The sequence below is a fragment of the Shewanella sp. A32 genome (assembly GCF_029167175.1).
Lineage (GTDB): Bacteria > Pseudomonadota > Gammaproteobacteria > Enterobacterales > Shewanellaceae > Shewanella > Shewanella yunxiaonensis.
The window spans coordinates 1-57671 of sequence record NZ_JARFTS010000022.1 but is presented as its reverse complement, the minus strand read 5'-3'; the positions used below and the strand labels follow the sequence as shown (position 1 = coordinate 57671).

53 protein-coding genes (1 of these 53 running past the window's edge) are annotated in these 57671 nt (G+C 48.2%); 32 read left to right on the top strand and 21 right to left on the bottom strand.

Features of this window, described 5'->3' with window-relative positions; all coding sequences use genetic code 11:
• The 4 genes in view from aroC to PY479_RS14220 are tightly spaced (at most 15 nt apart) and all read left to right on the top strand, a layout consistent with a single transcriptional unit that may run on beyond the window.
• Nucleotides 1-596, top strand: partial view of a chorismate synthase gene (aroC, locus tag PY479_RS14235; protein WP_275484172.1) — the 3' portion only. 499 nt of this gene lie to the left of the window's left edge; only the last 596 of its 1095 coding nucleotides appear in the window; the start codon falls outside the window, past its left edge; its stop codon occupies nucleotides 594-596.
• Nucleotides 597-601: 5 nt separating this feature from the next.
• Complete coding sequence (locus tag PY479_RS14230; protein WP_212596198.1) at nucleotides 602-1792, top strand: MFS transporter; 1191 nt, start codon at nucleotides 602-604, stop codon at nucleotides 1790-1792.
• Nucleotides 1793-1807: 15 nt separating this feature from the next.
• Nucleotides 1808-2935 (top strand): ATP-NAD kinase family protein, encoded by a 1128-nt coding sequence (locus PY479_RS14225; protein ID WP_212596199.1) that lies wholly within the window; start codon nucleotides 1808-1810, stop codon nucleotides 2933-2935.
• A 3-nt stretch (nucleotides 2936-2938) separates the two neighbouring features.
• Nucleotides 2939-3208 (top strand): YfcL family protein, encoded by a 270-nt coding sequence (locus PY479_RS14220; RefSeq protein ID WP_212596200.1) that lies wholly within the window; start codon nucleotides 2939-2941, stop codon nucleotides 3206-3208.
• Between the two features lie 43 nt (nucleotides 3209-3251).
• On the opposite strand, the gene mnmC is transcribed toward PY479_RS14220, so the two are convergent.
• Nucleotides 3252-5171 carry an FAD-dependent 5-carboxymethylaminomethyl-2-thiouridine(34) oxidoreductase MnmC gene (gene mnmC / locus PY479_RS14215; protein ID WP_275484171.1) on the bottom strand — a complete coding sequence of 640 codons (1920 nt, stop codon included), beginning with the start codon at nucleotides 5169-5171 and terminating at the stop codon, nucleotides 3252-3254.
• Between the two features lie 134 nt (nucleotides 5172-5305).
• Here mnmC and fabB point away from each other — a divergent pair, with 134 nt between their 5' ends.
• The 11 genes from fabB to PY479_RS14160 all read left to right on the top strand — a co-directional run bounded on the left by fabB (nucleotide 5306) and on the right by PY479_RS14160 (nucleotide 18296).
• Nucleotides 5306-6520 carry a beta-ketoacyl-ACP synthase I gene (gene fabB, locus PY479_RS14210; RefSeq protein ID WP_212596202.1) on the top strand — a complete coding sequence of 405 codons (1215 nt, stop codon included), beginning with the start codon at nucleotides 5306-5308 and terminating at the stop codon, nucleotides 6518-6520.
• Between the two features lie 138 nt (nucleotides 6521-6658).
• A complete protein-coding gene (pdxB, locus tag PY479_RS14205; RefSeq protein WP_212596203.1) occupies nucleotides 6659-7789 on the top strand; it encodes a 4-phosphoerythronate dehydrogenase PdxB in 1131 nt (376 codons plus the stop codon).
• Nucleotides 7790-8806 (top strand): aspartate-semialdehyde dehydrogenase, encoded by a 1017-nt coding sequence (locus PY479_RS14200; RefSeq protein WP_212596204.1) that lies wholly within the window; start codon nucleotides 7790-7792, stop codon nucleotides 8804-8806.
• A gap of 177 nt (nucleotides 8807-8983) precedes the next feature.
• A complete protein-coding gene (locus tag PY479_RS14195) occupies nucleotides 8984-11761 on the top strand; it encodes a FimV/HubP family polar landmark protein (RefSeq protein ID WP_275484170.1) in 2778 nt (925 codons plus the stop codon).
• A 152-nt stretch (nucleotides 11762-11913) separates the two neighbouring features.
• Entirely contained in the window at nucleotides 11914-12699 is a 786-nt protein-coding gene (truA, locus tag PY479_RS14190) for a tRNA pseudouridine(38-40) synthase TruA (RefSeq protein WP_212596559.1), read from the top strand.
• Between the two features lie 51 nt (nucleotides 12700-12750).
• The gene (folC, locus tag PY479_RS14185) at nucleotides 12751-14046 is read left to right on the top strand and encodes a bifunctional tetrahydrofolate synthase/dihydrofolate synthase (protein WP_275484169.1); all 1296 of its coding nucleotides are present in this window, start codon (nucleotides 12751-12753) and stop codon (nucleotides 14044-14046) included.
• 4 nt (nucleotides 14047-14050) lie between these two features.
• Nucleotides 14051-14668, top strand: a complete 618-nt coding sequence (locus PY479_RS14180) for an SPOR domain-containing protein (RefSeq protein ID WP_212596207.1) — start codon at nucleotides 14051-14053, stop codon at nucleotides 14666-14668.
• A 96-nt stretch (nucleotides 14669-14764) separates the two neighbouring features.
• Nucleotides 14765-15253, top strand: coding sequence for a CvpA family protein (locus PY479_RS14175; protein WP_212596208.1), 489 nt, complete (start codon nucleotides 14765-14767; stop codon nucleotides 15251-15253).
• A 42-nt stretch (nucleotides 15254-15295) separates the two neighbouring features.
• Nucleotides 15296-16810, top strand: a complete 1515-nt coding sequence (gene purF, locus PY479_RS14170; RefSeq protein ID WP_212596209.1) for an amidophosphoribosyltransferase — start codon at nucleotides 15296-15298, stop codon at nucleotides 16808-16810.
• A 140-nt stretch (nucleotides 16811-16950) separates the two neighbouring features.
• Entirely contained in the window at nucleotides 16951-17571 is a 621-nt protein-coding gene (locus PY479_RS14165) for a LysE family translocator (protein ID WP_275484168.1), read from the top strand.
• Nucleotides 17568-18296, top strand: a complete 729-nt coding sequence (locus PY479_RS14160; protein WP_275484167.1) for a polysaccharide deacetylase family protein — start codon at nucleotides 17568-17570, stop codon at nucleotides 18294-18296. The genes PY479_RS14165 and PY479_RS14160 overlap by 4 nt, the downstream gene beginning before the upstream one ends.
• Nucleotides 18297-18349: 53 nt before the next feature.
• On the opposite strand, the gene PY479_RS14155 is transcribed toward PY479_RS14160, so the two are convergent.
• Complete coding sequence (locus tag PY479_RS14155) at nucleotides 18350-20737, bottom strand: OmcA/MtrC family decaheme c-type cytochrome (protein WP_275484166.1); 2388 nt, start codon at nucleotides 20735-20737, stop codon at nucleotides 18350-18352.
• A gap of 357 nt (nucleotides 20738-21094) precedes the next feature.
• Here PY479_RS14155 and PY479_RS14150 point away from each other — a divergent pair, with 357 nt between their 5' ends.
• Genes PY479_RS14150 through PY479_RS14140 form a run of 3 tightly spaced genes read left to right on the top strand, consistent with a single transcriptional unit; the run spans nucleotide 21095 to nucleotide 24451 of the window.
• Nucleotides 21095-21763 (top strand): 4Fe-4S dicluster domain-containing protein, encoded by a 669-nt coding sequence (locus tag PY479_RS14150; protein WP_212596212.1) that lies wholly within the window; start codon nucleotides 21095-21097, stop codon nucleotides 21761-21763.
• A gap of 12 nt (nucleotides 21764-21775) precedes the next feature.
• Nucleotides 21776-23914, top strand: a complete 2139-nt coding sequence (locus PY479_RS14145; protein WP_212596213.1) for an aldehyde ferredoxin oxidoreductase — start codon at nucleotides 21776-21778, stop codon at nucleotides 23912-23914.
• A 3-nt stretch (nucleotides 23915-23917) separates the two neighbouring features.
• Nucleotides 23918-24451: a hypothetical protein gene (locus PY479_RS14140; protein WP_228730445.1), complete on the top strand. Its 534-nt coding sequence runs from the start codon at nucleotides 23918-23920 to the stop codon at nucleotides 24449-24451.
• Nucleotides 24452-24556: 105 nt separating this feature from the next.
• On the opposite strand, the gene PY479_RS14135 is transcribed toward PY479_RS14140, so the two are convergent.
• From PY479_RS14135 to PY479_RS14095, 9 genes are all read right to left on the bottom strand, one after another.
• Nucleotides 24557-26095, bottom strand: coding sequence for a carboxylesterase family protein (locus PY479_RS14135; RefSeq protein ID WP_275484165.1), 1539 nt, complete (start codon nucleotides 26093-26095; stop codon nucleotides 24557-24559).
• Nucleotides 26096-26205: 110 nt separating this feature from the next.
• Nucleotides 26206-26850: a LysE family translocator gene (locus PY479_RS14130; RefSeq protein ID WP_275484164.1), complete on the bottom strand. Its 645-nt coding sequence runs from the start codon at nucleotides 26848-26850 to the stop codon at nucleotides 26206-26208.
• An 18-nt stretch (nucleotides 26851-26868) separates the two neighbouring features.
• Entirely contained in the window at nucleotides 26869-27582 is a 714-nt protein-coding gene (locus PY479_RS14125) for an aspartate/glutamate racemase family protein (RefSeq protein WP_212596216.1), read from the bottom strand.
• The gene (locus tag PY479_RS14120) at nucleotides 27575-28120 is read right to left on the bottom strand and encodes a GNAT family N-acetyltransferase (RefSeq protein ID WP_275484163.1); all 546 of its coding nucleotides are present in this window, start codon (nucleotides 28118-28120) and stop codon (nucleotides 27575-27577) included. Before PY479_RS14120 ends, PY479_RS14125 begins: the two co-directional genes overlap by 8 nt.
• On the bottom strand, nucleotides 28117-28695 hold the full coding sequence (locus PY479_RS14115; RefSeq protein ID WP_212596218.1) for a GNAT family N-acetyltransferase: 579 nt from the start codon (nucleotides 28693-28695) through the stop codon (nucleotides 28117-28119). Before PY479_RS14115 ends, PY479_RS14120 begins: the two co-directional genes overlap by 4 nt.
• Before the next feature lie 47 nt (nucleotides 28696-28742).
• Complete coding sequence (locus PY479_RS14110) at nucleotides 28743-29285, bottom strand: GNAT family N-acetyltransferase (protein WP_212596219.1); 543 nt, start codon at nucleotides 29283-29285, stop codon at nucleotides 28743-28745.
• Nucleotides 29282-29890, bottom strand: coding sequence for a class I SAM-dependent methyltransferase (locus PY479_RS14105; RefSeq protein WP_275484162.1), 609 nt, complete (start codon nucleotides 29888-29890; stop codon nucleotides 29282-29284). The genes PY479_RS14110 and PY479_RS14105 overlap by 4 nt, the downstream gene beginning before the upstream one ends.
• Nucleotides 29891-30001: 111 nt before the next feature.
• On the bottom strand, nucleotides 30002-30415 hold the full coding sequence (locus tag PY479_RS14100; protein WP_275484161.1) for a GFA family protein: 414 nt from the start codon (nucleotides 30413-30415) through the stop codon (nucleotides 30002-30004).
• A gap of 50 nt (nucleotides 30416-30465) precedes the next feature.
• Nucleotides 30466-31845 carry a hypothetical protein gene (locus PY479_RS14095; protein WP_275484160.1) on the bottom strand — a complete coding sequence of 460 codons (1380 nt, stop codon included), beginning with the start codon at nucleotides 31843-31845 and terminating at the stop codon, nucleotides 30466-30468.
• Nucleotides 31846-32097: 252 nt separating this feature from the next.
• Between PY479_RS14095 and PY479_RS14090 the strand changes: the two genes are divergently transcribed.
• Nucleotides 32098-32439 (top strand): FKBP-type peptidyl-prolyl cis-trans isomerase, encoded by a 342-nt coding sequence (locus PY479_RS14090; protein WP_228730446.1) that lies wholly within the window; start codon nucleotides 32098-32100, stop codon nucleotides 32437-32439.
• A gap of 43 nt (nucleotides 32440-32482) precedes the next feature.
• Here PY479_RS14090 and PY479_RS14085 read toward each other — a convergent pair whose 3' ends face one another.
• Nucleotides 32483-33931, bottom strand: coding sequence for an exopolyphosphatase (locus PY479_RS14085; protein ID WP_275484175.1), 1449 nt, complete (start codon nucleotides 33929-33931; stop codon nucleotides 32483-32485).
• Between the two features lie 51 nt (nucleotides 33932-33982).
• Nucleotides 33983-36091: a polyphosphate kinase 1 gene (gene ppk1, locus PY479_RS14080; protein WP_275484159.1), complete on the bottom strand. Its 2109-nt coding sequence runs from the start codon at nucleotides 36089-36091 to the stop codon at nucleotides 33983-33985.
• Between the two features lie 292 nt (nucleotides 36092-36383).
• Between ppk1 and PY479_RS14075 the strand changes: the two genes are divergently transcribed.
• The 7 genes from PY479_RS14075 (at nucleotide 36384) to PY479_RS14045 (ending at nucleotide 41717) form a co-directional block, all read left to right on the top strand.
• Nucleotides 36384-36872 carry a CreA family protein gene (locus PY479_RS14075; protein WP_275484158.1) on the top strand — a complete coding sequence of 163 codons (489 nt, stop codon included), beginning with the start codon at nucleotides 36384-36386 and terminating at the stop codon, nucleotides 36870-36872.
• An 80-nt stretch (nucleotides 36873-36952) separates the two neighbouring features.
• Nucleotides 36953-37885 (top strand): DMT family transporter, encoded by a 933-nt coding sequence (locus PY479_RS14070; protein WP_275484157.1) that lies wholly within the window; start codon nucleotides 36953-36955, stop codon nucleotides 37883-37885.
• 222 nt (nucleotides 37886-38107) lie between these two features.
• Nucleotides 38108-38878: a DUF4198 domain-containing protein gene (locus tag PY479_RS14065; RefSeq protein ID WP_212596226.1), complete on the top strand. Its 771-nt coding sequence runs from the start codon at nucleotides 38108-38110 to the stop codon at nucleotides 38876-38878.
• Between the two features lie 12 nt (nucleotides 38879-38890).
• Nucleotides 38891-39550 carry a cobalt transporter CbiM gene (cbiM, locus tag PY479_RS14060; protein WP_275484156.1) on the top strand — a complete coding sequence of 220 codons (660 nt, stop codon included), beginning with the start codon at nucleotides 38891-38893 and terminating at the stop codon, nucleotides 39548-39550.
• Nucleotides 39537-40142: a hypothetical protein gene (locus PY479_RS14055; protein ID WP_275484155.1), complete on the top strand. Its 606-nt coding sequence runs from the start codon at nucleotides 39537-39539 to the stop codon at nucleotides 40140-40142. The genes cbiM and PY479_RS14055 overlap by 14 nt, the downstream gene beginning before the upstream one ends.
• The gene (gene cbiQ, locus PY479_RS14050; protein WP_275484154.1) at nucleotides 40139-40909 is read left to right on the top strand and encodes a cobalt ECF transporter T component CbiQ; all 771 of its coding nucleotides are present in this window, start codon (nucleotides 40139-40141) and stop codon (nucleotides 40907-40909) included. Before PY479_RS14055 ends, cbiQ begins: the two co-directional genes overlap by 4 nt.
• A complete protein-coding gene (locus PY479_RS14045) occupies nucleotides 40899-41717 on the top strand; it encodes an ABC transporter ATP-binding protein (protein WP_275484153.1) in 819 nt (272 codons plus the stop codon). Before cbiQ ends, PY479_RS14045 begins: the two co-directional genes overlap by 11 nt.
• A 55-nt stretch (nucleotides 41718-41772) precedes the next feature.
• On the opposite strand, the gene aguA is transcribed toward PY479_RS14045, so the two are convergent.
• Nucleotides 41773-42867, bottom strand: coding sequence for an agmatine deiminase (gene aguA / locus PY479_RS14040; protein ID WP_275484152.1), 1095 nt, complete (start codon nucleotides 42865-42867; stop codon nucleotides 41773-41775).
• 10 nt (nucleotides 42868-42877) lie between these two features.
• Complete coding sequence (gene aguB / locus PY479_RS14035) at nucleotides 42878-43762, bottom strand: N-carbamoylputrescine amidase (protein ID WP_212596232.1); 885 nt, start codon at nucleotides 43760-43762, stop codon at nucleotides 42878-42880.
• Between the two features lie 128 nt (nucleotides 43763-43890).
• Here aguB and PY479_RS14030 point away from each other — a divergent pair, with 128 nt between their 5' ends.
• Both PY479_RS14030 and PY479_RS14025 read left to right on the top strand, forming a co-directional pair.
• The gene (locus tag PY479_RS14030) at nucleotides 43891-44799 is read left to right on the top strand and encodes a LysR family transcriptional regulator (RefSeq protein ID WP_275484151.1); all 909 of its coding nucleotides are present in this window, start codon (nucleotides 43891-43893) and stop codon (nucleotides 44797-44799) included.
• Nucleotides 44800-44836: 37 nt separating this feature from the next.
• Complete coding sequence (locus tag PY479_RS14025) at nucleotides 44837-45346, top strand: GNAT family N-acetyltransferase (RefSeq protein WP_228730447.1); 510 nt, start codon at nucleotides 44837-44839, stop codon at nucleotides 45344-45346.
• A 10-nt stretch (nucleotides 45347-45356) separates the two neighbouring features.
• Here PY479_RS14025 and PY479_RS14020 read toward each other — a convergent pair whose 3' ends face one another.
• From PY479_RS14020 to PY479_RS14000, 5 genes are all read right to left on the bottom strand, one after another.
• Entirely contained in the window at nucleotides 45357-46517 is a 1161-nt protein-coding gene (locus tag PY479_RS14020) for an MFS transporter (RefSeq protein WP_275484150.1), read from the bottom strand.
• 190 nt (nucleotides 46518-46707) lie between these two features.
• Nucleotides 46708-47028, bottom strand: coding sequence for a YdbL family protein (locus tag PY479_RS14015; protein ID WP_212596235.1), 321 nt, complete (start codon nucleotides 47026-47028; stop codon nucleotides 46708-46710).
• A gap of 20 nt (nucleotides 47029-47048) precedes the next feature.
• Nucleotides 47049-47243: a YnbE family lipoprotein gene (locus PY479_RS14010; RefSeq protein ID WP_212596236.1), complete on the bottom strand. Its 195-nt coding sequence runs from the start codon at nucleotides 47241-47243 to the stop codon at nucleotides 47049-47051.
• A gap of 14 nt (nucleotides 47244-47257) precedes the next feature.
• Nucleotides 47258-50365: a YdbH domain-containing protein gene (locus tag PY479_RS14005; RefSeq protein WP_275484149.1), complete on the bottom strand. Its 3108-nt coding sequence runs from the start codon at nucleotides 50363-50365 to the stop codon at nucleotides 47258-47260.
• Nucleotides 50366-50377: 12 nt separating this feature from the next.
• Nucleotides 50378-51226: a D-hexose-6-phosphate mutarotase gene (locus PY479_RS14000; RefSeq protein WP_275484148.1), complete on the bottom strand. Its 849-nt coding sequence runs from the start codon at nucleotides 51224-51226 to the stop codon at nucleotides 50378-50380.
• Nucleotides 51227-51385: 159 nt separating this feature from the next.
• On the opposite strand from PY479_RS14000, the gene PY479_RS13995 reads away from it, so the two are divergent.
• Together PY479_RS13995 and PY479_RS13990 are read left to right on the top strand one after the other, a co-directional pair.
• Nucleotides 51386-51814, top strand: coding sequence for an HIT domain-containing protein (locus tag PY479_RS13995; protein WP_228730448.1), 429 nt, complete (start codon nucleotides 51386-51388; stop codon nucleotides 51812-51814).
• Between the two features lie 129 nt (nucleotides 51815-51943).
• Nucleotides 51944-52186 carry a hypothetical protein gene (locus tag PY479_RS13990; RefSeq protein WP_212596239.1) on the top strand — a complete coding sequence of 81 codons (243 nt, stop codon included), beginning with the start codon at nucleotides 51944-51946 and terminating at the stop codon, nucleotides 52184-52186.
• 82 nt (nucleotides 52187-52268) lie between these two features.
• On the opposite strand, the gene PY479_RS13985 is transcribed toward PY479_RS13990, so the two are convergent.
• Nucleotides 52269-54311: a bifunctional 2',3'-cyclic-nucleotide 2'-phosphodiesterase/3'-nucleotidase gene (locus PY479_RS13985; RefSeq protein WP_275484147.1), complete on the bottom strand. Its 2043-nt coding sequence runs from the start codon at nucleotides 54309-54311 to the stop codon at nucleotides 52269-52271.
• 410 nt (nucleotides 54312-54721) lie between these two features.
• Here PY479_RS13985 and PY479_RS13980 point away from each other — a divergent pair, with 410 nt between their 5' ends.
• Nucleotides 54722-56917: a M3 family metallopeptidase gene (locus PY479_RS13980; RefSeq protein WP_275484146.1), complete on the top strand. Its 2196-nt coding sequence runs from the start codon at nucleotides 54722-54724 to the stop codon at nucleotides 56915-56917.
• 71 nt (nucleotides 56918-56988) lie between these two features.
• Nucleotides 56989-57408: a GFA family protein gene (locus tag PY479_RS13975; protein ID WP_275484145.1), complete on the top strand. Its 420-nt coding sequence runs from the start codon at nucleotides 56989-56991 to the stop codon at nucleotides 57406-57408.
• Nucleotides 57409-57671 lie beyond the last annotated feature (263 nt).

Below are 57671 nucleotides of genomic sequence, written 5' to 3'. Positions count from 1 at the left end.
AGGTGGATTGGGATGAGATTGAACGTAATGATTTCTTTTTCCCGGATGCCAGTAAAATCCCGGCACTTGATGAGTATATGCGTGAGCTGAAAAAATCAGGTGATTCTATTGGGGCTAAAGTGAGTGTGGTTGCCACCAATGTTCCTGTTGGTCTCGGAGAGCCTGTATTTGATCGTTTGGATGCCGACATTGCCCATGCATTAATGGGAATTAACGCCGTTAAGGGCGTTGAGATCGGTGATGGTTTCGCGGTGGTGACTCAGCATGGCTCAGAGCATAGAGATTTGATGTCGCCTGCTGGATTTGAATCCAATCACGCGGGCGGTGTGCTGGGCGGCATTTCTTCCGGGCAACCCATCGTGGCCCATATTGCCATGAAGCCCACATCCAGTATCAGTGTTCCAGGCAAGAGTATGACAGTACAGGGTGAAGAAGTAGAAATGGTGACTAAAGGCCGCCATGACCCCTGTGTCGGTATTCGAGCAGTGCCCATCGCAGAAGCGATGCTCGCAATTGTACTTATGGATCATCTGTTGCGTCACCGAGCACAGAATCTGGATGTTGTTAGTCCCACCCCTGTGTTGGGCATGCGATAAACACCATGATGAATTCTTTTCTCCCAGAGGGCCAACTGCGTTGGCTCTCGGGATGTTATTTTTTCTTTTTCGCCATTCTTGGCGCATTAATTCCATATTTAGGCCTGTTTCTGGAACATCGCGGTTTTAACGCCGCTGAGATCGGTTTCCTGATGGCGATATTTATGGGTACTCGTATTATTGCACCCAATATTTGGGCCATGGTTGCTGATCGCACCGGACGTCGTTCGGAGTTAGTTAAGCTTGGGAGCCTCACTGCGGCTGTAGGATATCTGAGCTTTTTCTATAACGGCGGTTTTATCTATCTGGCGCTTAGTCTGACGTTTTATACTTTTTTCTGGAATGCCATTCTGGCACAGATGGAAGTGATCACGCTTGAGACGCTTGGTGATAAATCCAATCGTTACGGTAGCATCCGCAGTTATGGTAGCGTCGGTTACATTATCTGGGTGATAGCGACCGGTGCCATTGTCAATTGGTTTGGACCCGAAGCGGTACTCTATGTCGGCTTGGTGTTGTTTGCCGGATTGTTTTTTTGCTCAATGCCGTTGACTGCAAGCGCCTCAACGGCGGTTAGAGATGACAAGAGCTCGCCGTTGAAATTAACCAAACCCATCATCTGGTTCCTGCTTTCGGCGATGCTATTGCAAGCCAGTGTCGGGCCTTTTTATGGCTTCTTTGTGTTGTATCTCAAACAGGTGGGATATTCCGAGGCGTTAGCCGGCATCTTTGTCGCGATGGGCGCCTTTGCCGAGATTTTTATGTTTGCCATAGCGCCCAAATTATTGGGTCGCTTTTCGGTTCGGACACTACTGATGACAGGAATGGCCGTTACGGCGATACGCTGGGTGCTGGTGGCTTTTCTTCCAGAAAAAATGCCGATTTTGGCACTTAGTCAGGTCATGCATGCTTTTACCTTTGGCTTGGTCCATGCGTCCTCTATTCAGTTTGTGCACCGCCATTTTGAGAAAGCGCATCGTAGTAAAGGGCAGGCGTTATACGCCAGCCTCAGCTTTGGTGTGGGTGGCGCATTAGGCAACTGGATCAGTGGTCATATCTGGGGCGACGGTAGCAGTGCTTGGATGGTTTGGATATTTGCCGCAATATGTGCGGTTGCTGCTATGTTAGTTGTGCTGGCGCTCCCCCCAGAAGATCAGAATTCTTCGGATAATCGTAAGCTCGCAGTTGCCGCCTAAGCAGGAGAATCATTGATGCAACCAACATTCCGCTTAGGACTGATTATTAATCCCCTTGCCGGGCTTGGCGGCAGTGTCGCGCTTAAAGGCAGTGATAATGTTGCTGAGGAAGCGTTGCGGCTTGGGGCAATCCCTAAAGCGACTGACAGGATGCGGCAGGCGCTAGACGTCATTATGCCTTATGCAGAAAAACTACAGATCATCACTGCCGCCGGCAGTATGGGACAGACATTAGTTGAGGAAATGGGTTTTCCTGTCAGCTGTTGTTACCAACCGGCTGAAAATACGACGGCTGAAGATACCTGTAAGGTGGCATCTATCATTCTTGCGCAAAAACCAGATTTGCTGTTATTTGCGGGGGGCGATGGCACTGCTCGGGATATCTTCCGCGTAGTTGACGATGGTTTTCCGGTACTCGGGGTTCCTGCGGGAGTGAAAATTCATTCCGGCGTCTATGGCATCACTCCACATGCGTCAGGCATGGTACTGAAAATGCTGTTAGATGGGCAGCTGGTGAGCCTGATGCAAGCCGATGTAATGGATATTGATGAAGTCGCGTTTCGAGCTGGAACCGTTCGCGCCAAACGCTATGGTGAAATGACTGTTCCTGCGGCACCCCGTTATATTCAGTCTGTGAAGATGGGCGGGCGTGAGGTTGATGAACTGGTGCTGGCTGACATTGCCGCTGAAGTCATCGAGCATATGGAAGATGAGCGTTACATCATGGGGTCTGGGTCGACCGTTGCAGCCATTATGGAAGAACTTGGATTAGATAATACATTGCTTGGTGTCGATCTTGTCCAAGATAGGCAGTTAATTGGCCGTGACCTCAATGCGTCAGAGCTATTGGCCGCGACTGATGGCTTTCCGGTTAAGCTGGTGATCACACTTATCGGTGGCCAGGGGCATATTCTCGGACGGGGTAACCAGCAATTATCTCCCGAACTTATCCGGCGAATTGGTAAAGACAATATCATTATTGTTGCCACCAAAACCAAGTTGAAAGCACTTGCAGGAAAACCGCTAATCGTGGATAGTGGCGACCCGGCACTGGATGCTGAACTCAGTGGCTATTTTCGAATCATTACCGGCTATCGTGATTATGTGATGTATCAGGTAGCTAACCCGGATCTTGCGGAGTAAAACATGCTGGAAAAATATGAACAGGCACTGGAACACTGGCTGGCGGACATTGTAGCCAACGGCGACGACGATGCGTTGTTTGCCAGCGGTTATTTGCAGGGGCATTTTGCTGTGGTATTGGCAGAACTGGAAGCTGAGTCAGAGCAGGGCACAGAGGCTTTGGCGATTAAAATGCAACACTGTTTAAAGCAAGCCGCAAAAGAGCTGGAAGATCCCGATTATCGGTTAGTCGAACATGCCTGGCTTGAGTTACAACGCCGCATTGATGATTAAAACAATAACCCCCGTATTACACGGGGGTTATTGTTTTAATACGTTATAATGTTTTTCCTTTCAATAACTTTCTCAGCCACATGCGATTAGCACTAAGGCGTTCAAGCTCCGATAATGATAATGGCAGAGGCTGATGAGTTAATTCTGCCGCCAGCATTTCTGCTGCTAAAGGCCCACTGCATAATCCTCGTGAACCGAGCGCTCCCAAAACATAGAGGCCGTTGTGTATCGGTGCTGCTGTTTCTCGCCAGAAGTTGATGTCATTGGCTTGTTTTATCGCTAAAGACTGAATTAACTTAACGTCCGGCACGACGCTTGCCATCGGCAGGTGGTCACGAGTCACCATGCGCACGCCTACGCGTGCTTGGCTTCCAACATTGATGCCGAAAGGCCATTCAGCATCTGCATAACTCTGCTGAATTTTCTCGAGATTCTCCTGCTGCTCGATTTCACTATAAGCCAGCGTTTGCGGATCCTTGATATAACTGGCGCCCAAACAATGGGTGTTTTGCCAAGCGGGCGTCAGGTAGCCTTTGGCACACAGTACCGTCTTGATTTTAGCCAGTCCGGCTTGAGTCGGCACCTCGCTGACTTGTCCGCGAAATGGCGTGGCTTGTAGCTCGGCGGTTTGGGAAAATTGCGCCATATTACTCCCGCTGGCGACCACCACAGCGGTAAATGGCCCGTAGCAGATATCATGCTTATCGGTGAGCATCCATTGACCGGCGTTATTCGGCATAAGCTTACAGATCTCACTATCAAATGTGAGGTTGGCAAATCCAAGTTCCTGAGCCTGTTGCAGGCTTGCCTGTGTCAGCTTTTTCGGATTGACCCAACCGCCAAGCGGATAATAGATCCCTGCTTCATTAACATCGACGCCCGCTTGTGCATTGGCTGCCTCAGTGGATAACCACTGCAACAATTGTGTCGGCCAAGGCTGGCCTTCTGCTATTTTGCGAAGTCTCGCGCGACTACGCGCATCAAAACCGGTAACCAGCACACCGCAAAAATCGTGTGGCACATCCATCCCCATCTGTGCCAGTTGGATAATTCGTTGGCGGCTGAACAAAAAGCCTTTTTGGAAAAAGGTGTTTAATGGATCTGCTTCTGGTGTCAGTAGCGGGTAGAGTGCGCCCTGTCGGTTGCCACTGGCACTATCTCCCGCCTCTTGGTCACTACAGAAAACGTGAGTTCGCATACCTTTTTCCGCTAAAGACAAAGCTAACGACGCGCCAGCAATGCCGGCCCCAATAATTGCTACCTGCTGATCACGTGCGAGGGGTTGCCGGCAATAGCGGGGAAAGGGTAAAAGTTGCGCCAAAGCTTGGTGTCGAAGCGCTTGTCGTTCCGAGATTGCGATATCATCTGCAGCGAGCTTTGTGGTGACTTCCTTATCACCGTGGAAATATTGAAATCCGGCGGTAACAAAATGTTGTTTCAATGTGGTATCGGGTTCCGATAGCCGAATCACACAATGATCTTGGCTTAATCGTGCCAGCTGCCATACCAGTGCCATCTGCGGCAAAAATGAGGTATGCCAGAACCATTGTGAGATCCACGTAGCTGGTAGAACGATATCTTTTAGGGTGTGAGTGTTGCAGCTTAGATAAAGGTCGATAGTTATACGACCACGTTCCAGTGCTAATCTTTGACAACCAGAAATGGGAAGTATCGTCAGCTGCAATAATTCAGCAATAAGTGTAGCTGGCTGCATGTTTTGTAGCAGCGTTTGCAGTGTTTGCCAATGTTGTGCTGGCGCATCCGCGTTATCATCTGCCGCAAATACCAGCAGATGAAACTTTTGTGTCGGATGGTGCTGCATTTCTTTGCCACAATATTGCAGTAGCGCAGGTAATGCCTTGCTACCACAGCCGCCGAGATAGCTTATGGAGTGAGTTATAATTGTTTGTAACGATAGATTTGCAGCAGGCAAGGGCAGATAAATCTCCTGTAACAACCACAAGGATGTTACATAGGTTCTGAAATTGGCATTATTTTATCTATATTTATGGAAAGCTGACCACTTAAGCGTGTTAAAACAGCTAACATTGCGTCAGCAAATCGAAAGTACTTACAGTACGGAATGGATAGTAAAACATGAAAAGAGTTGTGATCACCGGTATCGGCATTGTTTCCAGCATCGGCAATAACAAGCAGGAAGTTACCGATTCCCTGCGTGCCGGTCGCAGTGGGATTACCCACTCTGCACAGTTTGAAGAAATGCAGCTGCGCAGTCAGGTATGGGGCAATGTCAAACTTGATCCAAGTGAATTGATCGATCGTAAAGCATTGCGTTTTATGGGGGATGCCGCCGCATATGCTTATCTGGCGATGAAAGAAGCCATTGAGGACGCTAATCTCACCGAAGAGCAATATTCAAATCCTCGTGTAGGTTTGATTGCCGGAACCGGTGGTGCTTCATCTGCGAATCAGGTACAGGCTGCTGATACTTTGCGTACCAAAGGTGTCAAGCGTGTCGGGCCCTATATTGTCCCGCGGATTATGTCCAGCACAGCCAGTGCGTGTCTGGCAACCCCATTCAAAATTAAAGGCATGAACTATTCTATTAGCTCAGCCTGTGCGACCAGCGCGCATTGTATTGGCCATGCCGTGGAACTGATCCAGATGGGCAAACAGGACATGGTATTTGCCGGTGGTGCCGAAGAGATTGACTGGACGCTGACCATGGGCTTTGATGCGATGGGCGCGTTGTCTACTAAATACAATGATACGCCAGAAAAAGCCTCTCGTACCTATGATGCGGATCGCGATGGTTTTGTGATCTCCGGTGGTGGCGGCATTGTGGTGGTTGAAGAGCTGGAACATGCGCTGGCGCGTGGTGCCAAGATTTATGCGGAAGTTATCGGCTACGGTGCATCATCAGATGGTTATGACATGGTGGCTCCAAGTGGTGAAGGTGCGGTTCGGTGTATGAAAATGGCGCTGGAAACTGTTGATACGCCTATTGATTACCTCAACACCCATGGTACTTCTACCCCGGTTGGCGATGTGCGCGAGTTGGAAGCCATTCGTGAAGTGTTTACTGATCACGTACCACCTATTGCTTCAACTAAATCATTGACAGGTCACGCCTTGGGCGCGGCTGGTGTGCATGAAGCGATTTACAGTTTGTTGATGTTGCAGAATGGTTTTATTGCCCCTTCTATCAACATCGAAACGTTGGATGAGAAAGCTGAAGGCTTGCCAATTGTGCGTGAATATCGCGATGCTGATCTGAAAACTGTAATGAGCAACAGTTTCGGTTTCGGTGGCACCAACGCTACGCTGGTGATGCGTAAATATCAGGGATAATTCCCGTTTAATGAATAATCAAAAAGGAGGCTGCGGCTTCCTTTTTTGTTTTTGAGTCTTGGGATGACAACGGACGCTATCCCGGATTTAAGGTAAACTAATCCTTCCCCAGGATCCTGTACTGGAAAGAACGAGATAATGAAACTGGTCGTAGATGAGAATATGCCCTACGTGCAGCAATTATTTGCACCTATGGGCGACATCGTTGCTGTCAACGGTCGGAAGCTTGATGCCGCGACAGTTGCCGATGCTGATGTACTGTTAGTTCGCTCCGTTACCCGTGTAAACGAAGCCCTGCTGCGCGATAACCACCAACTCCAATTTGTCGGTAGTGCAACGATAGGCACCGATCACATCGATATGGCTTATCTGGCTTCCAGGAATATCCCCTTCACTAATGCGCCTGGCTGTAATGCCACTTCTGTAGGGGAATATGTGTTTATTGCACTGTTGGAACTGGCGGCTAAATTTGGCACATCACTGAAACAGCGTAAGGTTGGCATTGTTGGCGCAGGTAATACCGGTAGCGCTGTTGCCAAATGCCTTAAGGCCTACGGCGTTTCGACTGTATTGTGTGACCCACCTAAAGCACGAAATGGCGACTCTCGCGAGTTTGCTTCACTGGAAACGTTATTGGCTGATTGTGATGTCATTACGCTGCATGTGCCGCTGACGGTTGATGGCCAAGACGCCACGTTTCATCTTCTGGATGAAACACGTTTGCGCAGTTTAAGGCCCGACACGTGGCTCATAAACGCGTGTCGCGGTGAGGTGATTGATAATCACGCCCTTATCAGCGTAAAAAGCGAGCGCTCCGATTTGGCATTGGTCATGGATGTTTGGGAAGGGGAACCAAATCCTATCAAAGCGCTGGTTGATATGGCCGATATCGCGACACCGCATATCGCCGGCTACAGTTTGGAAGGCCGTGCTAGGGGCACATTGATGCTGTATCAGCAATTGCAGCAAATGATGGGCATGCCAGCCAGCAAATCACTTGATGATCTGTTACCAAAGCGTTGGAATCCTCGGTTGCTGATGAATGCTGCGCCCACCGAAAAAGAGTTGCTATCGCTTTGCCGCTTCATTTATGACCTGCGCGATGATGATCGGCAATTCAGGAAAATTCATCAAATTCCTGGGGAATTTGACAATATGAGAAAAAATCACCGTCATCGGCGGGAATTCAGCGCTTTGGCTCTGGAAAACCTGAGTGGTTATGGGGTAGATTGGTTGTCCGAATTAGGTTTTTCTGGAGTCCATCGGTAAATGTCGCAAAAATATAATGTCGTTGTGTTAGGTGCATCGGGTGCTGTGGGTCAAACCATGATTGAGATCCTCGAAGAGCGTAACTTCCCGGTCGCTAACCTGTATCCACTCGCCAGCAGCCGCAGTGCCGGCAAAACCGTTACGTTTCACGGTAAAAATCTGGACATTCTTGATGTGGAAACCTTCGACTGGAGTAAGGCCCAGATTGGTTTCTTCTCTGCTGGTGGCGATGTTTCTGCTAAGTGGGCACCAATTGCCGCTGACGCTGGTTGTGTGGTGATCGATAACACCTCACATTTCCGTTACGAAGCGGATATTCCATTGGTCGTGCCGGAAGTGAACCCTCAGGCAATTGCGGATTTTCGTAACCGTAATATTATCGCCAATCCTAACTGTTCCACCATTCAGATGCTGGTTGCCCTGAAACCGATTTATGATAACTTCGGGATCTCTCGCATTAACGTAGCGACCTATCAGTCTGTTTCTGGTACCGGTAAAAAAGCCATTGAAGAATTGGCGCAGCAGAGCGCTAAGCTATTGTCTGGCACCCCATCTGAGCCAAAAGTTTACCCTAAGCAGATTGCGTTTAACGTGCTACCGCATATCGATAAGTTTATGGATAACGGTTACACCAAAGAAGAGATGAAAATGGTCTGGGAAACCCGCAAAATTTTGGGTGATGACAGCATTTTGGTCAATCCGACTGCGGTGCGTGTGCCAGTGTTTTATAGCCATTCTGAAGCCGTTCACATTGAGACTGTACAGCCCACTGATGCCGCATCTGTGAAAGCGGTATTGCGTGATGCCCCGGGGATTGTGTTGTTTGAAGATGACGATGATTACCCAACTGCGGTGACAGAAGGTGCCGGGACTGATCCGGTTTATGTCGGACGAGTGCGCAAGGACATTTCCCATGAACAGGGTATCAATTTATGGGTGGTATCGGACAATATCCGTAAAGGTGCGGCATTAAACAGTGTGCAAATCGGTGAATTATTGATTCGCGATTATCTGTAACGGCTTAGTTACCGTTCGGTTTATGTTAAAAAGCCTGCGCTGCCGCAGGCTTTTTTTGTTTTGCAAATGTGAACAGTAGCAGCTACTACATTTCTAGTTTATAGTAATCCCAATAAATACAAATGCCTAAAGCCAGTCATTTACAGGCGAATATCAGCGCTTGGAAGGGAATAGTTGATGAACTTTCGCACTTCATATCTCGTAGGCCTCACGGCCGCTTTTTTGGCCCTTAGCTCGCAGTTTGTAACTCCGTCGGTGCACGGGCAAGATTTGAAAGTTACCGGTCCCGACGGGCAAAGCAGGGAACAACCTCGGCAATATGGCCCGACGTCCACAAAAGATACCTTTTGGAGTATCGCAAATCAGGTTCGACCTGACAGCTCAGTCAGTATTTATCAGGTAATGGCCGCCATTTACGACGCAAATCCACAGGCCTTTACCAGTAATAATTACAACAGCCTTGAAAAAGGCATGTACCTGTTAATTCCCTCAAAAGAGGTGATGCTGGCTATCCCCAGAAGTCTTGCCCAGCAGCGAGCTGAAGCAGACGATAATGCGTGGAAACGGCATACATCCACATCTGCCCATGGCGCCGCTCCAGTGGCAAAATCTGCGCCTGTTGCTGCGGTAGCCACACCTAAAAAGACAACCACTAAATCTTTACCCGCTCTTGATGTTGATAATCTGCAGACAGAAAATCTGAAACTCACTAATGAACTGAGCCAGGTCAAAAGTCAGTTAACAGCGGCTGGTGTTGAGAAAACACAGCTGCAATCGCAACTTGAGGAACTGCAACAACGCGTCACAGTGTTGGAAGCGTCATTAAAAGCCGCCAGATCGCAGGTGGAGCAGTTACAAAGTGATTTAGCTGCTGCGAAGACAGTTAATGAAAATGTGGCGCCAGCAGCTCCTGTGGCGGCGAAACAAGATACCCCCGCAGTAACTGACAGTGCCAAAGCAGAAGCGACTGCTGAGAATGCTGAAGTTGCATCCGCTCCAGCACCTAAGCCTGTTGCTGCAAAAATTGCTGAAGCAGCAGTTAAGCAGCCACAACAACCGCAAGTTGCTCAAAGTGAACAGCCAGGAACGTTGTGGCGTACCATCATGGGGAATCCGTTGTATCTGGCGGTTGTTGCACTCATCCCTGCCGGATTATTGGGCTTCCTTGGCTGGTTCTTCTTCGGAAGACGTAAGGTCAGTACTGCTGCACCTGCCGCGCAAGGGAATTTGACCGCAGAGGACAGCATTCCGTCCCTGAATGCCCATGACGATGCAGCTGATTTGGATAGTGAAGATATTAGTGCCATTCACTTAGATGAACAAAATGAGCTGGATGAACAACTCAAAGATTTAGCGCAGTTACAGCCTGAACCTAAGACTTTGGATGAAGTTTCTTTTACCGGTGATATGCCTGAACATGAAATGTTCATTGACGAGGGAAGTGAGAAAGCTGAAGCGGAATTCAGTAGCGATGATGCGCAGTCGTTAGATGATTTGTGGGCGGAAGCGATGGGTGAGCAGGCTGAAGATACTGACACATCGCTTAAAGATGATGATTTTGAGTCGTTGTTAGAAGGACTGGAAGACACTGAAGAAAGTAAACCTGTGTCCCAAGAAGATATTTCTTTGGCGGATACGTTGCCAGAAGATGTGACTGCTGCACTGGAGCAAGAGTTTGGTGAGCAGGAAGTCGTGACTGCAACAGACTCTTTCGCTGAAACTGCAGAGCCAGAGCCAGAGCCAGAGCCAGAGCCAGAGCCAGAGCCAGAGCCAGAGCCAGAGCCAGAGCCAGAGCCAGAGGCAAAAGCTAAAGATAATTTTGTGATTGATTTCGAGCCTGATCCGGCGTTTGCACCTAAGGCTTCAGCGGTCGATGTAAATGCGGCTACCGCGCTGACGAAATCTACAGAAGAAGATCTTGATGCCGTCATCGCCGCTGAATTGGGGCTGGACGATGACAATGAACCGGAAGATACCGATGTAGATGCGCTGCTGGCAGCGCTGGAAACTAAACCACCGATTGAACCCCAATCCGCGCCTGATGACAGTTTGCAAGATGAGATCGCGGCTGAATTAGCGCAAGACCTGGCGGCTAGTGATGACGATGAACAAGATGCGGACGTGCTGTTAGCCGAACTTGAACGCGATGCTGAAACTGAAGATGACACCGACGATTTGTTGAAGGCTGCGCCAACGATTGCCGCCACTGTCGATGAAGAAGAGACAGAACTTTCGTTGGAAGACGAATTGTCAAAATCCACTACAGCGAGTGATGACGATTTGGATGCGCTGCTGGCAGAACTCAGCGCCGTTGAAAAGAAAAAGCCAGTTGCCGATAGCCGTCGACTCAAGGAAAAGGATGCTGGCTTTTTTGATGATCTTAAAGCTCCAAAATCAGCTCAGGAAGAGGAGATTGAAGACTATGACTTGTCATTGGATGCCGAACCGCTGGATGTCAGTGATGACGAACTATTAAAGCGTTTTGCCAAAGAAGAACCGTCATTACCGGAAGATGATGGCTATGACCTGCATTTTGATGATGAGCAAGACAGTAAGTTAACCGTGGACGAAGCCCTTGCGGCATTGGATGCAGATGAAATTGCTAAAAGGCCTCTTAAATCGGTATCTGATGCCGATCTATCTGCATTTCAAAAAGAGAACGGTTTTATCGATATTGATAAGTTGTTGAACGATGCCAGCGACGAACCGCAGGAATCTGATCCTTACAAGGCATTAGATGTCGATATGGGTGATTTAAATGCTTTGGTAAACGAACAAGATCTCGTTGATGTCGATGACGAAGAAAATTCTGTCAATGCCAAATTGGACCTCGCCAGAGCCTATATCGAAATTGATGACCGCGATGCCGCCATGGCACTATTGAAAGAGGTGCAGATGGACGGCAATGAACGGCAGCAAGAGGAAGCGGAATCCCTAATGAAGGAAATTGAGTAGATCCGCAAGTTAACTGACGGCACCTGCGGGTGCCGTTTTTGTATACAAATGATAAAGGTAATGCTTATTCGGATACTCGCGAGGTCTTTTTGCAGCGGTTTCCGATTAGCGGATATGGTAGAATCCGCGGCCTTGAAAGTAAGGAGAAAATGATGCGGATTGCGCTAGGCGTAGAGTATGACGGCAGTGGGTATTTTGGCTGGCAGAAACAAGCTGAAGTGGATTCAGTACAAGGGCAGTTAGAACGCGCATTATCGATAGTGGCCAACGAACCCATTGAATTACAATGTGCTGGTCGCACTGATGCCGGTGTCCATGCTACCGGGCAGGTGGTCCATTTTGACACTACGGCTATCCGTAACGATGGCGCTTGGACCTTAGGTGTAAACGCTAATCTGCCTGATAATATCGCGGTGCGTTGGATGAAGGTGGTGCCAGAAGATTTTCATGCGCGATTCTCCGCGACTGCCAGACGTTATCGTTACATTATCTACAATCATAATTTTCGTCCTGGTATTTTGCGTCTTGGGGTGAGTCATTACCACGGTGAACTGGATGTCGCTAAGATGCATGAAGCTGCGCAATATCTGCTTGGCGAAAACGATTTCACCAGTTTTCGGGCGGTACAGTGCCAGTCAAAAACTCCGTTTCGTAACCTGCACCGGATCAGTGTCAGTCGCCAAGGAATGTATGTCATCGTTGACGTTGAGGCGAACGCTTTTCTTCATCATATGGTGCGGAATATTGTGGGTTCCCTGTTGGAGGTGGGCTTGGGCAATCAACCCGTTGATTGGCTTGGTCAATTGCTGGCACTTAAAGATCGTACTAAAGCGGCTGCCACTGCCAAACCTCACGGTTTATATTTGGTACATGTGACTTATCCTGAACATTTTAACCTGCCTACTGTTGCTGCTGGCCCGTTATTTTTGGCGGATTGATTCAATTTTTTGTTAAATTTTAGCTAATACAACAGGTTATAAGAGTATAAAATGAACTCATCTGATTCCGTTAATGTCATTACCCCTCCCGCTGAAGACGCAGCTTTGCAGTGTTGGCTAGACTACTTGTTAGCCATCCATCCGCAGGAAATTGAGATGGGATTGGACCGTGTGGCGACGGTTGCTGGTCGCATGCAGCTGTTGGATTTAGCGCCAGCTAAAGTGATTACCGTTGGTGGGACCAATGGTAAGGGCACCACTTGTCGGATGCTGGAGCTGATCTTGCAAAATGCCGGATATCGGGTAGGGGTTTACAGTTCCCCCCATCTGCTGCGTTACAACGAACGGGTGAGAATACAAGGTAAAGATGCCTGCGATGAAGCATTTATCGCCGCCTTTAGCGAAATTGAAAAAGCCCGTGGCGAGGTATCACTGAGTTTTTTCGAATATGGCACGCTCGCCGCATTTAAGCTGTTTAAGCAAGCCGCTCTGGATGTCGTAATTCTCGAAGTTGGACTGGGTGGCCGTTTGGATGCCACCAATATTATTGATGCGGATGTCAGCGTCATTACTGCGGTTGACTTGGATCATCAGGCATTTTTGGGTAGTACCCGCGAACAGATTGGCTACGAAAAAGCGGCTATTTTCCGTCACCAACGCCCCGCGATAGTGGGTGATCCCGATATGCCCATCACGGTGGCTGACGTAGCAGCAGCAAAAGGTGCCATCCTCAAACGCGTCGGACAACAATTTGACTGGCAACAAACCAGTTCACAACATTGGTGTTTTAAGGGGGAGCATTGGCACCTGACTGATCTGCCAGTCCCTCAGTTACCGTTACCAAACGCTGCGACCGCATTGGCAGCATTGGAGTCACTGTTTGGGCAGATACCGCTAAAAGCGATAGTGCAGGGCTTGCAACAAGCCACACTGACGGGGCGCATGGAACATTTCCGCGAGCATCCATTGATCTTATTGGACGTTGCACACAATCCCCATGCCGCTCGCTATCTGGCCTCGCAACTTAACCAGTTACCTCGCCAAGGAAAACTTTATGGACTCTGTGGCATGTTGAAGGATAAAGATATTCACGGGGTTCTAAGTGTGCTGTCGCCGGTTGTTGATGAATGGTTTCTGGTCAGCTTACATAATGCTCGTGGCGCGACTGCTACAACTTTACATGAGGCTTTGCCTGCCACAACGCTCAGTCATCAATATGAGGACATGATGTCCGCCTGGCACGATTTATCATCACGCTTGCAACACTCTGATGTGGTAATTGTCTTTGGCTCCTTTTACACTGTTTCAGGATTCAAAGAAGTTGTCCAAGCTATTGGAAAGGAATAAGGATTTGTCGTCTCAATTTCACAACCGTTTGGTAGGCACCGTGGTGCTGATGGCGTTAGGGGTAATTTTTTTGCCGGATATTCTGGACGGTAAAAAGGAGCACCAGCAGGAGCAATTTACCGAAATTCCATTGCGGCCTCAGACAGACGTCGTGACGTCAGACGCAGCCAACAATAAAGTGTTGGATGAGCCCAAGTCGGCGCCAGCAGTTGTAGAACAAACTGTTGTTGATGAGTCGCCCAAAATTGCACCATCGCAGACAGCTGCAGTGGTAGAGACCAAAGTAACCCAAACAGAAAACAGTGTTCCAAAGGATGCACAACCTGCTCCAGAGGTGCAAAAGCAGCCGCAACCTCAGCCTAAAAAAGCAACGCAAGTGAGCTGGACAATTCAGCTCGGGGCCTTTAGTAATGCAGCTAATGTGAAAGGCTTAGTCCAACGGCTGCGCAGCAGTGGATATGCCGCTTACACGCTGCCTGACAAGCCGGTTGATGGCAAATTAACGCGGGTTTTTGTTGGTCCAGAAATATCGCTTGATAGGCTAAAGGAGCAGCAAGGCAAGATTGAAGCGCAGACTAAATTAAAGGGAAAAATCATTCAGTTTAATCCGCTAGAGCGCTGATGTTGGACTGCAAATATTTGTGTTACCGGGGGTGAGAATCAACTCACTCTCTGGTAAAATCCACGCGAAATTAATCACTGCTGGACACTTCTACCCATGGTTTGGATAGATTACGCCATCATCTTTGTTATTGGGCTTTCGACCCTAGTGAGCCTGATCCGCGGTTTTGCCAAGGAAGCGATGTCACTGGTCGTCTGGTTTGCGGCATTTTTTATCGCCAGCCAGTTTTACTTAGATCTCGCAAAACACATCACCCAAATTAACGATGAAATGCTGCGAAATGGGGTGGCGGTAGCCATTCTGTTTGTGGTTACGCTGATCATCGGTGCCATGGTGAATTACCTGCTGGGGCAATTAGTATCAAAAACAGGATTGTCTGGAACCGACCGCGTCTTAGGCGCGTGTTTTGGTATCTTGCGTGGCGTACTGATCGTCAGTGCAATACTGTTTTTCCTGGATGCTTTTACCGGCGCGCCTAATACCACTTGGTGGAAAAGTTCACAGTTGGTTCCGGAATTTGGCGTGGTGATCCAGTGGTTCTTTGATTATATGGAGCATGCCTCCAGCTTTGTACCCAAAATATAAAAATACTGTTATCAAAACATCTTACAGTGAGGAACCTTACCCATGTGTGGTATCGTCGGAATAGTTGGCCGCTCATCGGTTAATCAAACCATTTATGATGCACTTACCGTGCTTCAACATCGTGGCCAGGATGCGGCGGGTATAGTGACCGTTGATGGACAGGCATTTCGTCTGCGTAAGGCAAATGGTCTGGTGAAGGATGTGTTTGAACCCAAACACATGCAGCGGTTGCAGGGTAATGCCGGTATCGGACATTGCCGTTATCCAACGGCTGGTAGTTCCAGTGCCTCAGAAGCACAACCCTTTTATGTGAATTCTCCATTTGGTCTGGCGTTAGCTCATAACGGCAACCTGACCAATACCGTGGAACTGAGAGAAACGCTGTTAAAGAAACGTCGCCATGTCAACACAACTTCAGACTCTGAAGTGTTGCTGAACTTGCTGGCAGACGAATTGGATAAGACTGACAGCCTGATTCTGTCGGCAGATGAAGTTTTTGATGCCGTGACTCGGTTACACAATCAAACTCGTGGCGCTTATGCCGTTGCCGCGATGATTATCGGTAATGGCCTACTGGCATTTCGTGATCCTTTTGGCATTCGCCCGCTGATCCTAGGTAAGCATGAAACTGCTACTGGTACCGAATATATGGTTGCTTCTGAAAGCGTAGCATTGGATGCGGTCGGCTTTGAAGTGATGCGCGATGTGGCACCTGGTGAAGCGGTTTACATCACCTTAGATGGTGAGCTCTACACCCGTCAGTGTGCTGAAGCGCCGGTGTATTCTCCATGTATTTTCGAGTTTGTGTATTTTGCTCGCCCGGATTCCACCATCGATAAGATTTCTGTGTATGCCAGTCGTGTACATATGGGAACTAAGCTTGGCGAAAAAATTAAGAAGGAATGGTACGACCATGACATCGACGTGGTTATCCCGATCCCAGAGACTTCTGTTGACGTAGCGCTTGAAATTGCACGTTGCATGAACCTGCCGTACCGCCAAGGTTTTGTGAAAAACCGCTATATCGGTCGTACCTTCATCATGCCTGGGCAGCAACAACGTAAGAAATCTGTACGTCGCAAGCTCAATGCTATCAATGCAGAATTCAAAGATAAGAATGTATTGCTGGTAGATGACTCGATTGTGCGTGGCACTACTTCAGAACAGATCATCGAGATGGCTCGTGAAGCTGGCGCTAAAAAGGTTTATTTTGCGTCTGCTGCCCCAGAGATCCGCTTCCCGAACGTCTATGGTATTGATATGCCGACGTCAAATGAGCTGATTGCGTACGGGCGTGATGCGGATGAAATTGCCAAAATCATTGGTGCCGATGGCATCATTTTCCAGGATCTGCAGGACTTGGTCGATGCGGTGCGTATGGAAAATCCGGATATCAAACGCTTTGAAACATCAGTATTCGATGGTCATTACATCACTAAGGATGTGGATCAGGCTTATTTGGACCACCTCACTCAGCTTCGCAATGATGATGCTAAGGCAAACCGTAACCACGATATTGGCACTAATTTAGAGCTGCACAACGTTTGCCACCCATAACGTTAGTGTGTTAGCGGGTTAATTTACCAACATCAAGTCCCTGTATCTGTGCGGATACGGGGATTTTTTATGCAACATTTTTATAACTTGTATGTTATAACCCTTGTTCTGTTCACTTAATGCACACGCTTTGACCCGGAATGGATTATTTCTACGCAATGCTGCTGTTTGCTGTGTCGTCGTCCGTGACGCCGGGCCCTAATAACCTGATGGTCATGGCCTCGGGTGTCAATTTTGGTGTGCGGCGCAGCTTACCGCTATTAACCGGCATTTGTCTTGGCTTTACCTTGATGTTACTGCTAGTCAGTTTCGGTTTTTACCGGCTATTCATCATATTTCCAGTATTGCAGGTGGGGTTAAAACTTATCGGCTGTCTCTATCTACTTTATCTTTCATGGCTTATTGCCAGTAGTCATCGTGAGGTTTCATCTGATAGAGAAAATCAGCCATTCGGATTTATTAAGGGATTGCTGTTTCAGTGGGTCAATGCCAAAGCATGGATAGTCGCTGTAGGTGCTATTGCTGCTTTTACTGGCGGACAAGACGCAGGCATGACGCCCCAATTGCTGTTGGCGAGTGTTTTTCTGGTGATTTCATTTCCCTGCGTTGGCGTTTGGCTACTGTTCGGAACTGTATTGGAAAAATGGTTGGATAATGATGTACGTCGCAGAGGATTTAATGTAGCGATGGGGAGCCTGTTAGCACTATCCGTATTGCCAGTGTTGCGTGAACTTATCACCATGGAGTTTACTCACGGATGACGCCAAGATATCGTATGGCAAAGGTGGCAAAATGGTTACTCATATCGGCTTTGATATTATTGGTCGTTATTGCCGCATTATTTCTTGTATCGCGCTCACGGAATTATCAGCTATTTGGAGATCTGGTATCTCATGTTGATACTGATAAGCCTCTAGTAGCACTCACATTTGATGATGGACCTTCGAAACGTTATACCGCAGAGATATTAGCGGTATTACATCAATATCAGGTACATGCCACTTTCTTCGTGACCGGACGTGAAGCGTCACGGCATAGCGCTGAAGCACACGCAATTGTCGATGCTGGACACGACTTGGGAAATCATTCATGGTCACATTCACGGATGTTGTTACGCTCGCCATCGTTTATCGCCACGGAAATTGAACTGACAGACGCGGTTATTCGACAAGCGGGGTACTCGGGTGATATTTATTTTCGGCCACCCTATGGCAAGAAGCTGTTTTTGTTACCTTGGTATTTGGCGTCGCATCACCGCACAACCGTTACCTGGAGTATGGAACCTGACTCAGATTTAAATGCCGATGCCCACACGATTGCACAGAAGGTATTGGCAGAGGTCACTCCGGGCAGCATTATTCTACTTCATGTGATGTATGCGAGTAGGGATGCTTCCAGAGGTGCATTACCTTTGATTATTGAGGGGCTTCAGGGCAAAGGTTATCAGCTGGTAACGCTTTCCCAATTGTTGATGTCAGCTCAATAAAAAACGGCGCCAGATTGACGCCGTTTTATCGCAGGAATTACTTACATCGATCGTTAATTGCTGCTTTGTGCTTGGTTATGAATTTCGATTACACCATAGGCTTTGCCTTCAGCATGGCAGTAATAGCAGGTTTCATCACCGGCATTGTAGATACGGCCGCCACTGGCATCAGCCTCATAAACACCACCAAATTCTCTGGCGTGACCGGCCCAGTCAGCAACGTTGGTATGACAACCGGCACAAGTCGCAACTGTTGGCGATAATTCAGCGACTTGACCATCTGCTGTTGCATCTGGAGTGGCCACAATCTCTGAATTTTCGGTCTTCAACCCGGCAAAGTCCAACTGTCCTTCGTCATGACACGCACGGCAATTAGTTGCTGGTTGCGGATAAGTTGTTTCTTCACGCGTTGCGCCCATAGCCTTCACTGTGCGAGTTCCAGCATGCAGCGAGTGCACCATTTCGCGATAGTTAAGAGTATTGTTGACCGTACGGATCGATTTGATGTGATCAATACCAGCGGTGTGGTACATGTTGGCACCCATGTACGCCACGGTGTCGTTGTTGTGACAACTATTACAACTGCCATCAGTCAGTGAAGTTGCACTGACAGGGTTGTGACATGAACCACAGCTGTCATTGCCAGCAGCAAAGTTTGTGGCCAAAGTATGCGCATCCACAATCCGTTGCTGCATTTCACTGTCGTGACAGGATTTACACAGTGCTTCATCAGCCACTGCGGTGCGACTAGAAGCGGCACCAGTTAAATCCAGTCCATTATCGGAAATCACTTCAACATCAGTGTCTGCATCATCTGAACTACAGGCGACTGATGTGCGGCTGCTGCGATCAGCACAAACAACCATCTTCGCTTTAACCACGGCAGATGCTGTATCACCAAAATCAGCAGGAGTAATCCCAGAAATGGTAGCAGTTAATATATTAGCACTGCTGCTTACTGTAACGTTGTCACTGTTTTTGCTGATATCCCACAACTTATGTTGACCGTTGTTTTCTGGTCGTACTAATACATCGGGATTGCCATTGACTACCAACCACAATGCACTAATAGCAGTATCAGTGGTTGGCAACACGTTGCTCTTGGCAAAATTAACGGTCACGGTGAGCGAATCAACGCCTAAACTCACAGTTCCCATTGTCATGGCATACTCTGCTTTCACCGCGCTGCGGGTCTCAAATAATTGGTCATGAATGAGACCGGCACCTTTAGGATTGGTGTCGTCAGGGTGACATCCGGCACAGCTATTTGCCCAAGCATTCGGGAACAAATCCCTATCGTGGAATAATGACGCTGCTGTACCGTCCCAGTCACTCGGTGCTTCGCTGATTTTATCTTTATGACAGCTCAGACAACTGTTATTGGTTGGGATGTAGTACTGGCTAGCTTGTGCGGTGGCATCGCTAATATGACAGCTCTGGCAGTCCGCAATTTCACCTGGGTAGTGCACACCACTGAAATTGTTAACGCTGGCGTTATGTCCCACGATTTTATAGTCAGCTTGATGGATCTTATGTACCAAGGTCGCCATATCAATGGGATTACCTGTCTCAGGATCAGCTGAATAGGTAGTGTGGCACATTACACAGCCTTCAAACGCATAACGTTTACCACCATGCATCAGCAGACGTTTTTCTGTGTCACTACGATCGGCAGTATGACAACGATAACAGGCTTGCTCCGGATCAATCACTTGTCTGTCTTCATCTGCCTCAGCAACCGCGCCGGTAGCTGGAATAAAGTCATAAGTCGTATTGATCAACATAGTGCTGGGATCGCTATCACTGCTTGGCAACAGTTCCAGATAAACACGTGTTGTCGCGTTGGCATCATAGCTGGTATCCAAGCCGTCAAACTGAGAATAGTCACCCAGCGCTTTACTGAATGTATAGCGATAATGGCCACTGCCAAGGTTTTCAATACAATCCAGTTTGCAGCTGGTTTCTATTCCGGCTTGCCATTCAGTAGCCGCTTTAGTGCCAGCACCAGTTCCTGGTTCAACTTCATTATTGATGTAGCTGATCCATTCCTTGCTCTCTGCCATCTCATCTTTAGTATTGTAATCGGCCACTGCATCTTTGTTGGTACGCAGAGGTTGTGGTGTCCCGAGTTTGGCGATACCTACACCTAAAGAGGCAATGCTATCGAGCTTATCTAAGCCTATAACTGCCACACCATTTGCATTGCTCAAGTAAAAGTCCACACTGACGTTTTTACTATCATCAATGCTGACAGATTCAATCTGAGCACTTAATGTTGTGGCGTCGCTGATATCAACTCCAACATCTGTGACGGGGGTTGTAGTATCAGTATCCGTTTGGTCATTATTACTATCATTATTATTGTCATCGGAACAACCTGTTAATATTCCAAAACCTAATGATAATAATGCCAACCACAAAATATGGTATTTGGTCTTCATATATTCCATTCCTTTTATAGAAATTTGTCGGGCTCTAAATAGGAATGCATCCGCGAATATACTCTATTAATTTATATGGGTATGTGTGTGATGAATCTCAGGTATTTTACTTGTTGATTTTATGTAATGCTTATTTCATAACATATTCGTTTTGTGGAAAAAGGATTTGCAATATATGCAAAACATAAAAAATAAATTTGAGGACCGCTGCAAAGGTTTTTATTAAAGCGCATATATTACGTTAAGTGTGACTTTGGTAAGAAAAAAGTAACTTTTTATTTAATTATTATGACTCGTCGGGAATATATCAGGATGCATATTTTTATTATATTTCTTTAGCTAATAAAGGGAAATAAGATGATCACCAGACGAGGAATGCTGAAAGGTAGTATGGGAGTAGCTGTAGGTACAGTATACAGCGGCACTCTCATCAGCTTTTTAACAGGCTGTAACAGCGATAACAACGATACCACTAAAGATAACACAGGTAACGGTGACTCCGTAACTGTAACCCCCGGCGGCTTAATGGTCGTAAATCCAATACTTTGCGTCGGCTGTCGTCGTTGCGAAGCTGCATGTGGATGGAACCATGAGGGCGATGTCGGCCCAGTGATTTCAAGGGTAAAAGTTGCACATAATATGAACTATGGCCCATTGGGTGTACAAGCTGATTATTATGAACAATGTGGCGATGCGGGTAATTTTGCATGTGTTCCGCAGACTTGTCACCAATGTAACGTATGTATGGAAGTTTGTCCGCAAGGGGCAATTTCTGTTAATGAAACAACCGGTGCAAGAGTAGTTGACGAATCACTTTGTGTGGGTTGTGGCTATTGTGCTGATAAATGTCCGCAACAAACTATTAAAGTTGTTAAAAGTAAAATGAAATCTGTTAAATGCGATCTCTGCGGAGGCGATCCTAATTGCGCACAAGTTTGTGCAACTGGTGCGATTAAATTTTATACCTGGGATGAAGCAGAGGAAGCATTAGAAATTTATAACAACTATACCGGTTTGGTCGAATAAGAGGTAAAACAAATGACTATTAATTACGGCGGATGGGCGGGTAAAATTTTATGGGTAAATTTAACTACCAATGAAATTTGGACTGAGTCCACTGAAAATTATCTCGATTATCTTGGGGGTTCAGGTATTGGTTATAAAATCCTGTGGGATCACCATGTGGATGGCCAATTAGGAACCGATCCTGAAAACGTTATTGTATATTCCGTAGGTCCATTAACCGGTTCAGGGGCTATTTGCTCCGGTCGTATGACGGTAACTTCTCGTAGTCCTGCAGTACCTGGTCATCTGATCACCGATGGTCACATCGGTGGTCATATCGGTCCTGAACTGAAATATGCTGGTTATGATGCGTTAGCTGTTGTTGGCGCCGCGAGTGAACCTGTCTGGATCAGTATCGCGGATGATAAGGTCAGTATTGAGTCAGCTTCTGGTATTTGGGGCAAAGGCATTTTTGACAGCTTAGCTGCTATCACCAAGGCGATGGGGGCTGCTTCACAGTGCTTCGCGATTGGGCAAGCTGGTGAAAACCTGGTTCCTATGTCTGGGTTTATGTGCCCAGGCGGCCACGCTGCAGGTGGTCACGGTGCCGTAATGGGTTCTAAAAACCTGAAAGGTGTCGGTATCTTGGGTACTGGAACCTGTAAGATTAACGCTACTCGTGATGAAATGCGTGATTTGGATGATCATATTCTCGGCATCATTGGTTCTAACAACAACAACGTCGTGCCTTCTACTCCGCAATCTTGGACTGAATATTACAGCTCTGGCAGCCGTTGGAAAGCCCGTGATGAAATCACCTGGGGGGCAGCGGATGAGCCTGTTGAATTAGGTGAAGTTGCCTGGGATGAACGTAACCGCATCGGTTATCGCTGTTCAATGGCAGAAATGTATGTTGGGGTTGAATATACCAACAAGTGGCTAAAACGTATGGGTGGCTGCCACGCTTGTCCTATCCGCTGCTACTGTGAACTGAAGGTGCCAGAACTCAAGAGCCGTTTCAATTTCAAAACTGAATACTACACCAATACTTGCGGTGGCTTTATTTGGGGTAACTACCTGATGCCAACCACCAGCGGTACTGAAGAATACGCGTTAACCGCAACAGTAGGTGGTTATCTGCGTGATGACTACGGTATCTTCAGTGGTTACGGGTTGACTCACCACATGTTTAAAGACATGAAGAAAGCTGATCTGTTCAAGAATCTGCTGTCAGCTGAAGAGTATGCCGACGTACCATGGGAACTTTGGGATAATAATGAACCTGAATTCCTGGTGGATCTGTATCCACGTATCGCGTTCCCGGACAATTATGCTCATGAAAATATCCTGGGTCGTATGATGGGCGACCCGGCAACCTATATTGATGTGCTGAAGCTGGATGGAACTAACCCTGCAATCGATAACTGGAATATTTATGCAGAGTCCGGTGTGCATCTGTTTAACCGCAGCATGAAACATGCACTGCACCATGCCAGTGAATGTGCCGGACAGGTGGGTTCTTTGATCAACGTGATCTTTAACCGTGACCCAATGTGCCACTCTCATATCAATATTGTGAACGCCGGTTTGCCGCATGACTTAATTGCAGAAATTTGCGCTGAACAGTTTGGTGAAGGGGCTTTTGACCCGGTTAAAGCCTACACCCCAATCAATGAAGCCAAGGTGAAGTTTGCCAAGTGGTGTATTGTGAAGAATATGCTGCATGACTCTCTGACCATCTGTAACTGGGTATTCCCATTAGTAACCTCACCTGATGTCAACAAGAACTATCGCGGTGATACTACTATTGAAGCACAGATGTATAGCTTGATTACTGGTGATGAAGTTACTGAAGCCGAATTAGACACAATGGCTGAACGCACCGTACAGTTGCACCGAGCATTTACCGCATTGGAAATGAATTCTACCAACTTACGTACTGATCACGATGTCTTGTCCGACTGGGTGTATGACATAAATCCAGACTTGGCATTCGGCGATGCCGGGACCATTAAGATGGACCGTGATGATATGCAGACTGCATTGACCATGTTCTATGAAGCTTGGGGCTGGGATAGTGAAACAGGTATTCCAACCCGTGCTACTCTGGAATCATTCGGCCTGGGTTATGCGGCTGACAAACTGGAATCCAAAGGTCTGTTACCGGGGTAAACGATGATGCAGGATCTGGTGAAATACATCAGACTCTTCAGTCAACACGGTCGGCTGGTGACGCTGCCACAAGTGGTAGCGGTCATCGGTCAGTCGGACGATGAAGAAGAGACCGAAGATGTTGTAGGACAGTACATTCAGTTGGTACTGGCACCGGAATATGCAGATATCTGTATGCGGCAGTCAGCGGACGAGTATTATTTCTTTTCGAGGAAACATATCGTTGAGAGTTATGCGAACCGTTGGCTGGCTATCCGGCGAGGTGAAGTGCTTCAGACGTTAGTCAATCAGGTACGAGATTTCAGTTGTCGACATAAAGCGGTTGTCGAGGAAATTGTGCTACGTAGTAAGCCATATGAGCTCGACAACGAGAGTCAGCAAGCTTTACGCGAACAACTGGATGCAGACCCTGAATGTTGTGATATCGCTTATGCGATTAATGCTAAAGGCGAGGGCTACTACTACTCCACCCGAGGCTTAACGGCAAGATATGCTAAAGTGCTCGCAAACTATGATCCCTATGAGTGGTCATGTTGAAATTGCTGGTAAATATTACTCATCATTGCTAACTATGCTATTAAGAGCATAAGTCCCAGTTATTGGCCACTCCTTCACCAGAGTGGCCTTTTTTATAATGGATTCTTACTGTAATTTTTCCACTAAATCCAACTGCGCCTGTTGAGGATCTGCTACTGCTGCGGTCGCAGATTTACCTTGTGGTGCCACCCAGAGGATCTCGTCAGCCGCGGTGTTATATTTTGGCCACAAGGGTAAATCAGCACCATTGGGATTACCGGTTTTCGCAAAATTGACCCAGTAGGCTTGCATCATGCTGGCCACGGCTTTGTCATCCGTTGATGTTTGAGCACCATAAACAGCATCAAGCGTATTAAAAATATAAGGAATTTCGCTGGCATGTGGCGCTCCTTGCCAAGCGTTTCGGCGACTGCTGGCCACATAACCGAAACGATATTGCCATACTGGTGTGCCGCGTTCGGCAAATGCGCGAGCGACAAAACGGGCAGGTTCCAGCATCAATTTTTGCATAGCGATATGCTGTGCCAAGGCGTCTGTGTCTGCAATTTCTTGATAAGCACTTGTGGCTGCAGCTGTGTTAGCAGCGAACTGCGCTAATACCGTCTCCCGATGGTCAGGCTTTTGCAATACAAACCCTAAATCAGCACTGTTGGCACCGATCAGTAACGGGACTCTGGCAAAATCGCCTTTGAGATAAGCTTCTTGCGGCTCTTTTTCAACGACCTGTCCATCGGTCATCGGCCCTGAGTAAGTTTGGCGATTTTGCGACATGGTCTGAAGGTTTAGATCCCCCGTGACGTCTGCTGCCGGTAATGCTCGCAATTTTTCTAACGCCGCCTTATCTGTGCCCATTACCCCGTGCGCTTGAGCAAACGCCATTCCAATCGCGGCTGCTTGTGACCAGCTTTGCTCTCCGTTGAGACTATGGCGCCCGTTACCGGATTGAATGATCGCTTTTTGGAATAAATCTCGTCCGAAACGGCTGCTAAGCAGGGCATTGATGGCATAACCCCCGGCTGATTCACCAAACAGCGTCACATTGCGTGGATCGCCGCCAAACTGGATGATATTGTCCTGTACCCAGCGTAATGCTTTGATTTGATCAGTAAGTCCGAAATTGCCAACAAACATGTTGCCGTCCATTGCTGGATGGGCAAAAAATCCCAGTCGTCCAAGACGATAATTGAAACTGACAAATATCACCCCAGCTCTGGCAAACGCCGCACCATCATATACAGGAGATGCACTTCCTCCATTGACGAAGCCTCCGCCGTGAACCCACACCATGACCGGTGTCGGTCCCCTAAACTGGCTGGGACGCCAGATATTGAGCGTCAGACAGTCTTCGCTGTAATTGTCAGGCAAGGGCACTGCATCACCAGGAAATGTTGCCTGCATACAACTTGGGCCAAACGCGTCGGCTTTACGGATCCCACGCCACGACGGTGCGGTAAGCGGTCGCTGCCAGCGTAATTCGCCTAACGGGGGTTTTGCATAAGGAATACCTAAAAAGACATCAATGCCCTGTTGCTGTATACCTTCTAAACGTCCTGATTGAATTTGCACGATAGGACCGGACTGTGCGTTTGCCAATATTGCAAAACACAAACAGCCGCAGGCTGCCATCCATTTCACCAGATTCATGCCATCCCCTTATGTTGTCTTAGCTTATGGCGGTAATAAATCGCCACATGATACCGCAAAGCTGACATAAATGTGGTGTGGACGCGAGGAGGATTATTTGAGTTGTTGGCTTAACTGCGACTAGCAAGCGCCAGTTTTATCCCTAGAGATATAAATAGGGTGCCGACGACTTTGTTGATAAGCATTCCAATCTGTTGGTGGCTTTTCAAACGCTTTCCCGCAGTGGCAGCCAACAGCGCCAATAGCAGGCAATAAATCATGCTGTTGAATTCAAAAATGAGTCCTAACAACAAAAATGCCCAGGCTTTATGATCGGCATCATGGCTGATAAATTGCGGTACAAATGCCAGGAAAAACAACGCTACTTTTGGATTCAAGGCGTTGGTAAAGAAACCTTGTACATAGATCTGTCGCAAAGATTCTGTTCTGTGCGGTGCCGCTTGGTCTACCGCGTCATGGCTAACTTTGGGCCGGTGCCACAGTGCTTTGATACCGATGTAGATCAGGTAAGCGGCTCCGATGATTTTCACAATGGTGAAGGCGGTAGCTGAGCTGGCTAAAATGGCGGACAGTCCCAGTGCAGCAGCAAAAATATGCACCAATAAGCCACTGCCAATCCCTAACGCCGCAATACAGCCAGCACGCCATCCTTGTGCGGCACTTTTGGTGACAATCAACAGCGAATCTGGCCCAGGAGTGAGATTGAGCAGAAAACCGGACAAAATGAAGATAGCAAGATCGTGTGTCCCTAGCATAAGTGCCGTATTCCTATGTTAATCATTGTTGACTGGCGATTCGGTAACTGCGAAGGCAACCGCCTTTTCGGCGTGAATTGCGGTAGTATCAAGCAGTTTTACCTCGGTATCCTGTTGCTGCACTAACAAACCGATTTCAGTGCAGCCAAGGATCACGGCCTGCGCTCCTCGCTGTGCCAAGTCATGAATGATATCGAGATAGGCGGCTTTGGACTCAGACAGAATTTTCCCGGCACAAAGCTCGTCGTAAATGATCCGGTGCACAGTTTGCCGAGCCTCAGTGTCTGGCACCAATACTTCCAGTCCAAATTTTTGCTGCAGACGCTCGCGATAAAATTCCTGCTCCATGGTAAAAGCGGTTCCCAGCAAACCAACGGTGTGGATCCCTTGTTGCTGTAATACTTCACCGGTGGCGTCAGCAATATGCAGCAGCGGAATATCGATTTCTGCGGCGACCTGATCGGCGACCTTATGCATGGTGTTGGTACAGATCAGCAGTGCGTCAGCCCCAGCTTTTTCAATAGATTGTGCGGCATTTATCAGAATCTTTGCCATCGCATCCCAGTCGCCCAGTTTTTGCAACTGTTCAATTGGGGCAAAGTCGATGCTGTACAGCACCATTTCTGCTGAATGCAGGCCGCCCAGTTTGGCATTTACGCCTTGATTGATTATTCGATAATAACTTTGGGTACTTTCCCAACTCATGCCGCCGAGTAAACCTATCTTATTCATACCGTTCCTGGACTGATTGGTTGTCTTTTTTTAGGTCTTTGCGCAGCAGATAGTCGGTTTGTGGATCATCACCCATGTTAAATATATGCTGCCCAATACGATAAAACCCATTTCGCTTATAAAAGGCAAGTGCTTTCTGGTTATGTTCCCAGACCCCTAAAAATAACCACTGCTTTTGCTGCTCGTTGGCGATATTAATGACAGCGTTCAGTAGTTGCTGACCGAGTCCTTGCCCTTGATATCGACGTAAAACATAAATGCGTTCTAATTCGAGCGCGTTGGGGTCATTGAATTCGGTTTGCGCAGATCCGTTATTAATTTTGAAATAGCCTGTGACTTGGTCGTGCTTATATGCCAGAAAAAATTGGCTGTGCGGCTCTGCCAATTCATCGCTGAGTCTTTGTGTATTAAATGCCTGTTGCAAATAGCTTTGCATATTGGCAGGCGTATTAGCTGCCTCAAAGGTTTCGACGTAGGTTTCAAGGCTAATTTGGCGCAGTAATGTAAGGTCTTTGGGGTGGCAGGGATTAAGTATCACTGGGTTAAATCCTTAGCGACTGCGGGCAATGTTGATAAAGGATTGAAATCGATACGATATATCGCCATTGGGACTCGCAGATCCTGACTGTTATGGCGCATTTCTTCGGCAATCTTCTTCATCCCCACATGTTGCATGACTTTACCTGACGCGGGATTACTCACAAGGTGAACTGCACTGACGGCAGTCAGTTGGTAAATGCGCTGAGCGTTCTCTAACAGTGCTTGGAGTGCTTCAGAACAGTATCCTTGATTACGATAAAGCTTACCGATCCAGTAGCCGGTTTCTGCCTGATTATCTTCAGTCGCGGTCAGACTGATGGCACCAATTAAGGTGCCTGAACTTCTCAAGCTAATCGCCCAGGCATAGCTGTCATAACATTGTGCCAGTTGTTGCTGAAGTTCCAACCACACTCTGGCATCGTCTTCGTCATAGGGGGATGGAATGTTTAAGGTGTTTTCGGCAATCACGGGGTCATTTGCCAACTGCGTTATCGCCGGAATATCACTGAATGAAAAAGGCCGTAACAGCAGCCGTTCGCTACTGATAAAGGCGTGTTGCTTAGCCCTAAACATTTTAAATATCTCAAATATGCGGTTTCGGTGTGTTCTGCACAGCTGAATTATGCCAACTTACCATCGTGACAGATAACAAATTGTAACTCTTCACAGGTTTCTCCTTTGTATTGAGCCTGGCGACATAACTCAAGTTGCATGCCGGCATGTTGTAGCGCTTTTATACACGCACGGTTGCGACGGTCAGTACAAGCAATGACGCGAGTGACCGGCGTCGTGCTAAAGATCAATTCGAGTAGCGAGCCACAAACTTCACGGCCATAACCTTGTCCTTGGGCATCATGGGTAATGCTTAAGCCGAATTCTGCTTCATCAAGCGCCTCGGAAAGCCAGATCCCGACATCACCAATCAGTTGTTGGTCCGAAAGTCTGACAACAGCCAATTGTTGCCATTGACCCGCCACCGGGAATGATAATTGGCTTTGCGCGTCTACAAATTGTTGGCTCTGTTCAAGTGTATGTGGTTCCCAGCCCTGAAGTTGTGCCACTCTGGGATCACTGCGATACCCGTGAAAATGATGTAGGTCCTCAGGACAAAACGAACGCAACATGACCCGTTGTGCACGCCAAGGGAGCGGGGAGGTGTTCACGATTTACGAAATCCCGTCAGCAAGAACACCGGATAATCACCATAGGGTTTACGCGCCACGCTGGCATTGATCACTTGAACCTGTTCAAAACCTGCCCTACGGGCTGCTGCGGCAATCTCTTCGTGTTCAAAACCAAAATGAAAAACACCAGTATCATCCGTATGGAAACTGCCATCTTCTTTATCCAAATCAGCGATGGCGATAAAGCCACCTGGATGTACCATTCGCTCAAATTTGGAAAACATGGCATCAATGTTTTGGATGTGGTGCATGGTCATGGAGGAAATAATGCCATCGAACTGCCCGTCAATGTCTGTCTGCTCCAGATTGGCCTGGATCATTTCAAGCTCACAGGGCAAATTCGCCTGCTTTTCCGCGAGTTGTTGATTCATTGAGGCAGAGATATCTACGGCAGTAATTTTGCGCACATTGGGTGCAATACGTTCCAGCAATAAACCTGTGCCTGAGCCAAAATCCACCAGATGCATCTCGTCGCTGAGGGCTATCTGACGCCGAATCGCATCTGCAATATTGCCAACGTTGTCCACTCGGTTGTTATCTTGTTCGTATATTTGTGCTTTGTGGGAAAAGTAATCTTTACTCATGTTGTCTATCCGTTGTTCAGAATTCCGGTCAACAAAACCGCAGCAGGATGTCCGCCGTTATAGCAGGCGTCTTTATCGACAATCAAGGCAATCAGCCCGAAATCGCTCTTTTTAATCGGTAATAGGCGGCAGTTGTGAAAACGCAGGGATTGACGCGCATTCTTGCGCCCAGTTGGCTTGACTGGCGGTAAAAATATGCGCTTGGGGCTTTATGGGGACTTTACCGTCGATACATCCGGCAGGCACCATGAGCAAATTTTGCTGGGACAATACTGTCGGTATCGCTGCCCCACAAATACTGCAAAAGCTTTTTTGGTGTCGTGTCAGCGGGTGTTGATAGAACGAAATTTTTTCAGCACCTGACAACCATTTTAGCTGTGCTTGCGTTGAAAACAGATTGGCGGCATGCACTGAGCCGGTGTCTTTTTGGCAACGATGACAATGACACAACAGAAATTGTTCGAAATCACCTGAGATTTCAAAGGTAATGGCACCACACAGACAAGATCCGCGGGTTATTTGCATGATGTCTTACTCCGTGTTGCCACAAAAAAGCGTCAGTTCACCGATGCTTTTTATAAAACAGAACTCTGTTTATAAAGAAATCGGTAACTGGAACCATTCAGTCCATTAAAAATAACACTTTGCTGTACCGCATCCCAAAGATATGGCTGATCAGTGTAGGGATTATGCAGTGTGGATTGCGACAGATGCTGTTGTAGTTCGGAGGCACTTAAGCCGCGGCTACGAAATTCTGCCAACATCACTGACATGCGGCGCAGACCCTCAAGATCGGCAACTTTTGCGGCATAACTTCCCAGTGCGACATGATTTCCCGCCAACATGAGTTCTCCTACGGGGTTGTATAGCTTGAATGGCACGCCGGCGGCAATTTTGTTGGGAGGCAGATTATTCAAATGCTCAATCGCCGCGGGTAGCTGTTCATAAGTCACTTGTAAGGTATCGTTGATTGACAATACGAGATCAGCGTAGCGATTGGCGGATTCTTGCTTTTGTATCAAGGGTTTGAGCAGCCGTATGTTTAAGTCATTAGCAATGGAACTGTCCATTTGCTGTGAGCGTAAATCGTGCTTAATGGTGTTATTAAAAAGTGCCCATTCGCCTGCCAGCGCAGGCAACATCGCGCGTTCTTCATCATTGAATGGCAATGCCCAGATTTGCGGTGTCGCGGCGGCAACATTGTCGGGGGTTAATTGTTGTAAGATCAAATTAGCCCAACCCAAGTCATTCTTAATCAAACCGGTAATCACTAATTTACTCAGCAGGGTATCTGCGTCAGCCAATGCTTTACGCCAGAAATGGATATCGGCGGACAACAACCGATTTACGGCAATTGCGTCCTGTTGGGTTGCTAATAACCAAGCGTGAGTCATCAGCAGCGTCTGTGCTTTGGTAATCAGTCGATAATCAGGCATCGGTGTTTGCGTGCTTACAGGCACATTTTCGTGCCATTCGTTGAATGCCAGCAATTTCTGGTAGCGCGCTAATAGCCAATCTTGTTGCTGTAGCAATGATGTTAGCTGATCCTGCTCTGCGATAAGCTGTTGCTGGCAGGTCAAATTCTGGAATTGGCAGGTAGTGGCAAGTTGGGTGAAGACCGCTGGAAACATAGGCGTTGGGCTATAAATGGTTTTATCAGCCTCACGGACGTTGCCATCAGTATTAAATGTCTGATTAATTACTTTGATACGGTCATTGCCAAAGTGGAGCGGATCGATATCCGATGCGGCAGCAAAGCCCATGACATAGGCATAGGCATTATTGCCTGTTGCCGCTTGCATGCGTTGTTCGGTAAATCTTTGGAGTTGGAGGGCGGAAGCTGAAGGCTCGCTATCTCGCATATTGGCAGCAAGTAGGAGCAGATAAGCACAAACGACAAATGCCAGCAACGACAGTAAAATCCACGAGAGTCCTTTCATAACGCCTTTAATCATTTTCATCATATCTCCCTGATGATGATGTCGTAGCGGGTGTAAATTCTGTACCACGACAATATAACGGCCCTGACCAAAATTTATACACAAATTACTATTAAATAGCAATCTAACAAAATATTAACCATATGAAAATAATATAGATTTATAAGCACGATAATTAACAGATTTATGCGGGTGGCCAAGGATATTGGCGCTAAATTTAACGCTATAATAGCGCCGTGGTAATTCAAGATATAAAGATGAGCAAAGATGATGACAGAAGTAAAAGTGGAAGAGCTAGCACTAGGACAAGGTAAAACTGCTGTAAAAGGAGCATTGATCACCGCGCATTACCGTGGTTGGCTCGAAGATGGCACCGAGTTTGACTCCTCCTATAAGCGCGGTCAGCCTTTTCAAACAGTCCTGAGCAATAAGAAAGTGATCGCCGGATGGGTAGAAGGGATCACCGGGATGCAAGCGGGGGGAAAGCGACGGCTATGGGTGCCAGCGCATCTGGCCTATGGTGAACGCCAGATGGGCAACATGATCCCGGCAAACAGCAATTTGAATTTTGAAATTGAACTGTTAGAAGTCCTGACTCGGGATGATTAGTGTTGATAATCAGAGGGATTTATATCCCTCTGATCCTCTCACATCAGGCAAAACTGAACTGAAGTTCGAAATTCACATTGGCCATCTGCTTTTGTTCCCGTTGCAGATCTTTGACAAAAAGACTGATGCGATGCTTGGGCTCTTTTAAGGCAAGTGTTAAGCCTCGTTCCGTGCAACTGACATTGCTGATGTGCACACTGCTGGCAATGCGACCAAGATTGAGCAGCACCGCCAGGCGTAATAACGAAATCAGGCGGATTGACAGCAGCTTTTCTGACGGTTCCAGTAACGTTAGACGCTCCAGATCCAGCTTTTTACGCTGATTACCAATCAATCGAGCCAGTAACTGTTGCTGCTGCTCGCCAAACCCCGGCATATCACTGTTTGCAATGATATAGGCGCCATGTTTGTGATGCGCGCGGGAGCTGATATGAATACCGGTTTCATGCAGAATTGCCGCATATTCCAGGGTATGACGATGATTTTGTAAGCCCCAGCTTTCCGCAACGCCATTAAATAGCGTGATCGCTGTATTACGGACTTTCTCCGCATGTTGATGGTCGATATGGTAAAGCTGCGCCAAGCTATCAACGGTTCGTTGGCGCACGTCACTGTAAGTGCCGATCCCCGCTAATTCATACAGCACACCTTCTCTTAGTGCGCCATTGGCAAACTCCAGCGAGATGACGGGCAACCGACGGAAAAAACTGATCAGTATTGCCAGCCCGGCTGGCAGTAGTGGTGTTCGTTTGCTATCCACATTATCCAGCTGAATTTTATTGATATGTCCCCACGCAATCAGTTTTTGTTTTAACTGTTTCAACCGCGCCATGGTAACCGTGTCATCGCCGAAAAATTGCAATAACGCTTCGCAGATGGCTTTGACACTGCCGGAACTACCGAGCGTGAGGTCCCAGTTACCCGTAAAGTATTCTTTAGAGAGTGAAGCAAACTGTTTATCTGCGGCACTGAGCGCGGCATTAAATGCTGCAGCACTGATAACGCCATCTTTAAAAAACCGCTGATTATAACTGACACAGCCGCAACGCAGACTGGACAACGAACTGGCTCGAGTGCGACTGCCTACCACAACCTCGGTGGAACCACCTCCAATATCAATTATCAGATTCCTGGCCGCTAATACTTGAGTGTGGGCAATACCGCTGTATATGAGTCGTGCTTCCTCATGACCGGATACTACTTCAATTGGGTAGGGCAGTACTTGTTGCGCAGCCTGAAGAAATGCGTCGCGATTTTTGGCAACCCTCAAGGTGTAAGTAGCAACCATGCGGACCTGCGGAATGGGTAAACTGGAAAAGCGCTGTTTGAACTCTTGCAGACAGGCAATGCCGCGGGTAATTGCGGCATCACTAAGAACATTGTCATTATCCAAGCCGTCGGCTAGCTGTACCAGTTGTTTCTCTTTATGCAGTATCTGAATACTACCGTCTTGTTCTCTGGCAATCACCAGATGAAAACTGTTGGAACCCATGTCGATGGCAACAAAGTGTTTGGCAACCTCGCTCAAATGACTCCTCTCCCGTTACGCTTTTGGTTCACTAGCGTTTTGTTGATTGATCAATTGCTGACATTTTTTTTCATAATTGACCAGATATTGGTATACCGCAATTTGCGATCTTACCTTACGCCGGTTACCGCGTTCACGGTAGGGGTTAGATTGATCTTTGTTGATGATGCGAGCCTTGGTGTTGTCACTAAACTGAATGGTCAAAATATCCATCAACATCTTTTTCAGTTGTGGATCTCGAATGGGTACGCCTACTTCAACACGATTATCAATATTACGCGCCATCCAGTCGGCAGAAGACAGGTAGAGATTATTCTGTCCTCCAGCATAAAACAGCATTACCCGGGCGTGTTCTAAAAAGCGGTCAACAATACTGATAACCGAGATATTGTCACTAATCCCCGGGATTTGAGGGATCAACGAACACATCCCACGAATAAGTAAACGAATTTTGACTCCGGCTGCAGATGCTTCATACAACTTCTGTATCAGCAGTTCATCTACCAGATTATTGAGCTTGAGTGTAATCGCTGCCTTACGTTTGGCTTTAGCACGTTTAATCTCTTCATCCATCAGCGCCATCAACTTGCTACGCGCGTTATAGGGAGAGACCAGTAGCTGGTTAAAGTCGAAACGGCGGTATGGATGTTCTATCAGCTCGAACACCTGATCGACTTCTCGGCCAATTTCCTGGTCGGCGGTAAACAGTGACATATCGGTATAGATTTTCGCCGTGCTTTCGTTGAAATTTCCTGAGCCGATATGACTGTAGATTTTTAATTCACCCTGTTCTTCACGCCCGACCATAAATAGTTTTGAGTGAATTTTCAGGCTGGGAATACCGTGATGCACTCGTACACCGGCTTCGGCCAAAACCCGGCTCCACTCAATATTGGCCTGTTCATCAAAACGCGCCCGAAGCTCAATAACTACGGTCACTTGTTTGCCATTTTTGACTGCATCGATCAGTGACTGGATCACTCGCGATTTTTTGGCCGCCCGGTAGAGACTGATTTTGATAAATTTTACTGCCGGATCGTAGGCTGCCTGCCGCACTAGCTCTGTAAAATGGGAGAATTTGTGGTAGGGATAATACAGCAGGATATCCTGTTGGCGGATCGCCTCAAAATAGTTATGGCTGCGATTGAATAGCACGCTGTCGAGGGCGGTAATTTTGGTGTTTTCCAGATATTTCCGACCAGGATTCGGAAAACCGATGAAATCTTTAAAGCTGTGGTAACGTCCACCGGGAATAATGCATTCGGTATTTGAGATGTTGAGCTGCTCAGTCAACATTGCCAACATATGTTCGGGCATGTCGCGATCATAAACTAACCGCACCGGTTCCGCTGTCAGACGTTGTTTTAACCCTTTGGTGAGTTTTTCTAGCTGGCTTTGTTCTAATTCATCGTTCAGGTCAAAGTCGGCATCACGGGTAAATTTCATCGAATACACATCCATGCTTTCGTATTCGAAAAACGGCGAGAACAGTGAATCCATACAATGACGAATTATATTATCAAGTAAAATCAAATATTTACGTGATTTTGTTTTCTCTGGGGGTAACAGTACAAAGCGTTCGACATTTTTAGTCGGCACTTCTACTAACGCATATTGCCGATGTTCTTTGGTGTAAAAGCATACCGCTAAGTAGGTGGTATCGTCGTTGATGTGTTTTACCAGATCGGAATTTTTGTGGACGATCAGTGGTGTGATATGGCGTTTAAGATGGTCTTTGAAGTAGCTTTTCAGCCATTGGCTATGAAATTCACTGAGCTGCTGTTCATTGATCAGAAAAATATTACGTCGTGCCAGCTCGCGCATCAGCTCAACATAGATCGCATCAAAGCGGTCCTGCAGCACTAATACTTTGGTCTGGATTTTTGCCATCAGGTGGCGACTGTAGTTACGACCTTCTTTGAGACTGGAAAGCAGGGTAGCGCGCCGGACTTCAGCCACTCTTACGCGGAAGAATTCGTCCATGTTATTAGAGTAAATTCCCAGAAATCGTACGCGTTCCACCAACGGCACTGAACTATCAGCAGCTTCCTGCAGTACGCGCTCATTGAATGACAACCAGGATAACTCTTTATCCAGAGAAAACTTTTCAGTGGAAGGGGACACCGCACTCTCCTTACGGGCATATTTTTTAGCACAGAACGGCTAAGTTGCATTACTGTGCTGAATTAACATATAGCAGATGTTATCTGGGAAAAGGCGTCATAAATCACAGATATGCAGCACCTAGTGAGTCCGCAGATATAAAGCTATGAGGCTAGCAATTTTTTATGAATGAAAGATGACAAATTCACTGGAAATGACATTTTTGTTGCAACAGTATGACGGCCTAAACTCGGGCGTGCAGTGTCCACAAGTCTGACGTCGGTTGGCGGTACCAATATGCAGGAATGAATCAATGAAAACGATAGTGTGTGGTGGATTATGCTTGTTAGTCGGATTGCTGACGGGCTGTGGCGATGATGTTGGCAAGGTAAGTCTCGGCTGGTTTACTACCAAGGACGTGGTTATTGACGCAATTACCGATCCTAAGATCGCTGGCGTAACCTGCCATGTGAGCCGTATAGAGGCTAATCTGAATTTGGCCGATCCTTCTGATATGAGCATTGCCTGTCGGCAAACCGGTCCGATTACTAAGGCGGATATTGCGACCATAGATAAAAGTAAGTCGGGTGAAGTGGTGTTCAGTGAATCGCTAAGTGTGCTGTTTAAAAGCCTCAAAGTAAGGCGAATTTATGACAGTGAACACCAGACGCTGCTGTATCTTTCATACTCTACCAAAGAAACCAATGGCAGCCATAAACATGCGTTGTCCAGTGTGCCGCTATGGCGTACTCAAGCGTGGGAAGAGCGCCCCCATACGGTGATGCAGCCGGATAAATCCTGAGTGGGGATTTGCAATCGTCAAAAAATGGAATAATCTGTATTTCTGATAAATCCTTACACAATTTATAATAAATGGAAGTTTTGACTAATGATAAGCCACGTTTTAAGTGGCAGATTACTGCAATTAATGCATTGCTAATCGTATTACCTCCACTGTTCTGGGCCGGTAATTTTATTGCGGCTCGTGGTATTCGTAACGACTTGCCGCCGGTGACCTTGGCTTTCTACCGTTGGATTATCGCGGTGATAGTATTATTGCCGTTTTCGATAGCCGCTTTTCGGCGAGATTGGCGCAAATATCGTGAACATCCCTGGTTGATTCTGGGGCTATCTATCACCGGCATTACTGCATTTAACACCTTAATTTATGTCGGCTTGCAAACCACCGCCGCAGCTAATGGTCTGATCATCAATGCCTGTCTTCCCTTAATGATTTTATTGCTGGGGGCATTGTTTTATGGACAACCACTGCGTTTGCGGCAGAGTTTGGGGATGTTACTTTCCTTTGGCGGAGTCCTGACGATTGTTACCCGAGGTGATCTGCATGTGCTGACCGCAATGAGTTTTGGTCATGGTGATATTTATATTCTCAGTGGCTTACTTTGCTGGGCGTTTTATACCCACTGGCTTAAGTATGTTCCCGCGGAGGTGAGCCGCGTCGGGTTGATGTCAGTACAAATGATTGTCGGTTTGGTGTTTTTAGCCCCCTTTTACGGTTGGGAAGTAGAGGGTGGCGGGGTTGCTAACTGGAATATGCATGCTTTTCTAGCGTTAGCCTATGTCGGCATCATTCCTTCGGTAATGGCATATCTGCTCTATAACGCCTGCGTTGACCGTATGGGACCTGCACCGGCCGGCATGTCTATCTACCTCATGCCGGTGTTCGGCGTGATGTTGTCAGTGTTCGTGCTGGGGGAAATGCTCCACTGGTACCAGTTGCTTGGTGTGGCACTTATTTTCTTTGGTATCTTTGTTGCGGGGATGATGCCGAAATGGCGTCGTGACAAGGTGTAGTCACGAAACTTTGATCCATCGTAAAGTAAACTCCGGGAATTTCGCGACTTTAAGGCATCAATCAGCGGGTTTGTGACTCAGGTTGTATTCTTGCAAGTTAATGCAGATACCGCGGTAGCTTATGGATGACGACAGTCATGGCTGAGTGCTATCGTGTATTACGAATTTTATTTTTGTAATATCGACGCTGCTCGTCGCCGATGCAACTTCCCGGAGTTTCTGATGTTGCGATATCTGCTATTGACGTTATCTTCCGCCATCTGTTTATGCTCGTTTAGTGCCAGTGCCCATTTTCAAGAACTGATCCCATCTCACGATATTGTTTCCACTCCGGCTGAGAGTCAGTTATCGCTATCGTTAAAATTTACCCACCCGATGTCTCGTGGTCCGTTAATGAATATGGCCACCCCATTACAATTTGGTGTCGTTGGACCTCAAGGACGTCAGAATTTGTTGGATACGCTGCAGGCTCAGCAGACGCAAGGTGTTCAGACGTTTAATGCGATTTACCAGATTAAGCGTCCTGGCGATTACCTGTTTTACCTGGAACCTGCCCCCTACTGGGAGCCAGCCGAAGGCAAAATGATTGTGCATTACACCAAAGTGGTGGTAGATGCTTTCGGAATGGAAGACAACTGGGCTGCCGAGGTCGGTTTGCCGGTGGAAATCGTGCCCTTAACGCGGCCTTTTGGATTATGGAGCGGCAATCTGTTTCAAGGCGTGGTGAAACGCCAGGGTAAGCCGGTGCCTTTTGCCGAAGTTGAAGTGGAATGGCTTAATGATGGCAGTATTACGCCGCCCTCAGATCCCTATATCACCCAGATAGTTCATGCAGATGCCAATGGTACTTTCAGTTATGTGATGCCAAAAGCGGGCTGGTGGGGGTTCGCCGCATTGTTGGACGGTAAAAAACCGATGAAAAATCCGCAAGGGAAAGAGGTGCCGGTGGAACGCGGCGGACTTATCTGGGTGTTTACCCGAGACATGAAATAGGAGCGCGTAGTCATGGCCCATATTCCTGAAGGCGTGCTATCTGCGCCAGTGTTAATTGCTGGTGCTGTAGTGACCGCAGCGTCGGTGGCTTATGCCATTCGGCAACTAGATTACGACCGCTTGCCTCAGGCCGCAGTGTTGGCAGCCTGCTTTTTTGTCGCATCCCTGGTGGCCGTTCCTGCCGGGCCCAGCAGTGTGCATCTCTTGCTCAATGGCTTGATGGGATTAATGCTGGGCTGGCTGGCAGTACCCGCACTGTTGGTCGCGTTATTGTTACAGGCAGTGTTTTTTGGCTTTGGTGGCTTGTTGGTGCTCGGCGTTAACTGCCTCGATATAGCCTTGCCAGCGCTACTCAGTTATTACCTGGTATCGCCATGGCTTAATCGGGCGCTGCTAGCGAATAACCGGCGGCAGCTGTTTATCAGTGGGATGGTCGCCGGTGCTATTGGGGTTGCTGGAACGGGTTCCTTGGTGTGCCTGGCACTGGTGCTAAGTGGTCCGCAGTATCTTGCTGCTGGCAAAGTGATCCTGCTGACTTATCTACCGCTACTGTTGGTGGAGTCGCTGATCACTGGTGCCATCGTCGGCTTTGTTGCTAAAGTCGCTCCTGAGTTGCTGCTAAAACAATTACCACAACCTTTGGTGGCGGAGGAATCCCATGCCACTCGCTAATAAATCCATAGTAATCGGGCTACTGTTGATGTTGTCTGGGGCTTGCAGCCTGCCGGCATCGGCACATCTGTTAAAGGTATTTGCATGGGCTGAAGGCCATGAGATTGTGGGCAATGCCTATTTTGCTGGTGGCATTGCGGCTGGTGGCGCGCATATAAAGGTGTTTGACCAACAGCATCAGTTGGTGGCTGAAGTTAGTCCCGATCAAAAAGGTGATTTTCGGGTGAAAGTGCCGGGTGCAGAGGACTATAGTATCGTGGCCGACACTGAAGATGGTCATGTGGCACACTGGGAGATAAAAGCCGCTGAAGTTGCTGCACCTGCCGTGGCCTCTGCAACTGTGGCAGAACCTAAGGTTGCCGATAACGCCGTGACTAACAGCCCCGCGGTGCCGACAACCGCTGCCATTGATAAAGCCCAACTTGAGCAGCTAGTACAAACGGCTGTCGCCCAAGAAGTTGGTCCGTTACGGATGGAACTGCAGCAGTATGCTGATCGGCTAAGATTGTCGGATCTGCTTGGCGGCATCGGCTTTATCTTCGGTCTTACTGGTAGCGCCTTATGGTGGCGCAGCCGTAAACTGCAACAATGAATAGTTTCTCTCTACAACATCAGGCACTGGAGCCCGACTGGTTTTCGGTGCTGGATCCCCGCAGTCGGCTGTTAGCCGCAGTGTTTTTTACGTTGGTTTCCCTGTGTTTATCCGCCGTACCGCCATTGATTTTAATGTTGGCATTGGCGCTGTTACTCACAACGTTACTTGGGTGTCAGTGGCGGCTGATCCTCAAGCGCCTGTTGGCATTTGAAGGCTTTATGGTACTGGTGTTGTTGTTTTTACCTTTTAACGTCGCGGGTGAGCGCTGGTTTTCCGTGGGGGGGATGGACGCGAGCTATCAGGGCGTAACTCAAGCGCTGGTGATCCTGCTGCGTGGTAACGCAGTCGTGCTGGCGCTACTCGCGCTTGTCGGGTCGATGGAGCCGGTAAAACTTGGTTATGCGTTGGCGGGCCTGGGATTACCAGAAAAGCTAGTACAGCTGTTTATGATGACAGTGCGCTATATCGGCGTGTTATTTGATGAGCACCAACGGTTACGTACTGCCATGAAGGCTCGCGGTTTTGTGGCTGGCAGTAACTGGCATACCTGGCGCAGCTATGGGCATCTACTGGGCATGTTGCTGGTGCGCAGTATGGAACGGGCGCAGCGGATCAGTGGTGCCATGCGTTGCCGCGGGTTTAACGGCAAGTTTCATTTATTGACGCCAGTACAGTGGTGTTTGCGAGATACCGCAGCCCTCACCATTGCCATCTTGCTATTTTTAATGCCGCTAATTTGGCAGTGGGGGCAATATGGCTTTTGAGCATATCGACCAACAGGATAAGCGCATGACTGATACTCCGCAGACGGCATTACTCAAAGTTGCCGGATTGGGTTTTGCCTATGGTGCTAAGCCGGTTTTCAGTGAAGTAAATTTTGAATTACAGAGCGGTGACCGGTTGGCGTTAATCGGTGCCAACGGTGCCGGAAAATCAACGCTGCTGCGGGTGTTAGTGGGTTTAGCCAAGCCCAACAGCGGCAGTATCACGGCTTTCGGTCAGCACTGTGTCGGAGAAGACAGTTTCCAGCGGGTGCGACAGCGAATGGGCTTGCTGTTTCAAGATTCTGACGATCAATTATTTTGTCCGACAGTGTTGGAAGACGTTGCCTTTGGGCCATTAAATCAGGGATTAGCTGCTGAGCTGGCGGTTGCTAAAGCGCATCAGACGTTAGCGTCATTGGGCATGGCCCAGTTTGCCGAGCGGATAACGTATCGGCTCTCGGGCGGTGAAAAACGCATGGTGGCACTGGCCACTGTGCTGGCGATGTCACCGGAAATACTACTGCTGGATGAGCCTACAAATGGTCTGGATGCTGATGCCGAAGAACGTTTGTTACAGCACTTACAGGCATTACCGCAGGCGATGGTGATTGTTTCCCATGACCGAGCCGTACTGGAACGGCTGGCAAATCGCGCGGTGATCCTGCAATCGGGACAACTGGATGATGCGGTGATGCATCGGCATCCACATCATCATGCCCATGAACATCTGCATATACATCCTTCCTCCGAAGTGCAAGCGGGCAAGCATGGTGATGCCGAACATCATTCAACAAGCGTGAATACATAAAAACAAGCCAGTCTCGCACGATTGCAAGGCTGGCTTGTGGCTTTATATCAGCTCATCAACCCTTAGGGATCTGCTGGGTGATACAGTGGATATTGCCACCACCCAACAGAATTTCCCGTGCGGCGACACCCACCACTTCGTGTTCCGGGAAAATCTGCTGTAGTTTGGCTTTGGCAATGTCATCGGTGGCCGGATCCAGCAGCGGGAACACTATCCGCTGGTTACTGATAAGGAAGTTCACATAAGAACCGGCCAAACGATCACCGGCTTCTCGTGGCACCCCTGAGCCTTTGGCAACCCCCGCCGCTTCCTGCTCACTGCAATACAACGGACCAGGTTGTGGCAATTTATGGATCGTCAGTTTGCGTCCTTTGGCATCCACCGCATTTTTCAGGACTTCATAAGCGGCTTGTGAACGCGGATACTGCGGGTCATTTTCATCCTCGCACCAGTGCAGGATCACTTCGCCGGGTCGGGCAAAACAGCACATGTTGTCGATATGACCGTCGGTTTCATCCATATAGACGCCTTGTGGCAACCAGATGAAGTGACTGACGCCAAGATATTCGGCCAGACAGGCTTCAATCTGTTGTTGGCTAAGATGCGGATTGCGGTTGGGATTCAGCAGGCATTCGGCGGTGGTCAGCAAGGTGCCTTCACCATCGACATGGATTGAGCCGCCTTCCAGGATCAGCGGTGCGGCGTAACGGTCAAAGCCGTGCTCAGCCAGCATCTGTTGTGCTACCAATTCATCCTTATCCCACGGTGCATAGAGGCCGCCATTGTCACCGCCCCAAGCATTAAAGCCCCAGTCGATGCCACGGCATTGTCCCTGACCATTGATCACGATGGTCGGACCGGTATCCCGTGCCCAGCAGTCATCGCTGGCCATTGGCACCAGTGTTACTGAAGCAGGCATAACGGCTTGTGCTTTGGACATTTCCACGTTAGGCACTGCCATAAACACCGGCGTTGCTGCACTGATGGCACTGGCAACCGCCGCAAAGGTTTGCTGAGCATAACGGCCTTCTTCGCGCCAGTTGTCGGGACGGTACGGCCAAATCATCCACACCGCTTGCTGTGGTGCCCATTCCGCGGGCATATAAAAACCGTGTTGTTGTGGTGCACCCTGTAAGGTATTACTGCTCATGGATTGTTCCTTACCAGACGTTTTCGCCATCAGAAGTCAGCAGGGTTTCGTACATCGCCGGACGTCGGTCACGGAACAACCCCCAACTGATACGCTGTTTGTCGATTTCTGTCAGGTCGAACTCATGCACCAACACACATTCGCTGGTTTTGTCAGCCTGAGCGACCAATGCGCCAGTCTGATCGGCAATGAACGAGGAACCATAGAAAGTCATTTCCAGTCCTTCAATAAATTTGCTCTTTTCAGTACCGATGCGGTTGGAGGCAATGACGGGCACTAAGTTGGCGGCGGCATGACCTTGTTGTACGCGAGTCCAGTGGGGTTGTGAGTCGATTTCCGGATAAGCCGGTTCAGATCCGATAGCCGTTGGGAAGAAAATCAGTTCGGCACCCATTAACGCCAGACTACGTGCGGTTTCCGGGAACCATTGATCCCAGCAGATGCCCACACCGATTTTGGCATAGCGAGTCTGCCACACCCTAAAGCCGGTATCACCCGGGGTGAAAAACTGTTTTTCCTGATAAGCCGGGCCATTAGGAATATGGGTTTTTCGGTACACATCCAACAGACTGCCGTCGGCATCGATAACCACCAGCGAGTTGTAATGGGCATTGCCGCGTCGTTCAAAGAATGACAGTGGCAGCACCACTTGTAGTTCTCTGGCGATATTCTGGAAATATTTGATCAGCGTGCTATCTTCCAGCGTTTGCGCCAGCGCAAAGTGTTCCGGGCTCTGGTCGATGCAGAAATAGGGGGCTTCGAACAGTTCCTGGATCAAAATGATCTGTGCGCCTTCAGCGGCGGCTTGCCGTACCAGTTTCTCGGCACGAATGACGTTCGATTCAATATCCCAGGAACAGGCCATCTGAGTGGCGGCAACTTTCACTTTTGCCATAGCAACGACTCCTTTTGGTAAGAGGGGGAAGCATTTGATGTTCCCCAGAATAGCGCAAAGTGTATGAAGTTGTTATGTATCCATCAAATGAATATTATAAATCTACTTATTCATATGATGAATTTAAGATGAAGCTGAATCAGCTGGATCTCAATCTGTTGTTGGCATTTGATGCTTTAATGTTGGAGCGTAATGTTACTCGTGCTGCAGAACGTCTATTTATCAGTCAACCCGCGATGAGTCATGCGCTGAATCGCTTGCGAACCGCCTTTAATGATCCGCTGCTGGTCCGTACCCCACAGGGAATGTTGCCAAGTCCGCGGGCAGAAACACTTTATCGTGGGGTACAACAAGCGCTAAAACTGCTCGAACAGCAGTTAAGCGAGCCGGAGCTATTTGATCCGTCCAGTTCTCAGCGGCGATTTGTTATCAGTACCACGGATTATGTCGAGTGCGTGTTAATACCTCCGCTTATTGCCCAGCTGAATCAGATAGCGCCTGGCATCAATATTGAAATTCTGATCCTGCGCGATCAGTTGCCGGAAGCCGAACTGGCGAGCGGTGATATAGACTTGGTATTGGGGTTTGACGAATACATGAAAGTGCCGCCACATCTCAGCCGTGAAACCTGGTTGACTGAACCGTTGAGTGGTTTGGTGCGCAAAGGCCATCCCAGTATTACTAGCGCCGTGGATTTGCAGCAACTGGTAACCACGCCGCATGTGTTTCACTCCCCGCTGGGAACGCGAGATTCCATTGTGGATCGGTTTTTGGCCAGGCAGGGACTAAAACGGCAAATATCGGTTAACAGTCAGAGTTATATGTCTGCGGCGGCGATTGTCAGTCAGACCGATCATCTGCTGGTATTGCCGCAGCGGGTAGCCAGTATGTTGGCAGCAAACTGGTCGTTGCAGCAAGTGCCGTTACCCGCTGCCATGCCCAGTTATCATCTTAATTGTGTCTGGCATCCAGTGCAGCAGTCGCAACCGGCATTACAATGGCTAAAAGGATTGATGCAACAGTTGGTAACGGCGTAAAGTGGCGAGCAGCCGATCACATCATAAGGGGATTATCTTGGAACTACAGCAGGGCCAGTCGTCAGCAGCATTTAAGGTGGTTTTGGCTGATTACCACCAACCTCTGCACGCGGAGGCGATTGTGGCGTTAATGCAGCATTACGCTCAAGAACCTACCGGCGGCGGCGAGGCATTACCCACCGCAGTTATCACTAATTTGGTATCCACCATGGCTAAACTGGATTATGTGTTTAGCCTGTTGATTTTTAGTGGGGAGCAACCCGTTGCACTGGCTAATTGTGTGCTTGGCTTCTCCACCTTTAAATGCGCGCCATTACTCAATATCCATGATCTGGTGGTTCACTGTGAGTGGCGCGGTTGTGGGCTCAGCCAGATGTTATTACGGGCAATAGAGCAGCAAGCCGTTCAGCGTGGTTGCTGCAAAGTGACACTGGAAGTGTTGGAAGGCAACACGGTGGCCCGTAATGCCTATCTCAAAGCGGGATTTGCACCTTATCAGTTACGGCCTGAAACTGGTTCAGCCATGTTCTGGCAAAAACTGCTGTAATCGCAACGTGTTACCGGCTGGCTTCTGATGCATGTTTTTGGCGCCAGCTAAGGCTCAGCGCCAGCAACAGGGCGATTAGCGCCAACATGGCCCCCGCCAACGGTAATTCTCTCAGCGCCGTGCCAAAGGCTAGCAATGTACCGGAAATCCACGCACCAATCGCGTTGCCGAGATTGAACGCGCTTTGGTTAAAGGCCGATGCCAGAAGTGGGGCTTTGGCTGCATGTTTCACTACCAACATCTGTAACATCGGGCCGAAGGCAAAGCCGATGATTGACCACAGGAACAATAAGGCGACGGTAATATTCAGATGTGGCAGGGCGAAATAACTCAATAGCAATACCATGATCAGACCGAGGCTTAAGCGAGTTAACCAGGGCAACATCTGTCGATCGCCTAGTTTACCTCCGCAGTAGGTACCAATCGTGAGTCCCAGACCCAGTACAAATAAAATGTAGGTGATTTGAGTCGGACTGGCGCCACTGACCTGACCGAGGATGGGGGCGACATAAGTAAACAGACAAAACAGACTGGCGTTACATAACACCGACAGCGCCAGGCCACTGATGACTTTAGGGTGCCGTAATGCTTGGACTTCATTGCGAACCGAAACTGGCTGTTGTTTTAAATTGCGGGGCAGAAAACGCCACAGACCAAACAGTGCCAGTACGCCAATTATCGCCACGGCAACGAAAGCACTACGCCAACCCAAGGCTTGCCCAATAGCCGTACCCACAGGGACCCCGAGAATATTGGCGAGTGATACGCCCATGAACACCAGTGCAATCGCTTGAGTACGTTTCTCCTCTTTCACCAGATCCGTGGCAACAATTGACGCTAGGCCAAAGAACGTGCCATGACAGAGTGACGTTAGCACTCTTGCCACCATCAACGTGCTATAGCCACTGGCGCAGGCACAACACAAGTTGCCGATGACAAACAACATCAGCAAACCAATGAGTGTTTTCTTTCGGGAGATACTGGCGGTTGCCAGGGATAAAATCGGACCGCCAATGACGACGCCAAGTGCGTAAACAGTGACTAATAATCCTGCTCTGGGAAGATCAACTTTTAAAGAGGAAGCGACTTCTGGCATCAGCCCCATAATAATAAATTCGCTGGTACCGATGGCAAAGCCTGCCAAGGTCAGCGCGATAATGGCGATGGGCATCAAGAATCCTGACAAACGCGCAAAAAAAAAGCCTCCACATACGCAGGAGGCCAAGTAAAAGCACTTCAGAGGTACGTATTTTCACGCATACTTGACAAAATCGCTCATGAATTAACGCCATGCAATTATGCTTGATTGGCATTAATGTCTTAATGTCAAAAGATGAGTGGAATGGCTCACGCTTTTGTCATTATTTTTTTACCCAATTGCCACTATTATCTTGAACCATATGACCTTTTTCAGCTTTAGCAATCACCTTAGCTGCGGCCATTTTTGCCACGTCATCAACACTAATGCCATTTTGTCGGGCAATCTTTTCATATTGTGCCTGGCGTTTGGCGTTGATATCTTTCACCAGTTCGGCAACTCCGGCACCGGGTTTAACTACAGCCAGATAGCCATTCAGTTGTTCGCCTACTAATCCTTGATCTTTGGCCTCTTGCAAGCTGATAGCAAAACTGGAAAAGCTCAGCAGCATTGCGCAGAGCAGGGTCATTATTCGGGTTGTCATCTGTCAGTTCCTTATACGGCTCAAAAGAGTTCGTCGTTAGACACCAGATCATCCAGTGCCTTATCCACTTTGATACGAATTTCATGTTCAATCTTAACGTTAAGATTGATCACTATCGGCTTATCCGGTGGCTCAATTTTTACCGTTGGGGTACAGCCGCTGAGCATGAGCCCCAGCAACAACAAACTTCCTGTTAGGTGCGGTAGACGATTCATATCCGGTTCCTGTTTCACTGCATGGATGCTTCAAGCTGCATTTGCAAGCGGTCGCCAATAGACAAACTGCGCAGCAGTTGCAGCAAATTTTCCTCATGGCTGTAGTTTAACTCAATTGGCCGTTCAACGCCTTTACCGCGGCCTTTGACTGCCATGTTAAGTTTGGCTTCGCCATCAGGTGCCATATCAAACGTGCTGGTGATTTCGCGGTAGTGCAACTCCTCTAACGTGGAAAACACAAAATCGAGATAGGGTTGGCTCTGACGCAGCTGTTGTACCGCTGGGTTGGCCCCCACCTGAATAACGCCACCCGGTGCGCGTGAGGCCAAATGGCCACCGCTCACCGACAGTTGATTATTGGTAATGGCTAACGGTAGTACACCATCAAATATGCCGGTGGCGTCAATACCCGGTTGTGGGTTGGCTTGAAGCAGTTGATGCAGATCCAGACCCAGCAACATCAGATAGGCATCAGAAGGCTGATTGAGTCGCAGTCGAAAGCGCGGCAGTGCCAACTGACCGCCGAGCATATCGGCATTGGCAGCCAATTGGATATCAGCATCATTAAACCCCGGCAGCAACCAGTTGCCAGCGCGCTGGCGTTTTTGCGCATCCAGTTCCGGTACGAATGAGAGGTCACCCTTGATGGTGACATTATCCATCAGCACGCCGGGGTTAAACGCCGCGATTTGGATAGCTAATTGCTGGCAGTTGACGGCAGCGGTTGCCGCTTGGCTGGCCGCTTTGTCCACCACAAACCGGCATCGACTGCTCGCTTGTAATCCCTCGAAAGGAAGTTGCTGATAGCTACCAGTGCCATCGACCAGTTGAGGTTGTATCGTGCCACTGAGCGTTAGCGCGGTGCCGCGTTGCCGTAAGGCAATATCAGCGGTAATTGCCGTTTTTCCTTGCAGTTGCCAGTCGGTCGATAACACCAGATTTTTAGCGGCTAATGTGCGTATATCTGCCAATGAGGCCTGCATCTGCCAATGTCCGCTGACATCATATCCTGGTGGTCCAGCGTTGGTCAGATAAGGGCGTAACTGGTGTTGGCTCGTTAATTTGAGTCGATCAAATTGCCATTGTTCTTCGCTGCTGAGCTCCTGACCATCCCATAACCACTGTGCCACCAGAGATGCTTTACTGAGGTTTAATAAGGTATCGGTTCGGCTCCCCATGCGAGTCAGATGGCGTTGGCTGACATGGATTCGTTCACTGGCAAGCGACAAATGCTGTTTGACATTCAGCGTTTGCAGCTGTGTTAACACATCGCTCTCGGTCCAATGCCATTGCTGCTGAGGCAGTCCCGGCAGTGTAATGTCCATCCTGCCCATACTTGCTTGGATGTTATCCGTGGTCATATTGACAGATTGCAGTTGTTGTTGGAGTTCGGGTAATTGTAACTGTAACCGCTCAGGTGTCAGACTGAACTGGAGTGGCGATGTTATTTGGCTATGAATACTGGCGACAGTCAGTGCCAGCTCGTCTGCGCGTTTCACCATTAATGCCTGAGATTGCACTGAGGCGTTTGGGTTAACCAACATCGACAGTGATTGATTGTTGCCATCAAGCACCAAATTTCCAGCAAAGTTAGCCTGAGTGTTTTGGCTATTGATCGCCAAATCAGACTGTTGCCAATCTATGCCCTGTGGCAGATTAAGTCGTAGCTGCCATTGTGTCTGCAATTGGAGCGCTGGCAATTGCTGGAGTAGTCGCTGCAGCTGTAATTGAAATTTATCGGTGGTTTTTACTACCACATCAACGGGCTTGGTGTCTGTCGGTGTCAAATTCAGCTGGCGCAGTTCCAACGTCAGCCAGTCATGGGCATTGGCCACTGTCGGGGTCAGCGTCACGACCGGAATTGCCAGTTGTTTATTGGCGATATCTATAGTTGCACCTTCAGCGAGGTTGAGTGTTATTCCTGCGTTGGGCTGAGTATTGGTTTGTTTGAGTGCCGCGCTTAGCTGTGACAACCGCGATTCCATGGCATTAGCGCTATTGGTCATCTGGGTCGTGCCGGTCAGGCTGTCTATCCACTGTGCTAAGGACTGTCGTTGTGTTGCTGATGTTTGTAATGCTAACCGCAGCGGGCTTAGGGCTAATCGCTGTTGGTTATCATCGGCTCTCAGGGTAGCGGCAACACTGTTGGCCGGGCATTCCGGCGTTGTTGCTTGAGGTGTCAGCTCGATAGGGCTACCAACCGTCGTTGGTAATTCAAGGGCAGGGTTTGACCAACATACGGATACCAGACTGTCACCGCGTTGTAAGCCTAACTGAATATTGGTCTGCCAGGTTCCGGTAACGCGCGGGAGCTTCTGCAGAAATGCTTCATTTAGCCATGGATAGGCAGTTTGCAATTCATTGGCGTTGCTGTCATTGGCGAGTTGCTGGAGTGCTAATAGCAGTTGTGCAGGCGCGAGTTGCAGTTGCGCTAACCAGCCATGCTGAGATGCGCCGGGAGCCGTTTTGAGTTCTGCGAACAACTCCCCGTTTAAGGCGAGTAACTGGCGCCACTGTGCCTGTTGTTGCCATTGCACTGCACTGGAAAACTTGCCATTTCTCGTTAGCTTAAGTTGTGGTAATCGGAGCTTGAAACCATTCGGCGCAGAATGGATAAACGCGATATCAGTGTCATTGAGACTGATATCAGGCAAGGTTTGCGTAATCGGGAATGTCAGGGCGCTATTATCATCAGCTGGTAGTAGCAACTTGGGTGTCAACTGCAAGTGGGCATGTTGGTAGCTCACCGACTGGAGATTTGCTAACCACCACTGCTGGCTACCAAGTGCTTCGTTTGCTTCGGGGGACCTATACCATTGCCATAGTGTTGACCAGGTAATCGGTTGTTTCAACTGTAGTTGTAATTGCTCAAACTGTAGCTGGCTGCCCCGATACTCTATCGTCAGATGGGGCAGGATAAGGGAATTCCAGTCAGGAATTTGCCAACTGAGTTCCGTTATCTGGAGCCCTTTTGCCTGCAATAACTGGTTAATGCGCGGCAGCCACCAACTTTGCTTTTGTGTCAGTAACCACCAGCCACCAGCCAGCAACATTGATAGCAGAATCAAGCAAGCTAGCATCAATGTCAGTGATCGGTAAATAATGCGCTTGTGGTTACTCATGTTGGGAACCGCTTAATCCTGCCAACTGATCTCAGTGGCAAGCACATGACGTTCTCCGGGGGCCAGCGTTACCGCATCATCCAGCACGTTAGCTGCTTCCAGGCATACCATCTGCAAGTAGTCGTCATCATGAAAACGCGATAATCGGCGCGATTTTTCAATCCAGGGATTCCACAGGATGGCTGAGCGGCTACGTTCACGTTTGACGACTATCGTGCCGTTAGGGGTTTGTAGTGTCTGTATATTCCCGAGCGCAGTGTAGACCCTGTCGGTTTCTTTATCGAATCTGACGCTGTCCTGCAGTTGATCATACGGACCTTTACCGAACTCAATATAACGAGCGCCCTTAAAGCCGCTGGCGACCAGCTGATGGATATCGCCGATAGGGAAATAACTGTGTAGTGCCTGGGTCAGCGTCACCGGATGTTGGTCCTGATTAATATTGACCAGGCTGACGCGAAGTTCATGGCTAAAGCGACAATGCAATTCTACACGGGTATGGTGCGGCCAATACACCCGATCCGCATCAGTCAGTGGCAATACAAAGCTCAATGTGACGACTTCATCCTGAACAGCGCTATTCAATCGCTGCCACATGTGATTTCTGGCAAAGCCATGCTGTGGCCAGTCTGCATCTGGATGCTGTCCAAACCATGGCCAGCAAACCGGAATGCCGCCGCGGATGCCGCTACCGGGTTGATAATCATCCGCGGACGACACCCAGAGCAAAGGTGCTTTGCCTTTAGGCGTAAAACTTTCTATTTGCGCACCTTGCAGAAATACCCTGGCATGGCATAACTCGCTGTCAATTTCGATATACTCAAGTCCGTTTGGGTGGACGCCGGTGGTAATGACCGCCATTACAACTTCCTCACTTGTGACCACATCGAACAGTGGTCGTGGTTATTACGCATAGCTTACCGACTTTTGACACATCCTTTAAGCATTTGATCTGTATAGACTGGGCAAACTACTGAAGATCTGATAAACCTGCATTCCTTGATAATGAATGGACACTCCATGATGGATTTGAATTACGACAACAATAATATCTTCGCGCGCATCATCCGCGGTGAGTTACCTTGCATTAAAGTATATGAAGACGCTGACACCTTGGCATTTATGGATATTATGCCGCAGATGCCGGGGCACCTGTTGGTGTTACCAAAGGCACCTGCCGTCACTTTGTATCAATTGCCCGATGACGCGCTGTTATCCTGTATGCAGACCATTAAAAAAGTAGGTAAGGCGTTGCAAACTGCGATGGCAGTTGAGGGCAGTACTTTGGTGCAACACAATGGTAGTTACGCTGGACAGAGTGTTCCTCACGTGCATTTTCATATCATTCCCGGTCCTCTGAAAGGCTTAAAACCCCATGCAGAAATCAGTGGTGATAAGACAGAAATTGAAGCGATTGCAGCGCGCATACGCGATTGTCTGGCTGAGTAAGGCATGTGTTAGTTCACAGAATTTCCCTTTGACCGGCAACCAACGACTTTTGTAACTAAGCAGTGCTTAATCAATAAGCAAAAGACTTTTTACAATGTGCATATCGTAAGTTGCTGGAAGGGGAGCAATATGGCACCTGTATTTAAAGTAGAACAGTCGTTACGTGAACACAGTGCGCAAGCCAGAACTATTTGGTGTGCCGAAAGTGAACGCTGTGATTACGTGGTAATGGAAGGCGACGACGAAGTCCATTTCACCGATTATGCGCAACCTGGACGTTTGCAACTGTTAAAGGCTACGGGGCCGATCCAGAGTGCGGAAGCGTTGCTGGAATTTGCTACTAACGATTATCAACAACGCTATTCTGCTTGATCGTGATGAAAAGGGGTTTTGAAGCCCCTTTTTCATCAGTGCAATAAAGTCAATATCATGGCTGACAGGTAGGTATTGGCTGCTAGTGTGTGGCGGTTAAATCTATCCGATACTCAGCAAATCCTAGGTCATTCACCGCTAATTTGGTCATGGGTCGGTGCTGTTGCAGACGGATAAAAGCATCGGCTTTTGGGCTATTCTGCGATTCAAAACGGATATCAAGCGGCACAGCGGTTTTTATGTCTTTAAAGTCCCAGTTGTAGTCAGCAGCCGGATCTACGGTTGCATCATAGCTGCCGGTGGCACTATTGAAGTGTGACTTTTCGGTGATATATGCCACTAACGCCTCACGGTTACTGTCCGGTAACTCCATCACCACATGACTGCTACCCGTGCCGCTAAATTTTCCGCCAAATGCCCGATAGTTGTTAGTGGCAACAATAAACTGCTGGTGCGCAAACGCATCACCGCTGTATCGCTTGCCCGCCGCATCCTGATAACTGAGGTCGACAATTCTGGATGCTTCTGGGTTGATTAATTGGCAATCGCGACCAAATTTGCTTGGCTGAGTCACATCAATGCGATAGCTGATGCCATCAATAATGTCGAAATTGTAGGTCGGGTGACCGTCATTGATCAGCTGTTGTGGCTTCGGACTCTGTGGATCAATCTGATTAAATTGGTTGGCAGAACATTCCAACCAATCCTTTAGTTCTGCGCCGGTAACTTTTACCGCGACCATGGTATTAGGATATAGATACAGATCTGCGGCATTTTTGTAGGACAACACGCCTTTAGGCACTTGAATGTACTGATCCGCGTCGCTGGTGGTGCTATGACGACCACCGGCTTTAAACGGCGCTGATGCTGATAATACCGGTAAGCTTTGCAGCGATTTTGGTAATTGAGTCTTCACCCTAGCGATTTGCGCGTTTGCCACCATTTGCACGGTAGGATCGTCCTGTACCTGGGCCAGGAAACTGTACATATCGGCAGAAGCGGCACCGATGGGTCGTTCCATAAACGCTTTGGTGCCAGTATCCTCGGCTGCAACCGCCTGATGGATCCGTGTTTCTGCTGTCACCAGTGGCTTTTTATGAATGCCATCATAAATAGGAACCGCTTTGGCACTGGCATTGAGAACTTTCCATTTCCCATCTTGCAACGATAGCGTGAAATCCACTTGCCCCATATTGTCGCCCCAGCGCCCAGGCATAACCGCAGGTACGCCATTCATCAGTCCCTTGTTGACATCGACGTTGGGCAGCGCACTGTAGCGTTGACTCGGAAAAATGGAGTGGCTGTGTCCGAACAGTACAGCATTCACTCCGGGGACCTGAGTAATGGCATAAACGGCATTTTCAGCCATTGGTTCTCCAGGATTTTGCGTCGACCCAATACCGGAATGGGGTATCGCAATAATGATATCTGCACCTTTTGCTTTCATTTCTGGGACAAGTCGTTTAGCCGTTTCCAAGATGCTATCGGCGCGCACTTTTCCGCGTAGATTTTGTTGGTCCCATTGCAGGATTTGTGGTGGGACAAAACCGATATAACCGATGTTGAGTGTGTGCGACTCACCATTAGTATCAGTGACTGGTGTCGGCTTGATAATGTAAGGGGTAAATAGATGCTGTCCTTGTTTAATGCCATCCCAACAGGTTGCTGCAGCACAATAGACATTGGCATTAATGTATGGGAACCGTGCGCCAGCGAGTGATTGGTGCAGGAAATCCAGCCCATAATTGAATTCATGGTTGCCGATATTGCCCACTGTATAGTCCAGCAGATTCATGGCCTTATAGACAGGGTGTACTTGACCTGGCTGTAATCCGGTATGTGCCATGTAATCGCCCATAGGGCTGCCCTGGAGTAGGTCGCCATTATCAACCAGCACCGCATTGATCGCGCTCTGTCGCGCTGCCTCAATAAGGCTGGCCGTCCGAGCCAGGCCAATGGTTGGGTCGTCATTTCCCGTGTAGTAGTTGTAATCCATGATATTGGCGTGCAGATCAGAGGTTTCCAATATCCGAAGATTGACAGTCGCAGGTGTCTGGGCAGTTTGTTGCGCACAGGCCACCAGCATGATGGCAAGTGCTGTGGTCAAAAGCGATTTTTTATACATGTTTGATATTGGTAATTTGGTCTGGGCCAACATTTTCGGCCTTTAAGGATTGTTATAGTGTGCCGTTCGAATAACGTTAACGGTAGTGTCGATGAGCAGTTGCAGCAATTTTTATGCTGATATTTTTGTAACAGAACCTGACAAGTACTTCATAACAGTACTGAAATTTTAACGGTAGTAATATTTTCATCTGTTTCGGTATCGACTTTTGACACAAGCCTCTGCGAACGGCTGATTTAAGTGCCGAGGTTGAGTGTGGCTGTAAATTCTTACAGTTCAGAGATTGTTACCACTTGGCAAAACTTGATAAGGTTGGTGCGGGAATCAATCTGGGCTGTCGTACCCGGTCACCAACGAGTGAAGCTTAATAATCATAACTAGGCGACAGCATTAAGAAAAACGGAGTCACAATGCATAAAACATTTATCGCTACTGCTATTGGTGCAGCGCTGGTTCTCAGTGCCTGTGGTGAACAGAAAACCGCAGAAACCAAACCGAATGCTTCTGAAGCAGTTAAGCAGCTAGCAGCACAGGCAAGCCAAATTTCTGGTGCAGCAAAAGATACTCAAAAGGATAAAAAGGAAGTGGGAAATGTGTTGTTAAAACCCAGTCCGCTGACTTTCCAGGCCCCACAATACGACCTGATCACCAAAGCGGATTTTATTCCGGCATTCAAGGCTGGTATCAAAGAGCATAGCGATGAAATCGCTGCGATTGAGAACAATCCTGAAGCCCCAACATTTGCAAACACTATCGTTGCGATGGAAAAAACCGGTGCCATTCTTGACCGTACATCCCGGGCGTTTTTCCAGTACTCTGGTTTGCTGGCCGACGATGAAGTGCAAAAGATCGAAGAGCAGGTTATGCCGATGCTAACTGAGCACTCCGATAATATTTACATGGATCCTAAGCTGTTTGCGCGCGTAAAAGCCGTTTACGAAGCCAAAGATAAGCTCACTGATAAAGTCGATCAGCGTCTGGTGCAGCACTATTACGATGACTTCGTCCGTGCCGGTGCGCAATTGAATGATCAGGATAAAGCGCAGTTACGTGATTTGAACGGTCAATTGTCCAAGCTGGCAACTGAATTTTCCCAGAATATTCTGAAGTCATTTAAAGATGACACTATCCTGGTGACAAACAAAGCTGAGCTGAAAGGTCTGAGCGATGATGAAATCGACGGCTTGGCGGCCGCGGCTAAGAAGGCCGGTAAAGAAGGCTATCTGATCTCGTTGGTGAACACTACTCGTCAGCCATTGTTGATGCATCTGGATAACCGCGATCTGCGTCAGAAAATCTGGGAAACCTCTGCTAACCGTGCTCAAAACACTAACGGCCCAATCGTGTTGAAGCTGGCCGAACTGCGAGCTGAAAAGGCGAAGTTGTTAGGCTATGACACTTGGGCCGATTATGTGCTGGCTAATCAGATGGCCGGTAAACCTGCTGCCGTATTCAGTATGCTGGATAACCTGGCACCGAAAGCCGTTGATAAGGCCAAGAAAGAAGCCGCAGACATTCAGCAAGAGATCAAAGCCGAAGGCGGTAATTTTGAACTGAAGCCGTGGGATTGGAACTACTACGCAGAGAAAGTACGTAAGGCTAAATACGATCTGGATGAAGCTCAAATCAAACCTTACTTTGAATTTAACCGGGTGCTGAATGACGGCTTGTTCTTCGCGATGAATAAGCTCTATGGCATTACCTTTAAACCTCGTACTGATCTGCCAGTATGGCAGGAAGATGTGAAGGTCTGGCAGGTATTTGATAAGGACGGTAGTCCTCTGGCATTGTTCTATCTGGACCCATATGCCCGTGTAGGCAAGAATGGTGGCGCCTGGATGGATGAGATTGTCACCCAAAATTACCTGTTGGATGGCAAACCTGTGGTTTATAACGCCCTCAATATTCCAAAACCAGCCGCTGGTCAGCCGACACTGTTAACCTTCGATGAAGTCGTGACTATGTTCCACGAATTTGGTCATGCAGCACATGGTATCTTCTCAAAAGTGAAATATCCTAGTCTGGCCGGTACTTCCACCGCGCGTGACTTTGTGGAATTCCCTTCACAATTTAACGAAGACTGGGCCATCAATCCTGAAGTTTTGGCAAACTACGCGAAGAACTACAAGACAGGTGAGCCGATCCCGGCTGATTTGCTGAAGAAGATCCGCGACGCTGCAACCTTTAATCAGGGTTTCAACACTGTGGAATATTTGGGCGCAGCATTGCTGGATATGGATTGGCATTCTATTAAAGCCGGTACCAAGATCACCGACGTGAATGCTTTTGAAAAAGCGTCGCTGGAAAAACATGGTATTTACTATGCGCCAATCATGCCGCGTTATCGTTCATGCTACTTTAGCCATGCATTCGCAGGGGGTTACTCTGCCGGCTATTACGCTTATCTGTGGACTGAAGTATTTGCGGCAGACGCTTTCACTTACATGAAAGATAATGGTGGCCTGACTCGTGCCAACGGCGATAAATTCCGTGAAGACGTACTGTCTAAAGGCAACAGCCAGGATTTGATGCAGGATTACATCAATTTCCGTGGTCAAAAGCCAACAATCGACGCCTTGCTGAAACGCCGTGGTCTGGTAGAGTAATTTTCCATCCGAACGGTCTAAACACCCGCCATCCGGCGGGTGTTTTTTTGGAATCGATAAAAGGAGTGTTTATGAGCGAAATCCAATACCCCATTCACGGCAGCTGCCAGTGCGGTAACGTTACCTATGAACTTTTGGCTGCTCCTAAAAAAGTGGTTGCCTGCCACTGTAAACAGTGCCAGAAGCTATCCACAAGCGCATTTAGCATCACCGCCATGGTGGATGCCAAGGATGTGGTCTTTCATGGAGAAATGAAGCGTTGGGATCGAACAGCCGACAGTGGCAACATCAACGCTGGTATGTTTTGTCCCAATTGCGGCAACCGCATATACCATTTTAATTTAGCGCATCCGGAACTGATCAAACTGAAGCCGGCAAATCTCGATGATACCCGGGTTATCCACCCCACCGTCCACTCTTGGGTGAGTGAAAAGCAGGATTGGTTCCAAATTCCTGCAGGTGTGAAACAGTTCGAGAAGCAGCCTGAATAGTTAACAGCTTTGGGTTTGTGTCGATGTTGGGAGACTGGATAAGTATTTGCGCTTAGGTGGCATGAGAAAGGATGATGCATCGCCGGATATAGACGGAGTATGGCGGTAAAAAATATTCATTTCACGCCACTCATGCGGCCGATGTTTAGCGTAAAAAGCTGGCTTTACTGAAATAAATTGTGGGTTAGTGTCCCGTCCTAAGATAGGTTGACAGTTTTTAGGCCAGCTCCCGTAGCTGGCCTTTTCTATTGTGCACCTGATTG

What these genes read in the sequence shown, in the direction of transcription:
- PY479_RS14130 (WP_275484164.1), bottom strand. Translation starts at nt 26,850, where the DNA reads ATGCTAGGGACACACGATCTTGCTATCTTCATTTTGTCCGGTTTTCTG.
- PY479_RS14095 (WP_275484160.1), bottom strand. Translation starts at nt 31,845, where the DNA reads ATGATTAAAGGCGTTATGAAAGGACTCTCGTGGATTTTACTGTCGTTG.
- PY479_RS14155 (WP_275484166.1), bottom strand. Translation starts at nt 20,737, where the DNA reads ATGAAGACCAAATACCATATTTTGTGGTTGGCATTATTATCATTAGGT.
- folC (WP_275484169.1), top strand. Translation starts at nt 12,751, where the DNA reads ATGAACTCATCTGATTCCGTTAATGTCATTACCCCTCCCGCTGAAGAC.
- PY479_RS14010 (WP_212596236.1), bottom strand. Translation starts at nt 47,243, where the DNA reads ATGAATCGTCTACCGCACCTAACAGGAAGTTTGTTGTTGCTGGGGCTC.
- PY479_RS14230 (WP_212596198.1), top strand. Translation starts at nt 602, where the DNA reads ATGATGAATTCTTTTCTCCCAGAGGGCCAACTGCGTTGGCTCTCGGGA.
- PY479_RS13990 (WP_212596239.1), top strand. Translation starts at nt 51,944, where the DNA reads ATGGCACCTGTATTTAAAGTAGAACAGTCGTTACGTGAACACAGTGCG.
- PY479_RS14145 (WP_212596213.1), top strand. Translation starts at nt 21,776, where the DNA reads ATGACTATTAATTACGGCGGATGGGCGGGTAAAATTTTATGGGTAAAT.
- aguB (WP_212596232.1), bottom strand. Translation starts at nt 43,762, where the DNA reads ATGGCAAAAGTGAAAGTTGCCGCCACTCAGATGGCCTGTTCCTGGGAT.
- PY479_RS14160 (WP_275484167.1), top strand. Translation starts at nt 17,568, where the DNA reads ATGACGCCAAGATATCGTATGGCAAAGGTGGCAAAATGGTTACTCATA.
- cbiM (WP_275484156.1), top strand. Translation starts at nt 38,891, where the DNA reads ATGGCCCATATTCCTGAAGGCGTGCTATCTGCGCCAGTGTTAATTGCT.
- PY479_RS14150 (WP_212596212.1), top strand. Translation starts at nt 21,095, where the DNA reads ATGATCACCAGACGAGGAATGCTGAAAGGTAGTATGGGAGTAGCTGTA.
- PY479_RS14030 (WP_275484151.1), top strand. Translation starts at nt 43,891, where the DNA reads ATGAAGCTGAATCAGCTGGATCTCAATCTGTTGTTGGCATTTGATGCT.
- PY479_RS14115 (WP_212596218.1), bottom strand. Translation starts at nt 28,695, where the DNA reads ATGTTTAGGGCTAAGCAACACGCCTTTATCAGTAGCGAACGGCTGCTG.
- PY479_RS14020 (WP_275484150.1), bottom strand. Translation starts at nt 46,517, where the DNA reads ATGCCCATCGCCATTATCGCGCTGACCTTGGCAGGCTTTGCCATCGGT.
- truA (WP_212596559.1), top strand. Translation starts at nt 11,914, where the DNA reads ATGCGGATTGCGCTAGGCGTAGAGTATGACGGCAGTGGGTATTTTGGC.
- PY479_RS14105 (WP_275484162.1), bottom strand. Translation starts at nt 29,890, where the DNA reads ATGAGTAAAGATTACTTTTCCCACAAAGCACAAATATACGAACAAGAT.
- PY479_RS14175 (WP_212596208.1), top strand. Translation starts at nt 14,765, where the DNA reads ATGGTTTGGATAGATTACGCCATCATCTTTGTTATTGGGCTTTCGACC.
- aguA (WP_275484152.1), bottom strand. Translation starts at nt 42,867, where the DNA reads ATGAGCAGTAATACCTTACAGGGTGCACCACAACAACACGGTTTTTAT.
- cbiQ (WP_275484154.1), top strand. Translation starts at nt 40,139, where the DNA reads ATGAATAGTTTCTCTCTACAACATCAGGCACTGGAGCCCGACTGGTTT.
- PY479_RS13985 (WP_275484147.1), bottom strand. Translation starts at nt 54,311, where the DNA reads ATGTATAAAAAATCGCTTTTGACCACAGCACTTGCCATCATGCTGGTG.
- PY479_RS14065 (WP_212596226.1), top strand. Translation starts at nt 38,108, where the DNA reads ATGTTGCGATATCTGCTATTGACGTTATCTTCCGCCATCTGTTTATGC.
- pdxB (WP_212596203.1), top strand. Translation starts at nt 6,659, where the DNA reads ATGAAACTGGTCGTAGATGAGAATATGCCCTACGTGCAGCAATTATTT.
- PY479_RS14125 (WP_212596216.1), bottom strand. Translation starts at nt 27,582, where the DNA reads ATGAATAAGATAGGTTTACTCGGCGGCATGAGTTGGGAAAGTACCCAA.
- PY479_RS14200 (WP_212596204.1), top strand. Translation starts at nt 7,790, where the DNA reads ATGTCGCAAAAATATAATGTCGTTGTGTTAGGTGCATCGGGTGCTGTG.
- PY479_RS14100 (WP_275484161.1), bottom strand. Translation starts at nt 30,415, where the DNA reads ATGCAAATAACCCGCGGATCTTGTCTGTGTGGTGCCATTACCTTTGAA.
- PY479_RS14135 (WP_275484165.1), bottom strand. Translation starts at nt 26,095, where the DNA reads ATGAATCTGGTGAAATGGATGGCAGCCTGCGGCTGTTTGTGTTTTGCA.
- PY479_RS13980 (WP_275484146.1), top strand. Translation starts at nt 54,722, where the DNA reads ATGCATAAAACATTTATCGCTACTGCTATTGGTGCAGCGCTGGTTCTC.
- PY479_RS14195 (WP_275484170.1), top strand. Translation starts at nt 8,984, where the DNA reads ATGAACTTTCGCACTTCATATCTCGTAGGCCTCACGGCCGCTTTTTTG.
- PY479_RS14090 (WP_228730446.1), top strand. Translation starts at nt 32,098, where the DNA reads ATGATGACAGAAGTAAAAGTGGAAGAGCTAGCACTAGGACAAGGTAAA.
- PY479_RS14225 (WP_212596199.1), top strand. Translation starts at nt 1,808, where the DNA reads ATGCAACCAACATTCCGCTTAGGACTGATTATTAATCCCCTTGCCGGG.
- PY479_RS14075 (WP_275484158.1), top strand. Translation starts at nt 36,384, where the DNA reads ATGAAAACGATAGTGTGTGGTGGATTATGCTTGTTAGTCGGATTGCTG.
- PY479_RS14165 (WP_275484168.1), top strand. Translation starts at nt 16,951, where the DNA reads ATGGATTATTTCTACGCAATGCTGCTGTTTGCTGTGTCGTCGTCCGTG.
- fabB (WP_212596202.1), top strand. Translation starts at nt 5,306, where the DNA reads ATGAAAAGAGTTGTGATCACCGGTATCGGCATTGTTTCCAGCATCGGC.
- PY479_RS14085 (WP_275484175.1), bottom strand. Translation starts at nt 33,931, where the DNA reads ATGGGTTCCAACAGTTTTCATCTGGTGATTGCCAGAGAACAAGACGGT.
- PY479_RS14005 (WP_275484149.1), bottom strand. Translation starts at nt 50,365, where the DNA reads ATGAGTAACCACAAGCGCATTATTTACCGATCACTGACATTGATGCTA.
- PY479_RS14015 (WP_212596235.1), bottom strand. Translation starts at nt 47,028, where the DNA reads ATGACAACCCGAATAATGACCCTGCTCTGCGCAATGCTGCTGAGCTTT.
- PY479_RS14220 (WP_212596200.1), top strand. Translation starts at nt 2,939, where the DNA reads ATGCTGGAAAAATATGAACAGGCACTGGAACACTGGCTGGCGGACATT.
- PY479_RS14045 (WP_275484153.1), top strand. Translation starts at nt 40,899, where the DNA reads ATGGCTTTTGAGCATATCGACCAACAGGATAAGCGCATGACTGATACT.
- PY479_RS14000 (WP_275484148.1), bottom strand. Translation starts at nt 51,226, where the DNA reads ATGGCGGTCATTACCACCGGCGTCCACCCAAACGGACTTGAGTATATC.
- PY479_RS13995 (WP_228730448.1), top strand. Translation starts at nt 51,386, where the DNA reads ATGATGGATTTGAATTACGACAACAATAATATCTTCGCGCGCATCATC.
- PY479_RS13975 (WP_275484145.1), top strand. Translation starts at nt 56,989, where the DNA reads ATGAGCGAAATCCAATACCCCATTCACGGCAGCTGCCAGTGCGGTAAC.
- PY479_RS14140 (WP_228730445.1), top strand. Translation starts at nt 23,918, where the DNA reads ATGATGCAGGATCTGGTGAAATACATCAGACTCTTCAGTCAACACGGT.
- purF (WP_212596209.1), top strand. Translation starts at nt 15,296, where the DNA reads ATGTGTGGTATCGTCGGAATAGTTGGCCGCTCATCGGTTAATCAAACC.
- PY479_RS14055 (WP_275484155.1), top strand. Translation starts at nt 39,537, where the DNA reads ATGCCACTCGCTAATAAATCCATAGTAATCGGGCTACTGTTGATGTTG.